This window comes from Roseomonas chloroacetimidivorans, assembly GCF_049629625.1.
Classification (GTDB): domain Bacteria; phylum Pseudomonadota; class Alphaproteobacteria; order Acetobacterales; family Acetobacteraceae; genus Roseomonas; species Roseomonas chloroacetimidivorans.
The window spans coordinates 1-56,016 of sequence record NZ_JBNBZS010000038.1 but is presented as its reverse complement, the minus strand read 5'-3'; the positions used below and the strand labels follow the sequence as shown (position 1 = coordinate 56,016).

General features: G+C 66.1%; 50 protein-coding genes. 34 read left to right on the top strand and 16 right to left on the bottom strand.

The annotated features are described in order from the left end of the window. Nucleotides 1-232 precede the first annotated feature (232 nt). The 5 genes from ACO1BU_RS23395 to ACO1BU_RS23375 all read left to right on the top strand — a co-directional run bounded on the left by ACO1BU_RS23395 (nt 233) and on the right by ACO1BU_RS23375 (nt 6,229). Nucleotides 233-1,036 (top strand): WecB/TagA/CpsF family glycosyltransferase, encoded by an 804-nt coding sequence (locus ACO1BU_RS23395; protein WP_424138378.1) that lies wholly within the window; start codon nt 233-235, stop codon nt 1,034-1,036. A 110-nt stretch (nt 1,037-1,146) separates the two neighbouring features. Further along, nucleotides 1,147-2,133 carry an NAD-dependent epimerase/dehydratase family protein gene (locus ACO1BU_RS23390; protein ID WP_424138377.1) on the top strand — a complete coding sequence of 329 codons (987 nt, stop codon included), beginning with the start codon at nt 1,147-1,149 and terminating at the stop codon, nt 2,131-2,133. A gap of 41 nt (nt 2,134-2,174) precedes the next feature. Beyond that, nucleotides 2,175-3,626, top strand: coding sequence for an exopolysaccharide biosynthesis polyprenyl glycosylphosphotransferase (locus ACO1BU_RS23385; RefSeq protein ID WP_424138376.1), 1,452 nt, complete (start codon nt 2,175-2,177; stop codon nt 3,624-3,626). Nucleotides 3,627-3,680: 54 nt separating this feature from the next. Continuing rightward, the gene (locus ACO1BU_RS23380) at nt 3,681-4,673 is read left to right on the top strand and encodes a UDP-glucuronic acid decarboxylase family protein (RefSeq protein WP_424138375.1); all 993 of its coding nucleotides are present in this window, start codon (nt 3,681-3,683) and stop codon (nt 4,671-4,673) included. A gap of 50 nt (nt 4,674-4,723) precedes the next feature. Continuing rightward, nucleotides 4,724-6,229, top strand: a complete 1,506-nt coding sequence (locus ACO1BU_RS23375) for a mannose-1-phosphate guanylyltransferase/mannose-6-phosphate isomerase (RefSeq protein ID WP_424138374.1) — start codon at nt 4,724-4,726, stop codon at nt 6,227-6,229. 47 nt (nt 6,230-6,276) lie between these two features. On the opposite strand, the gene ACO1BU_RS23370 is transcribed toward ACO1BU_RS23375, so the two are convergent. From ACO1BU_RS23370 to istA, 3 genes are all read right to left on the bottom strand, one after another. Next, nucleotides 6,277-7,110, bottom strand: a complete 834-nt coding sequence (locus tag ACO1BU_RS23370) for a LuxR C-terminal-related transcriptional regulator (RefSeq protein WP_424138373.1) — start codon at nt 7,108-7,110, stop codon at nt 6,277-6,279. A 268-nt stretch (nt 7,111-7,378) separates the two neighbouring features. Continuing rightward, nucleotides 7,379-8,248, bottom strand: coding sequence for an IS21-like element helper ATPase IstB (istB, locus tag ACO1BU_RS23365; RefSeq protein ID WP_424138372.1), 870 nt, complete (start codon nt 8,246-8,248; stop codon nt 7,379-7,381). Next, the gene (gene istA, locus ACO1BU_RS23360) at nt 8,248-9,504 is read right to left on the bottom strand and encodes an IS21 family transposase (protein WP_424138371.1); all 1,257 of its coding nucleotides are present in this window, start codon (nt 9,502-9,504) and stop codon (nt 8,248-8,250) included. Before istA ends, istB begins: the two co-directional genes overlap by 1 nt. An 801-nt stretch (nt 9,505-10,305) precedes the next feature. Between istA and ACO1BU_RS23355 the strand changes: the two genes are divergently transcribed. Further along, complete coding sequence (locus ACO1BU_RS23355) at nt 10,306-11,103, top strand: IS5 family transposase (RefSeq protein WP_424138370.1); 798 nt, start codon at nt 10,306-10,308, stop codon at nt 11,101-11,103. A 32-nt stretch (nt 11,104-11,135) separates the two neighbouring features. Here ACO1BU_RS23355 and ACO1BU_RS23350 read toward each other — a convergent pair whose 3' ends face one another. The 4 genes from ACO1BU_RS23350 to ACO1BU_RS23335 form a co-directional block, all read right to left on the bottom strand. After that, nucleotides 11,136-12,245, bottom strand: a complete 1,110-nt coding sequence (locus ACO1BU_RS23350) for an ATP-grasp domain-containing protein (RefSeq protein WP_424138369.1) — start codon at nt 12,243-12,245, stop codon at nt 11,136-11,138. A 41-nt stretch (nt 12,246-12,286) separates the two neighbouring features. Further along, nucleotides 12,287-12,490 (bottom strand): hypothetical protein, encoded by a 204-nt coding sequence (locus ACO1BU_RS23345; RefSeq protein ID WP_424138368.1) that lies wholly within the window; start codon nt 12,488-12,490, stop codon nt 12,287-12,289. A 56-nt stretch (nt 12,491-12,546) separates the two neighbouring features. Then, complete coding sequence (locus tag ACO1BU_RS23340; protein WP_424138367.1) at nt 12,547-13,617, bottom strand: acyltransferase family protein; 1,071 nt, start codon at nt 13,615-13,617, stop codon at nt 12,547-12,549. A gap of 411 nt (nt 13,618-14,028) precedes the next feature. Further along, entirely contained in the window at nt 14,029-15,255 is a 1,227-nt protein-coding gene (locus ACO1BU_RS23335) for a lipopolysaccharide biosynthesis protein (RefSeq protein WP_424138366.1), read from the bottom strand. Nucleotides 15,256-16,320: 1,065 nt separating this feature from the next. On the opposite strand from ACO1BU_RS23335, the gene ACO1BU_RS23330 reads away from it, so the two are divergent. From ACO1BU_RS23330 to ACO1BU_RS23320, 3 genes are all read left to right on the top strand, one after another. Next, nucleotides 16,321-16,632, top strand: coding sequence for a hypothetical protein (locus ACO1BU_RS23330; RefSeq protein ID WP_424138380.1), 312 nt, complete (start codon nt 16,321-16,323; stop codon nt 16,630-16,632). 204 nt (nt 16,633-16,836) lie between these two features. Next, the gene (locus ACO1BU_RS23325; RefSeq protein WP_424138365.1) at nt 16,837-17,151 is read left to right on the top strand and encodes a hypothetical protein; all 315 of its coding nucleotides are present in this window, start codon (nt 16,837-16,839) and stop codon (nt 17,149-17,151) included. A gap of 325 nt (nt 17,152-17,476) precedes the next feature. Then, nucleotides 17,477-18,685, top strand: coding sequence for a M20 aminoacylase family protein (locus ACO1BU_RS23320; protein ID WP_424138364.1), 1,209 nt, complete (start codon nt 17,477-17,479; stop codon nt 18,683-18,685). 43 nt (nt 18,686-18,728) lie between these two features. Here the strand turns inward: ACO1BU_RS23320 and ACO1BU_RS23315 are convergent, their stop codons facing one another. Then, nucleotides 18,729-20,306, bottom strand: a complete 1,578-nt coding sequence (locus ACO1BU_RS23315; protein ID WP_424138363.1) for an ABC transporter substrate-binding protein — start codon at nt 20,304-20,306, stop codon at nt 18,729-18,731. A 279-nt stretch (nt 20,307-20,585) separates the two neighbouring features. On the opposite strand from ACO1BU_RS23315, the gene ACO1BU_RS23310 reads away from it, so the two are divergent. Then, entirely contained in the window at nt 20,586-22,706 is a 2,121-nt protein-coding gene (locus tag ACO1BU_RS23310) for a TonB-dependent receptor (protein WP_424138362.1), read from the top strand. An 82-nt stretch (nt 22,707-22,788) separates the two neighbouring features. On the opposite strand, the gene ACO1BU_RS23305 is transcribed toward ACO1BU_RS23310, so the two are convergent. Then, on the bottom strand, nt 22,789-23,592 hold the full coding sequence (locus ACO1BU_RS23305) for an IclR family transcriptional regulator domain-containing protein (RefSeq protein WP_424138361.1): 804 nt from the start codon (nt 23,590-23,592) through the stop codon (nt 22,789-22,791). 136 nt (nt 23,593-23,728) lie between these two features. On the opposite strand from ACO1BU_RS23305, the gene ACO1BU_RS23300 reads away from it, so the two are divergent. From ACO1BU_RS23300 to abc-f, 9 genes are all read left to right on the top strand, one after another. After that, entirely contained in the window at nt 23,729-25,051 is a 1,323-nt protein-coding gene (locus ACO1BU_RS23300) for a CaiB/BaiF CoA transferase family protein (protein WP_424138360.1), read from the top strand. Continuing rightward, the gene (locus ACO1BU_RS23295; RefSeq protein ID WP_424138359.1) at nt 25,048-26,037 is read left to right on the top strand and encodes a Bug family tripartite tricarboxylate transporter substrate binding protein; all 990 of its coding nucleotides are present in this window, start codon (nt 25,048-25,050) and stop codon (nt 26,035-26,037) included. The genes ACO1BU_RS23300 and ACO1BU_RS23295 overlap by 4 nt, the downstream gene beginning before the upstream one ends. Before the next feature lie 4 nt (nt 26,038-26,041). Further along, on the top strand, nt 26,042-27,187 hold the full coding sequence (locus tag ACO1BU_RS23290) for an acyl-CoA dehydrogenase family protein (protein ID WP_424138358.1): 1,146 nt from the start codon (nt 26,042-26,044) through the stop codon (nt 27,185-27,187). Continuing rightward, on the top strand, nt 27,187-28,185 hold the full coding sequence (locus tag ACO1BU_RS23285) for an acyl-CoA dehydrogenase family protein (protein ID WP_424138357.1): 999 nt from the start codon (nt 27,187-27,189) through the stop codon (nt 28,183-28,185). Before ACO1BU_RS23290 ends, ACO1BU_RS23285 begins: the two co-directional genes overlap by 1 nt. Beyond that, a complete protein-coding gene (locus ACO1BU_RS23280) occupies nt 28,182-28,976 on the top strand; it encodes a crotonase/enoyl-CoA hydratase family protein (protein ID WP_424138356.1) in 795 nt (264 codons plus the stop codon). Before ACO1BU_RS23285 ends, ACO1BU_RS23280 begins: the two co-directional genes overlap by 4 nt. A 22-nt stretch (nt 28,977-28,998) precedes the next feature. Continuing rightward, a complete protein-coding gene (locus ACO1BU_RS23275; RefSeq protein WP_424138355.1) occupies nt 28,999-29,913 on the top strand; it encodes an NAD(P)-dependent oxidoreductase in 915 nt (304 codons plus the stop codon). Nucleotides 29,914-29,959: 46 nt separating this feature from the next. Continuing rightward, entirely contained in the window at nt 29,960-31,210 is a 1,251-nt protein-coding gene (locus tag ACO1BU_RS23270) for an ABC transporter substrate-binding protein (RefSeq protein ID WP_424138354.1), read from the top strand. Nucleotides 31,211-31,710: 500 nt separating this feature from the next. After that, entirely contained in the window at nt 31,711-32,799 is a 1,089-nt protein-coding gene (locus ACO1BU_RS23265; RefSeq protein ID WP_424138353.1) for a TRAP transporter substrate-binding protein, read from the top strand. 378 nt (nt 32,800-33,177) lie between these two features. After that, a complete protein-coding gene (gene abc-f, locus ACO1BU_RS23260) occupies nt 33,178-34,800 on the top strand; it encodes a ribosomal protection-like ABC-F family protein (protein WP_424138352.1) in 1,623 nt (540 codons plus the stop codon). Nucleotides 34,801-35,035: 235 nt separating this feature from the next. Here abc-f and ACO1BU_RS23255 read toward each other — a convergent pair whose 3' ends face one another. Continuing rightward, a complete protein-coding gene (locus ACO1BU_RS23255) occupies nt 35,036-35,230 on the bottom strand; it encodes a hypothetical protein (protein ID WP_424138351.1) in 195 nt (64 codons plus the stop codon). Nucleotides 35,231-35,416: 186 nt separating this feature from the next. On the opposite strand from ACO1BU_RS23255, the gene ACO1BU_RS23250 reads away from it, so the two are divergent. The 10 genes from ACO1BU_RS23250 (at nt 35,417) to ACO1BU_RS23205 (ending at nt 45,264) form a co-directional block, all read left to right on the top strand. Next, complete coding sequence (locus tag ACO1BU_RS23250) at nt 35,417-35,581, top strand: hypothetical protein (RefSeq protein ID WP_424138350.1); 165 nt, start codon at nt 35,417-35,419, stop codon at nt 35,579-35,581. Nucleotides 35,582-35,631: 50 nt separating this feature from the next. Continuing rightward, the gene (locus ACO1BU_RS23245; RefSeq protein ID WP_424138349.1) at nt 35,632-36,357 is read left to right on the top strand and encodes a tyrosine-protein phosphatase; all 726 of its coding nucleotides are present in this window, start codon (nt 35,632-35,634) and stop codon (nt 36,355-36,357) included. 46 nt (nt 36,358-36,403) lie between these two features. Beyond that, nucleotides 36,404-37,378, top strand: a complete 975-nt coding sequence (locus ACO1BU_RS23240; protein WP_424138348.1) for a Bug family tripartite tricarboxylate transporter substrate binding protein — start codon at nt 36,404-36,406, stop codon at nt 37,376-37,378. Between the two features lie 7 nt (nt 37,379-37,385). Next, a complete protein-coding gene (locus ACO1BU_RS23235) occupies nt 37,386-38,453 on the top strand; it encodes an NAD-dependent epimerase/dehydratase family protein (RefSeq protein WP_424138347.1) in 1,068 nt (355 codons plus the stop codon). 96 nt (nt 38,454-38,549) lie between these two features. Continuing rightward, nucleotides 38,550-39,689 carry an ABC transporter substrate-binding protein gene (locus ACO1BU_RS23230; protein ID WP_424138346.1) on the top strand — a complete coding sequence of 380 codons (1,140 nt, stop codon included), beginning with the start codon at nt 38,550-38,552 and terminating at the stop codon, nt 39,687-39,689. After that, nucleotides 39,686-40,477: an ABC transporter ATP-binding protein gene (locus ACO1BU_RS23225; RefSeq protein WP_424138345.1), complete on the top strand. Its 792-nt coding sequence runs from the start codon at nt 39,686-39,688 to the stop codon at nt 40,475-40,477. The genes ACO1BU_RS23230 and ACO1BU_RS23225 overlap by 4 nt, the downstream gene beginning before the upstream one ends. Then, nucleotides 40,474-41,217 carry an ABC transporter ATP-binding protein gene (locus ACO1BU_RS23220; RefSeq protein WP_424138344.1) on the top strand — a complete coding sequence of 248 codons (744 nt, stop codon included), beginning with the start codon at nt 40,474-40,476 and terminating at the stop codon, nt 41,215-41,217. Before ACO1BU_RS23225 ends, ACO1BU_RS23220 begins: the two co-directional genes overlap by 4 nt. Further along, nucleotides 41,214-42,086, top strand: coding sequence for a branched-chain amino acid ABC transporter permease (locus ACO1BU_RS23215; RefSeq protein ID WP_424138343.1), 873 nt, complete (start codon nt 41,214-41,216; stop codon nt 42,084-42,086). Before ACO1BU_RS23220 ends, ACO1BU_RS23215 begins: the two co-directional genes overlap by 4 nt. Next, complete coding sequence (locus tag ACO1BU_RS23210; RefSeq protein WP_424138342.1) at nt 42,083-43,066, top strand: branched-chain amino acid ABC transporter permease; 984 nt, start codon at nt 42,083-42,085, stop codon at nt 43,064-43,066. Before ACO1BU_RS23215 ends, ACO1BU_RS23210 begins: the two co-directional genes overlap by 4 nt. Further along, nucleotides 43,063-45,264: an acetate--CoA ligase family protein gene (locus ACO1BU_RS23205; RefSeq protein WP_424138341.1), complete on the top strand. Its 2,202-nt coding sequence runs from the start codon at nt 43,063-43,065 to the stop codon at nt 45,262-45,264. The genes ACO1BU_RS23210 and ACO1BU_RS23205 overlap by 4 nt, the downstream gene beginning before the upstream one ends. Here the strand turns inward: ACO1BU_RS23205 and ACO1BU_RS23200 are convergent. Beyond that, nucleotides 45,233-46,240 carry an NADPH:quinone oxidoreductase family protein gene (locus ACO1BU_RS23200; protein WP_481133236.1) on the bottom strand — a complete coding sequence of 336 codons (1,008 nt, stop codon included), beginning with the start codon at nt 46,238-46,240 and terminating at the stop codon, nt 45,233-45,235. The two genes, ACO1BU_RS23205 and ACO1BU_RS23200, sit on opposite strands and share 32 nt — an antisense overlap. Before the next feature lie 70 nt (nt 46,241-46,310). Between ACO1BU_RS23200 and ACO1BU_RS23195 the strand changes: the two genes are divergently transcribed. The 5 genes from ACO1BU_RS23195 (at nt 46,311) to ACO1BU_RS23175 (ending at nt 51,030) form a co-directional block, all read left to right on the top strand. Then, nucleotides 46,311-47,552 carry an acyl-CoA dehydrogenase family protein gene (locus ACO1BU_RS23195; protein ID WP_424138340.1) on the top strand — a complete coding sequence of 414 codons (1,242 nt, stop codon included), beginning with the start codon at nt 46,311-46,313 and terminating at the stop codon, nt 47,550-47,552. Beyond that, the gene (locus tag ACO1BU_RS23190) at nt 47,549-48,337 is read left to right on the top strand and encodes an SDR family NAD(P)-dependent oxidoreductase (protein ID WP_424138339.1); all 789 of its coding nucleotides are present in this window, start codon (nt 47,549-47,551) and stop codon (nt 48,335-48,337) included. Before ACO1BU_RS23195 ends, ACO1BU_RS23190 begins: the two co-directional genes overlap by 4 nt. Nucleotides 48,338-48,341: 4 nt before the next feature. Continuing rightward, complete coding sequence (locus ACO1BU_RS23185) at nt 48,342-49,427, top strand: phosphotransferase (RefSeq protein WP_424138338.1); 1,086 nt, start codon at nt 48,342-48,344, stop codon at nt 49,425-49,427. Nucleotides 49,428-49,444: 17 nt separating this feature from the next. Beyond that, complete coding sequence (locus ACO1BU_RS23180; protein ID WP_424138337.1) at nt 49,445-50,401, top strand: SMP-30/gluconolactonase/LRE family protein; 957 nt, start codon at nt 49,445-49,447, stop codon at nt 50,399-50,401. Between the two features lie 299 nt (nt 50,402-50,700). Continuing rightward, nucleotides 50,701-51,030, top strand: coding sequence for a hypothetical protein (locus ACO1BU_RS23175; RefSeq protein ID WP_424138336.1), 330 nt, complete (start codon nt 50,701-50,703; stop codon nt 51,028-51,030). Between the two features lie 146 nt (nt 51,031-51,176). Here the strand turns inward: ACO1BU_RS23175 and ACO1BU_RS23170 are convergent, their stop codons facing one another. The 5 genes from ACO1BU_RS23170 to ACO1BU_RS23150 all read right to left on the bottom strand — a co-directional run bounded on the left by ACO1BU_RS23170 (nt 51,177) and on the right by ACO1BU_RS23150 (nt 55,579). Next, nucleotides 51,177-51,518: an SWIB/MDM2 domain-containing protein gene (locus ACO1BU_RS23170; RefSeq protein ID WP_424138335.1), complete on the bottom strand. Its 342-nt coding sequence runs from the start codon at nt 51,516-51,518 to the stop codon at nt 51,177-51,179. A 465-nt stretch (nt 51,519-51,983) separates the two neighbouring features. Then, nucleotides 51,984-52,418, bottom strand: coding sequence for a hypothetical protein (locus tag ACO1BU_RS23165; protein ID WP_424138334.1), 435 nt, complete (start codon nt 52,416-52,418; stop codon nt 51,984-51,986). An 870-nt stretch (nt 52,419-53,288) separates the two neighbouring features. Beyond that, a complete protein-coding gene (locus ACO1BU_RS23160; protein ID WP_424138333.1) occupies nt 53,289-53,888 on the bottom strand; it encodes a DUF2383 domain-containing protein in 600 nt (199 codons plus the stop codon). A 195-nt stretch (nt 53,889-54,083) separates the two neighbouring features. After that, nucleotides 54,084-55,187, bottom strand: coding sequence for a DUF3618 domain-containing protein (locus ACO1BU_RS23155; protein WP_424138332.1), 1,104 nt, complete (start codon nt 55,185-55,187; stop codon nt 54,084-54,086). Then, entirely contained in the window at nt 55,184-55,579 is a 396-nt protein-coding gene (locus tag ACO1BU_RS23150; RefSeq protein WP_424138331.1) for a phage holin family protein, read from the bottom strand. Before ACO1BU_RS23150 ends, ACO1BU_RS23155 begins: the two co-directional genes overlap by 4 nt. Between the last annotated feature and the right edge of the window lie 437 nt (nt 55,580-56,016).

Genomic DNA, 56,016 nt, shown 5'->3' with positions numbered 1-56,016 from the left:
TACCTCCTTGCGGTATGCCGCGGCGGCATCTCCGAGTTTGCTCGGCAGCCCTGAGCGCAGCAGCATGGCGCCTGATCATGCGGCGTAGATCTGCCCGTCATGAAGGGGGAATAGGGGGTAGCCCCAAGGAACTAGCCTGCTCGCATTGCTCCTGATCTCTCGCGCCCGTGCCATATATGCCGGAGCACTGTCCCGGCCGGACCGGTGCTGCTGGAATCTGAGGAGGGCGGACATGATCACGCGACGGGCCACCCGCCGGGTGAATATTCTCGGTGTTCAGGTCAGCGCGCTAACTGTGGGCGCGGCAACGTCAATGATGGAGCACTGGATTCAAACCCGGGAGCGCCACTACGTGTGCGTCACCGGTGTGCATGGGGTCATGGAGAGCCAGCGTGACCCAGAACTGATGCGGATTCACAATGCTGCAGGCATGGTGACACCGGACGGCGTACCGCTCGTCTGGATGTCGCATGCGCTCGGCGCGCCAGAGGTGGAGCGGGTCTATGGCCCCGACCTTATGAGGGCCATGTGCGCGATCGCTGCCAAGAAGGGGTATCGGAATTATCTCTACGGCAGTCGGCCTAGCACCCTGGCGAAGCTCAATGCGGCGCTCTCCGATACTTATGCGGGGCTGCAGCTTGTCGGCAGTCTATCGCCGCCCTTCCGAGCACTTTCCGAGGAGGAGGACGAGGAGGAGGTGCGCCGGATCAACGAGGCCGAGCCCGATATCGTCTGGGTGGGCCTCGGAACGCCGAAGCAGGAGCGCTGGATGGCACGCCATATCGGCCGCCTGAACGCACCGGTCCTTGTTGGCGTCGGCGCTGCATTCGACTTCCTCGCCGGCGATCTGCCCCAGGCGCCGCGGTGGATGCAGCGCAACGGACTAGAATGGGCCTTCCGCATGGCGCAGGAGCCTCGCCGACTTTCTGGCCGATATCTGAGGAACAACCCGGCCTTTGCAATGCGCGCGTTCGTCCAACTCGCGACGCGGTCCCGCTTCATTGCGCCGGATGAGGGAGGCACGATAGCTCAGTAGGAGATACCCCCTTTGATCATGCGGCTCTCCGCGGTCGTGGCCCTATAGCTGTCGCTGGGTATGACATTTGGCACAGGAGAGTCCTCACCATGGCTGCACGACGTGTTCTGGTGACGGGTGCTGGCGGCTTTATTGGCCATCATCTGGTGACGTATCTCGTCAGCAAAGGCTTCTGGGTTCGTGGCGCGGACATCAAGCGGCCGGAGTACTCCAACTCGATGGCGCACGAGTTCCTCATCGGGGACCTTCGTGATCCGACGAACTGCCTCGCTGCCACGCAGGGGATCGACGACGTTTACCACCTCGCTGCGGACATGGGAGGAATTGGCTACATCACCGGAAATCATGCCGTCATCGCGCGGAACAACACGCTGATGAACATTGGCATGCTGGATGCGGCGACGCACTCCGGGGCGAGCCGCTTCCTCTACTCGTCTTCCGCTTGCGTCTATCCGCATCACCTTCAGATCAGCCCTGAGGTGGTACCGTTGCGCGAGGACGACGCATGGCCCGCGGCTCCCGAGGAGGGATACGGTCTGGAAAAGCTTTTTGCCGAGAAGCTTTGTGAGTACTACGGCCAGGACCACGGTATCCAGACACGCGTCGTTCGCTTCCACAATGTCTATGGCCCCCTTGGAACCTATGATGGGGGGCGCGAGAAGGCGCCGGCAGCGATTTGCCGAAAGATTGCCGGCCTTGCGGATGGAGGCGAGGTCGAGATCTGGGGTGACGGCCAGCAGACCCGATCGTTCATGTATGTTGATGATTGCGTCGAGGGTATCTACCGGATCATGGAGTCGGGCTACAGCGCTCCGCTGAACCTCGGAACGGATGAGCTCGTCACCATCGACGAACTGGTCGACATCGTGTCGGATATCGCGGGCAAGTCCGTCCGCAAGCGCCATGACCTCTCGAAGCCGCAGGGCGTTCGTGGCCGCAACAGCGATAATAGCCGCCTGCGCGAAATTCTGGGTTGGGAGCCGAGCCGCAGCGTAAGGGAGGGCCTCGTGCCGACCTATGCCTGGATCGCCTCGCAGGTAGGTGGCCCGCCAGCCTTGGCGGAGGCCGATGCCGACCTTGCGCGTGCGGTGATCTGATCCGCTAGGCATCGTGCAACCCGGGCGTCGGAGTCTGTCCGATGAGCGAGCTTCTTTCGTCTCCGGCTGGGGCCTTTGCAGAAGCCGGGCCTCCATCGCGGGACGTCCTCCAGCCCCCTACGTGGCGGCGTAGCATCGCGCGCCGACTGGCATTGCCGCTGCTGGATGCTGCGGCAGCGCTGCTCGGCATGACAGGCGCGCTGCTGCTGATCGGCGGTGGGGACGTGGCGCTGCTGGGCCCTTGGCTGGCGGTCGCCCTCGTCTGTGCGGTGCCGGCGGTTCATTGCGCACTCGGCCTCTATGAGACGGCCGGTCATGCCTCACTGGAGAGATTAAGGCTCCGAGTGATCGGCGCAGCGGCCGCGCCCTGCCTGGCCATCACCGGCTTGGCAGTTGTTGGTCGCGCGGAGGCGGCGGCGGTTCCGACTCTCGTGATCGGCAGTTTGTCTGCGGGCGTTCTTGGGCTCGTGTTCGAGTTCCTCCTGCGCCCGGTACTGATCCGCTATGCGGCCTGGGGCATGCAGGCCATCCTCCTGGGGCACGGCGATGCGACGGCAGGGGTAGCCCTGGCGTTGCAGCGCCAGCCGGAACTCGGTCTTTTGCCAATCGGCTTTGTCGCGGATTCGCGAGATTCTGAGGGGCGTATGCCCGTGCCGTATCTCGGGACTGTGAGCGAGGCGTCACGAAGGCTCGGCGGTAGTCCTGCCGTGCTGATCGCCGTCTCGCCTGACTGCCCCCATTTCGACGTCGCGGACCTTCCGTTTCAGCGCATCATTGCCATGCCAGCGGGCATAAATTTGCCCGCGCTGCGCGTGCGGTCGTGCAGCCTGGGCTTGGCACCGGGCTTCGATGTCGGAAATGGCGCCCAGACTTGGGCCCACCGATGGGTAAAGCGCGCGCTTGAGCTTTGTATCGCTGTCCCCGCGCTTGTGGCGGCTGCGCCTGTGATAGGCTTTCTCGCTCTGGTGATCCGGCTGATCAGCCCTGGTCCGGCCATCTATGTTCAGCAGCGCGTCGGCTATCATGGGCGCACAATCTCCGTTCTTAAGCTGCGGACGATGCACCGAAATGCCGATGTGCTGCTGACGGAGCTTCTTGCGCGAGATCCCGTCGCGCGGGCCGAATGGGACAGCCACATGAAGCTTTCGAAAGATCCACGTGTGCTGCCCTGGATCGGAGATTTTATGCGCCGCAGCAGTCTTGATGAGCTGCCGCAGCTTTGGAATGTGGTGCGGGGTGACCTGAGCCTGATCGGGCCGCGGCCTTTCCCGGTCTATCACGTCAGCCGCTTCAATCCGGAGTTCCAGGCGCTTCGCTCGAGCGTCAAGCCCGGGATCACGGGGCTGTGGCAGGTCTCGGATCGTAGCAATGCCGACCTGGCACGCCAGGAGGCCATAGACAGCTTCTACATCCGGAACTGGTCGCTTTGGCTCGACCTCTACATCTTTCTGAAAACCATTCCCGCCGTCCTGAGCGCGCGTGGCGCTCGCTAGCCCTAGGCAGATCGGCGGACAACCGCGGCCCATTCCAGCCACCGAGGCATTTCCATGGCGAAAGATCACAAGCGGGTTCTTGTCACCGGCGGAGCCGGCTTCCTCGGGTCCCACTTATGCGAGCGATTGCTCGAGAGCGGGCATGAGGTGCTTTGCGTCGACAACTACTTCACCGGCCGGCGCGAGAATATCGCGCATCTGCTTTCGCATCCCCGGTTCGAGACTATACGTCACGACATCACCTTCCCGCTCTATGTCGAGGTGGACGAGATCTATAATCTCGCCTGCCCGGCTTCGCCCGTGCACTATCAGTATGACCCGGTGCAGACGACCAAGGTGAGCGTCATCGGCGCGATCAACATGCTTGGCCTGGCCAAGCGGGTAGGGGCCCGCATTCTTCAGGCCTCAACGAGCGAGATCTATGGCGACCCCGACGTTCATCCACAGACGGAGGAATACCGCGGCAACGTCAACCCGCTCGGGCCCCGTGCCTGCTACGATGAGGGCAAGAGATGCGCAGAGACGCTATTCTTTGATTATGCGCGCAAGCACAAGGTGAAGATCCGCGTCGTCCGGATCTTCAATACCTATGGCCCTCGGCTTCACGACAGTGACGGGCGGGTGGTCTCAAATTTCATTCTTCAGGCCCTGCGCGGTGATGATCTCACCATCTACGGGAATGGGCGGCAGACCCGCGCCTTTTGCTACGTAGACGACCTTATCGCCGGGCTGACTGCGATGATGAGCGCCGATGATGACGTGACTGGGCCGATCAACCTGGGCAACCCGCACGAGATCTCCATGCGAAGCCTGGCGGAACGGATCATCGCACTGACGGGGTCGCGTTCCCGGATCGTCAGCCACCCACTTCCGGAGGACGACCCGACGCAGCGCTGCCCGGATATCACCCGCGCACGTCAGGTGCTCGGGTGGCAGCCCCGGGTACCCCTGGAGGAGGGGCTCCAACGGACCGTTGCATACTTTGCCGAGCGCCTGACCCGGGAATCACGGCAGGCGATAGTCTCAAGTCAGAACGCGAACGCCTAGCGAAGCAAGGGGTGACGCTCATGGATATGCAATCTCACCATGATTCGGTGATGGTCGACGACGAAATCGCCGTCGCGATACCCGGCGAGGGAGTTTCGTCGGCCTCTGATGCGGTTCCGGCCGTCGCGCGCATCGTGCCGGTCATTCTCTCGGGCGGCTCAGGCACGCGCCTCTGGCCGGTCTCCCGCGAAGGGCTCCCGAAGCAGCTTTGGCCCTTGGTGTCAGAGAGAACGATGCTGCAGGACACGGCGCTCCGGGCGAGTACCGTGGATGGAGGCAGTGTCGAATTCGCGCCTCCCGTTATTGTCTGCAATCAGGAGCATCGCTTCCTTGTGGCGGAACAGCTCGCGGCTGTGGGCGTCGCCGGCCACCGCATCGTCCTCGAGCCGGTTGGCCGCGACAGCGCTCCGGCGGTGGCCGCGGCAACGCTTCTCCTGGCAGAGGAGGACCCCGATGCGGTCATCTGGATCATGGCGGCGGACGCCATGATCGCCGACACGAAGGCGCTGCATAAGCTGCTTCCAACGGCTGCGCGGGCGGCGCAGCTCGGGCATATCGTTACATTCGGCATCGAACCTACGGCGCCGGAGACCGGCTATGGCTATATAGAGGTCGGTGATCCGCTCGACACGGTGCCGGGTACCCATGCTGTCTCGCGCTTTGAAGAGAAGCCGTCGGCCGAGGTCGCGGCCCGGTTCGTGGCGTCGGGCAGGCATCTCTGGAACTCCGGCATGTTCGTGTTCACGGCTCGCACCCTGCTGCGGGAGCTGCACGAACATGCACCGGAGGTGGTCGAGAGGGTGAGCGAGGCGGTCCGGCGGTGCAAGCGCGACCTCGACTTCGTTCGCCTGGACGCCGCGGCATTCGGCGCCGCACCCAGCCTCAGCCTCGACTATGCGGTGGCGGAGCGGACACGGCACGCCGTCGTCGTGCCGGCGGACATATGCTGGGGCGACATCGGAAACTGGGATGCGCTCTGGAGGTATGGTCGCAAGGATGCCGACGGCAATGTCTCTTCGGGAGATGCTCTGCTTCTGGGGGCGGAGGATTGCTACGTCCGCAGCGATGGCATGCTGACAGCCGTTGTTGGCTTGAAAGATGTGGTGGTAGTTGCCACACCGGACGCGGTACTGGCGATCCATCGGGACCAGGCGCAGCGCGTGAAGGAGGTCGTGCAGAGGCTGCAGCGTTCGCGCCGCAAGGAGGCGCTAAGCCATAGTCGCTGCTACCGGCCTTGGGGATTTTACGAGACGCTTATTCTGCAGTCGCGCTTCCAGGTAAAGCGGATCGTGGTGGAACCAGGGAAGATGCTTAGCCTGCAGAAGCATTTCCATAGGGCAGAGCACTGGGTGGTTGTTGAGGGGTCGGCGCTGGTGGTGCGGGACAGCGAGGAGGTGCTGCTTCGTGAGAACGAAAGTATCTATCTGCCGCTCGGCTGTGTGCACCGCCTGATCAATCCGGGCCGGATTCCTCTCGCCTTGGTCGAGGTTCAGGTCGGCTCATACCTGGGCGAGGATGATATCGTCCGATTAGAGGACGCCTACGCGCGCTGCTAAGGCGCGCGCCGGACCGCGTGGCGGCCCGGGGGCGGCGGCTGGTCTGTTCAGGCCATGTCGGTTGTCTTCCTGGCCGCCATGACTGCGTGTTGCAAGGGCAGCTTACTCGCTGCCTGGGGATGCAGGCGAGCAGTTGCGGCGACTGCCTCACCTGGAGCCATGGTCTGCGACACCGCCCAGATCGCCGCCTGGGTACGGTTGGTCATCTGCGTTTTCCGCAGAAGCGCCTTGACGTGCGCTTTCACCGTGGCCTCGGTAAGGTTGAGCCGGCGCGCGATCTCCTTATTGGACCTTCCGTCGGTGATGCATTGCAGAATTTCGCATTCGCGCGGGGTTAGCGTCGTGGTGCGCCGCTGATCTGGTAACACCGGTGGAAGTGGGAGGAGCTCTCTTGCCGATGGCGAGATGTCGGCCGGCATGGCTTGCAGCGGGTCAAGCAGCAGTTGAGCCAGACTGGTCGGCAGAAGGTACTGGCCAAGCATGACGAGCTCGAGCGTGCGACACAGGACGTCGACGGATACGTTCCGCGACAGAAAGGCCTCAACGCCGATACGCACGGCCTTGAGGAGCACGGACGCTTGCTGACAGTCGGTCAGGATGACTGATTTCAGGTTCGGGTACCGTTCCCGTAGTGACCGGATATTGCCAAGCTGGCTTTCGGCCTCCGCATCCGATGCGAAGCTGCAGACGGCCAGGTGAAGGGATGTGTCAGCGGGTAAGTTGGCGAGCGCCTCGTCCGGGCTTGATCCCTGAGCTACCACGGCGAGCGGTGGTGTCTCGAGAATGCTGTGCAGCGCTTCCCGGAATAGTCGCTGCGAGTCAATTAGGATGATGTTGACCGGCTCCGTAGTAGTCCAGTCGAGGGGGCGCTTGTGGGGCATGTTGGATCGGTCCTTGCTGGATGTCGCGTGCCGCGGACGGACGAGCTCAGGAGAGAGAGCCGGGGGGGCAGGCTCTGGTGTGAAGGGAGGGCTCGTTCGTCGTCGATGCTCACAAGACGGACATTGCTAGGAAGAAACAATAGTATAGGAGGTACTCATTTCGGAAGTCTTGTTGATCGGGCCCAAATACAACTGGTTGTCAACGGGCGTTGAATGTTGCGCGAAAGCGGGCTTTGAATATTCCCCAATTCGCTGGTGCGGTCCGGCGTTAGACGGGAGCCTGAGCCTCGGATTTTGGCGGTCGCCCGCGGCGGCGAGGAGGAGCGGCGGTTGCGGGTGGGTGGATGAGGGCTTTGGAGCGGATGTGCTCGGGGACGAGGTCGGCGTGCTGACGGAGGCGGTAGCTGGCGCCCTCGATCTGGACCACCACGGCGTGGTGCAGGAGCCTGTCCAGTAGGGCTGTCGCGACGACGGGATCGCCGAAGACCTCGCCCCATTCTGCAAAGCCGCGGTTGGAGGTCAGGATCATGGCGCCTTTTTCGTAGCGCGCGTTGACGAGCTGAAAGATCAGGTTTCCACCGCCCGGGACGACGGGCAGGTAGCCGATCTCGTCGATGATCAGCAGAGCAAAGCGGCAGTAGAACCGGATCTTCTCGCGCAAGGTGCCCTCGCGCTCGGCTTTGGCCAGGGCACCGACGAGGTCGGCCAGGGTGATGAAGTGCACGCTGCGTCCCCGCCGCACGGCCTCGACCCCAAGAGCGATGGAGAGGTGGCTTTTGCCGGTCCCGGGCGGTCCGATGAAGTGGACGACCTCGCTGTGCTCGATGAACTTCAGCTCGGCCAGGGCAAGGATGCGGTTGCGGTCGAGGGATGGCTGAAAGGCGAAGTCGAACCCGGCCAGGGTCTTGATGGTGGAGAGCCTGGCCATGGCCAGGGAGGTCTTGATCCGGCGGGTTTCGCGCAGCGTCAGCTCCTCAGCCAGGATGGCGTCGATCGCCTCCAGCGCGCTGACCTCACCGCGTTCGAGCTGATGGATGATGCTGTCGACGATCTCCAGGGCGCGCGGCATGCGCAGGCCCACCATGTTGGCCTTGATGCGGTCGAGCACGCCGGGGGAGAGGTCGGTGCGGGGGCTCATCAGGCGTGCCCCTTGGCGGCAAGCACCCGGCCGAGGGCGTCGTAGAAGTCGAGTGACCGGCGGGCCACGACGTCACCGGCGCGCTGTGGGACGCTGGATGGCGCTCCTGGTGGGCTGCTGGTCCGTGCCCGGGCCTGCCGGTGTGCGGGATCGATGCGAACCTGGTGGCGGCCCTGCAGGGGGGCATGGCTTGCGATCAGGACGCCGTTCTCGAAGATCCTGATCTCGTCGATCATGCTGTGCACTTCGAGAACGCGGCGCCGGACGGTGTCGGGCACGCTGTAGGCATTGCCGCCGACGCTGATCATGCCCTCATGCGAGATGCGCCGCTCGAGCCGCAGGACCGCCCGGTAGGGCACCAGTGGCAACGGCGTCAGCGCGGGTTTCTCCGTGGAAAAGCTCTCGTTGACGACCTGGCGGGTGGTGGCATGCACCCGCGCGTTGGCGACCGTGTCGAGCCAGTGGCGTAGTTGCAGGTTGAGGTCGTCGAGGTTGCGGAAGCTCCGGGCGAGGAAGAAGTCCTCGCGGACATAGTGGAACGGCCGCTCGACCTTTCCCTTGGTCTTTGGCCGGTAAGGGCGGCAGGCCCGAGGCTGGAAACCGAAGTGCCGCGCCAGGTCGAGCAGGCCGCGGTTGTAGGCGACAAGGCCGTCACTGTCCTGGCCGAGCACGGCGGTTTTCATCCGGTCATACAGGATCTCCCCCGGCGCGCCGCCGAGCGCCTCGAAGGCGGCCACGTGGCAACGCAGTACGGTCCCCAGATCCTGATGCACCACGTAGCGGGCCCAGATCAGCCGCGAGTAGCCCAGCACCATCGAGAAGAGCCAGACGATGTGTCGGCTGCCGGGCTCGTCGGTGAAGCTCACCTCGAAGCGAGCGAGATCGACCTGGGCCTGAGCGCCGGGTGGGGTTTCGAAGCGGACCTCGAAGGGCTGAACCGGGTCCGGCCGCAGGCCCTGGACCGCGCGCTTGACCGCGGTATAGCCGCCCTCATGGCCCCGCTCGCGCAACTCGCGCCCCAGCCTGACCGCCGTCAGGCCGGGATAGGCGGCCAGCCGCTCCCGCAAGTAGGGCAGGAAAGGATCGGTGCTCTTGGGCCGTGGCTTTCGCGGGCCGTAGCGCGGCGGCTCCAGGCCAAGCGCGATGTACTTGCGCACCGTCTTGCGATCCAGGCCCAGTTGGCGGGCAATGGCAGTCGGGCTCAGCCCCTGCCGGTGCAGTTCCATAATCATGACCAGCTCCCCAAGTCGGACCACCGAGGTGCCCCCTCCTGTCAGGAGGGCAGCATCGGCGAAGGCGCGGCCGGAGCAGGACAGGGCTAACCCATCACAAACCCCGATCCGCAACAAAGTGGGGAATATTCTCCGCCCACTTCCGTGGAGCATTCACCGACCCGCGACACTGGTTAAAACAAGAGTGCGGTGCATGAACGACTATTAAGCATCTGAGGGGGGTGGACCACACGCTCTAGTAGTCCCTGAACAGGGCTGATTAACCTTAATGGGCGGGAAATTTTTGGATTTTGGTAGCTTTTTCAAGGACCTGAGGGAAAGCAGTTACGGGAGCAGTCCGCGGAGATGGGCAACTTGCGTAATGGTTGCAGGAAGCGACAGTCTCACGAGGTGTTGACCTGCGCTGAGGTATCTTGGCTCGAGAGCTCGCTTCGCCTTCTCGTGGTAGATTAGCCGGCACTGCATGCTCGGCGCCACGCGCCGTAGTGACAATCAGAGGCGGGGTTGGCCGAGCGAAGGCTGCCACGATAAGCGCTGCGGAGCAGAACTGTGCGCCAGGAGAGAAATGTAAGAAGTCACTGGCGAGAGTTCGATACTGGCGCCGGCCTGCAGCTGTATGGCACGACAATCTGCATTGTGAACTGACCTTTACGGCGGCTCAAAAACGCCAGGGGGCCGCGCAGAAGAGCTCGCAGCCGGAAAGTGGGATGTTCGATCCACGGACAGATAAGGGGGGCATCCTCAGCGACCGTTTGAGGATAGCTTGGCAGGGCGCGGGTGGGGTGTTTCAAGCTCGGGATAAGGCCCCGAAAGACGCGCCGCCCGATGGCCGAGGTTGCCCGCAAGACAGAGCGCTACCCATCTGACCTGACGGATGAGGAGTGGCAGCGGATCGAGCCGTTGATGCCGCCTCCCCCACGCCGGGGCCGCAAGCCCTCTGTGGACCTGCGCGAGGTGCTGAACGCGATCCGCTATCTGGCGCGCTCGGCGGGGGGCGGCTGGCGCATGCTGCCGATCCATTTCGGGCCATGGCAGACCGTATACTGGTGGTTCCGCCGCTTCGTCCGGCGGCTCCTGTTCAGGACCATCCACGATGTTGCTCTCATGCTGGACCGCGAGGCGGCGGAACGCGAGGCGAGCCCCTCGGGCGGCGTGCTGGACAGCCAGACGGTGAAGGCGCCCTTTGCCGAGATGCGCGGCTACGACGGCGGCAAGCGGATCGTCGGCCGCAAGCGCCACGTCGCTATGGACACGGGCGGGCGGCGGCTGATGGTGAACCTCACCACGGCCGACGTCTCGGAAAGCGTGGGCGCGCCGGCGATCCTGACGGCCATCCGCAAGCGCTGGCCGTGGCTGAAACACCTGTTCGCCGATGCGGGCTACGACCGGACCAAGCTGATGGACAAGGCCGCCTACCTCGACTTCGTCGTCGAGATCGTCTGGCGCTTCGACCAGAAAGGCTTCCACCTCCTCCCGCGCCGCTGGGTGCTGGAGCGCACCTCCGGCTGGATGATCCGCTGGTGCCGCCTCGCCCGCGACTACGAGCGCCGCCTCGACGTGTCCGAAGCCATGATCCACGTCAGCATGGGCGCCCTCCTGCTCCGCCGCGTCGCCCATCCCTGATTCCCAAACAGTCACTCAGCGTAGCGCTGGCATCAAAGGCGTTGCCCACGCGCCATTCGTCCTTCCTTACCCATCCTCTGGCGTAGCATCCAGGCATGCGGCAGGATGTCGCCGGCGAAGTAGCGCAGCATTCTTCTGTCCTCTCCCCGCAGCCTCCAGGGTGTTAGCAATTTTCTCAGCAACGGCCCGAGATTCGTTACCGAGGTATCTTTAATGCCTAGCGCTGGTCCTGTCGGAACGCTGCCCTGGAATCCCAGGGCCACGAAGTTCAAGCCGGCAATCTGGGCGACATGCATGTTGTACCAGAACCTCGGATTGCACTCGAGGAAGTAGAAGGATCCGTCTGGACTGATGCGTATGTCGAATCCGAGAACCCCGTCATATCTGAAGTGTCTGTTGACCTTGCGGCAGGCCTCTAAGATGTGAGGTATGTCAAGGAAGCTGACTTCCTGGTCATCCTTGCGGTATAGAACAGACGCGATTTCCTCTCCTTTGTGGCACAGGAAGAAGGCGCTGACATCAACGCCGTCTATGTAGTTTTGAATGAGAATTGGGGCATACGTAATGCGCCCGGCGAGCTCTTCAGGTCTGTTCCATACAAGCTTGGTGACGCCAAGGCTTCCATACATGCTGAGCGGCTTGGCGACGGAAGGCGAGGCTATCTGGCGCAGTCGCGCCAGCTCCAGGATCGCTGCCTCGTCTTCGGCCAGAAGGGTGATCGGGTGCGGAAGTGCCAGCTTCTGGCAAAGCTGCGAAAATAGGAACTTGTTATCAAGGACGTCGAAAACCTCCGCTGTGGGAACAGGAAAGCAGCGCGCGTTTACGTGGTCCTTGACTGTCGCGAGATAGCGAGTGGTGATGGCGTCGCTCGGGATGATGTATCCGATCTGCTTCACTGTGCAGATCTCATTGAGGGTGCTGGACCGGATCTCATGGAACCGGTCCTTGGTGCTCTGCGCATCGAAGAAACCGCTGCAGGCATGAGACATGGACAGCGGGCGAGCCTCACTGGTCCCAAGAACATAGACCGCGTGGAAGTAATCTGCGGCACATCGCAGCGCCCGATATTGCAGCCTCGAGCCTGTCGCCAGCACCAGGCAGCTTCCCAGCTCTTTAGTTCCGGGGCCGAACTCCGTGGGCATTGCTTCCTCCATCAGGCGTCTTTGATTCGGCTATGAGGGCATCATTGAGCTGCTTGTGCACCTGCCGGAACATGCACGGTGTGAATGACGGGGCTGGTGCCGCTTTGATGGCCCCCATCCTGTGGCTGATCGCTCTTGCTGCGCTGGCGGCAAGCCGTGGTGTTGCGCTGGTCAAGGACAGCTAGGAAGAACAGTCCGGCAGTCATGTAGGTGCCGTTCCGGTACGGATCGTGCTGCGTGAACATCTCGCAGCTAAGTGTCGGCCTTGCTGAATGGCCCGGAGATCCAGCCGCCGGGCTGCTCATGATGAGGAGGTGGCAAGAGCTGGTCGCAATCTCCGCTTGAAGCGGATCATGTTCTTCAGAGTCTGATCCAGCGGCCGTTCAAATCGCTCGTAAAGCCAAAGTCCGACCGCAATGCAGGCGCCGGAAGCGGCCAAGCGGAACAAGGTGTCGAGTTCGCTGACTGGACCGACTGCACCCAAAACTTTTCCGGTGATTGAAAGGCAGAACCAGTGCGAGAGATAGATTGTGTAGGAAGCATCGCCGATCCGGGCAACAGCTTGGTTAACCGGCGCATTGGTCTCGAGATGATCGCGCACGCTGCTGGCTAGGACGTACAGCGCGGCCGCAAAAATGGTCCGATGAAGCAGTGTATGCTCTGCGGCTTCGATGGGTGCTATGGTCAGAAGCAGCAGGGCAGCAAACGGAACCGCGTATAGCACCAGCCTTGTCTTGCCCGCAGCCGCATCGGCTATGCAAAATAGCCAGCCGATGCCGAAGGCAAGCATGTACGGGCTGAGAAGATGATAGTCCCAGATGCGTTCGGCCAAGCCTGTGCCAAGGAAGAAGCCGGCAGCCCCGAGCAGGAACAGGAGCGCTGCGACGCCGGCCTGGCCTCTCGCCGTTAGTCGGCGGAACGCGAGAAGCCAGGCGGCAACGATCGCATAGAAGATCATTTCATGTTCGAGAGACCATCCCGGGGCAAGGGTGGGCATTTCCCTCTGGGGAAGAAACAGCAGGGATTTGATGATGGCGCCGGCGGACGGGTCCAATGAGCCCAGAGTCCATCGCGGGTTGATCCAGCTTGCCAGGAAGACCAATGCGGTGAAAAGCCAGTAGAAGGGGGCAAGCCGGGCGAGGCGCGCCAAGATGAACTGCACGCCTGATTCGTATCTGGGTGCGCTCAGGCAGATGACGTAGCCTGAGATGATGAAGAACAGCTCGACCCCGAACCCTCCGAGATAATCATACGATGAGTTTTGGATTTTCGTGGGCGAGAAGTGCTTGGTCACAAGATCTGAATGCCAGATCACCACCTCCGTGGCGGCCAATGCTCTCAGCCACTGGATGAAGTTCTTTTTGTCATGCATCGTACGCATCCCGTTGTCCCCGGCGATGCCGCGTCCGTGGTTCCTGGCCCGCAAAGGGAGAAACGAGCGCGGAGCGGGCCCCCGGACTGAGGCTCGGCAAGGCCCAGCGGCCAAGCGGCGTTCGCAGGTGGTAGTGTCGGAGGCCCTGGCTGATCTTTTCCTGGTGGAGTGGCGGTCTGGCGACGGTCTGACGTTGACAGCCCCCCGTGCTGGCGCTGGCCTTCGCCGTTGCTGCAGCTATGGAAAGCATCGCCGGTCTGACCCTTCCTGATGTGGCCGAACTGAGCTGCGCCAAATGCTTGCCCGGTCTTCTGGTGGGTCCAGGCTTTCGATGCTGTGCACCAAGGCCCAGGCATTGCACCCGTCCGAACTTCCAGGCCCCATTCAGTCGGGGAAGCGAGCCATGCCCAGTCATGCCGGTTGGCGATCCTCGTTCGCGGCAATGCGCGTGAGAACAACATGCGTGACAATCAGCCGAGCGATATTGGCTCCGATCAGCGCTACGCAACTTCCCGTTATTCCGAAGGGCCCAGTCAGTGCGAAGGCCAGGGCTGCTGTCGTAAGTGCGCCGATCGCGTTGATGGCGAAGGCCAGAGGGACGACCCTGAGACCGTGTAGGAAGGAGATGACCAGGTCGGCTGCATAGCCGGCGACGGTCGCGATAATCAGTAGCCGTACCTGGGGGGAGAGTATGAGGTAGGTCGAGTCTGACCCGTAAACAAAATGAAGCAGGTGCCCAGGGGCGATCAGGACCAGCGCAGAGAAGGTCAGTAGCGCTGGTGCAGCGAGGACGAGGTAGCGCCTCGTTGATCGCCAAGCAGCCATTGTGCCGCTTGCGCTTGCCTGAGCCGAGGCTTGCGGGATGATGTTGCAGAGACCGGTAATGAGCGGGTTGGATAGGTTGACGATGTTGAAGGCCGCCTGAAGGTTTGCCACAGCCGCCGGGCCGGCAGAGATCGATAGTGTCCATGACAGGATCTGGAACCGGGCAATCGACAGAAGCCCGTTGCCGAGAGACCAGAAGCCGCCGACGGCCCAAAACTGGTTCATGGTGTGCCGTAGAGCGATAGGCGTGCTGAGGCGGATACGAAGTTGCCAACATTGCAGAAGGGCCGCCAATCCCGACGTAAGGGCGATTGCATAGAGGGCATTGGGCAGATCGAGGGCTGCGACCGTTGCGAGCCAGAGGATCACCACGACCTGCCCCAGGTAGCTGACGGCGTCGCCGAGAGACGCAAGGCGGTGGCGAAACTCGGCGAACAGGCCCCGCCGCATGCCTTCCTGAACCTGCCAGAGCAGGAAGCAGGAAAGAGCTGGCAGAATCAGGTCGGACCGCCCGAGGAGGAGCAGTGCCAAGCCCAGCGCAGCTCCAAGCGCGATGGAGACGCCGGCGATCAATACGACGGCTGTCTTCAGCAACTGAGCCTGCTCCTTTTCCTGGGCGAGCACGAGAAGCACCGCAAGTGGGTGAAACAGGACCGTGGCGTTGATGAGTTGCAGCGCGAACATGCCACCGAGCAGGAGGGCGTAGGTACCGTACTCAGCAGGGGCGAGATGCCTGGCCAGGAGAACGCTGACGAGAAAGGTCCCGACGCTGACAAGCCCCTGGTCGATGATCGTCCAGGTGGCGCGCATCAAGGTAGGCCTATCCCACATCTACCGCGTCCTCCAACTTGATACGAAAGGTGGCCCGCGTTGGGAAAACGCAGGGCGCATGACGCGTTCTCAGTCCGCTGTGCCGGAGCAACATCGGAGATGCCGGGCCTGCATCGCCCAAAGCCGGAAGGAGCTGCACCACTTCCTCCTCGGGGCGTGGACCGACCACATTGTGCCGCAGGGCCTTCGGACGCCAAAAAGGAATAAGGGGGTAGCCCGGTCGGATCGGCGCTGCCTCGTCTGGTTGTATGGGGCTCAGCGTCTGTCAAATAAGGTGCAAACGGAACTTCGTGGTGCGGACGACAAGCCGGGATCGGGCGCCCCAGTGCTTCTCCGCAGGGTCCGCTCTCACCCAGGCTGCACCTCGCTGTCTTTGGCGAGAAGTGCAGAATGGCCCTCCGCGACATTGTGCGTTGTACGAAGGTCGGCGTTGATCACCGTGGGAAAGGCGCCCGGGCACTTTCACCCGTGATGGCTGCGCGTTATCCGGCTGCCGGGGCCGAGCAAAGCCAGTCCTCACGACCGCAGCATCCACGAACCGAAACATGATCCGTGGACAGGACCTCCGCTGTTCCTACTTGGGCGTGAGAAAGGAAGTGCGTGGTCTGGGCAAGCCCCGCAGCGCCAGCGAGAAACAGTGTCTCGCCTATGGCTGGAAGTCCTAGCCGGTCATGGCCAGCACCGATGCTGTACCCTCCAGCATCAAGGAGACCCTGTTGCGCCAGCCGAACCGGTGGCTCATCGCAGCAGCAAGTCCATCGTCGACACCTGCTGCTCACTCGGCGGCACTGCCGACATCGGCTAACGCTCAAAATGCTGTCCTCCCCCGAGGTGCGGGATATGAAGACTACGAAGCCCCCGTTGGAGGATGGCCAGTTACTGGCGTGGTCGGGATGCCGCCGCCTAATCCGACTTGCGGTGCCCTAACGGGTATGTGAGCTTCTTCCCTGCTGCCCTTGTGCGCGAGGCTGGCAGAGCACAGATGGACTGCATGCATACGAAAGCCGACCGTCACCACGGTGGGGCCAGATGAGCGAGGCTGGATCGATGAACCAGCCCGTTCAGGGGCCGTTCCCTGATCGGGTGGTCAGCCTCAGCCGGGTGCGTGATGACAAGCTCTGGGCCGTGGTCGCCGCGGTCGGCCGGAAGACGCGGGTTGCCGAGATTTATGCCAGCCGTGCGGCGGCCGATGCCGACCGGACCTGGCGGGAACAGCAGGTCCGCGCCTATGCAGGGTTCTTGCGCAGTTCCAGCATGCCCCTGCCTAACTACACAGTTTCACCCATTCGCCGTGCCGACCTCCCCCGTAGTTGGCGTCCACTACCAGCCCTGGGCTTCCTGAGGGGGCAGTTTATCTGAACTATGTCCCCCTGAGCCATCTACGCAGACGGGCGCGGCGGCTTCCCCGATATCTCGCGCCGACTGATGGGCCCCTCGTGGGGCGCCGGCTCCGTTCGGGCCTGGAACACGGACCCGGAATTGCAGGCAACGCGCCGGGCGGCTTGGTGCCAAACTGCCGGGGGTGGCGGGCGTTACCCTCCAGCCATTAGGAAGGAGTAAGCTATGTGCCCGCCCGACAATGAGGACAAAAAGGGCGCCAGCATCCTGCCCGAGGAGAATGCCGTCTCCAGCGCCACCGGTTTCAGCGGGCCCTATCCGAGGCCGCGCGACAAATCGCCCGAGCATCAGTACAAGCCGCAACCCGGAGACAACAACAATTTCGTCGGTCCCGACGCGCCTGGCGGGCCGGTGAACATCCGCGTCAAGGGGGCTCCAGGGGATGCGCCAGGCCAGCCCGACGAGCGGGCTGAACCCGATGCCGGGGTCACGGAGGAGACGAAGAGAAACACCACCGGGAAGGGCAAGCACGCCGTTTAGGTCTTTCGGGCTTGAAGGCGTTCTAGAGGGCAGGTTTCGCCTTAGAATAACCTCGCCCTGCGGCAATCTGCTCCGGGGAGTTTGACGCACTGCCGGCGAGTTCGGCGGCGCGTCGGAGTGGCGGGATGGGGAAGCGACGAGGTGCAGGCCCGCGATGGTTGCGGGCAGGCGCGCGTAGGCGCCGGCAGGATGGCCTCCACCTTGAACGAAGCCGCACTCAGCTCCGTAACGCCCTCCAGGTAGGCATCCGAGGCGCCGGGTCTAGGCAGCGTGGGCAGGGCGGCTCATCATTTCGGCTCGGACCGCCTGCACGGAGCCCTGCCCAATGGACGAAACAGCCCTGGCCCAGATTAAGGCCCTGCATCCCGAGCTGATTGCTATCCGACGAGACATTCATGCCCATCCGGAGATGGGAATGGAGGAGGCTCGAACCTCGGCGCTGGTGGCGAAGACGCTGCGGGGCTGGGGGCTGGAGGTGACGGAGGAGGTTGGAAAGTACGGCGTTGTCGCCACGCTTAAGGGACGACTGCCGGGACAGCGGGCGATCGGGCTGCGCTGCGACATGGACGCGCTGGCGATCCCGGAGGGGACGGGGCTTCCCTATGCCTCCACGAACCCGGGGACCATGCATGCATGCGGGCATGACGGGCACACGGCGATGCTGCTCGGCGCTGCACGGCATCTTTCGCAGAACCCAAACTTTGGCGGAACGGTGCAGTTCATTTTCCAGCCCGCCGAGGAAGGGCGCGGGGGCGCGCGGGCGATGCTGGCGGATGGGTTGTTCGAACGCTTCCCAGTGGATGCTGTCTATGGCCTGCATAACGAGCCCGGGATGCCGGTCGGGCAGTTCGCGATCCGGCCCGGGCCGGCGATGGCGGCGGCGGACCGATGGGTCGTGACCTTCCGGGGCACCGGCGGGCATGGCGGAGCGGCCCCTCATCTCTCAACGGATGTAACGGTGCTGCAGGCGCAGTTCGTGCTGGCGCTGCAGACCGTGGTCTCACGCAACATCGCGGCAGTGGACGCCGCGGTGATCAGCGTCGGCGCCATTCACGGCGGATCCATGGAATCGCTCAACGTGATGCCGGCGGAGCTGGTGATCGGCGGGACGGCACGGTCCTACACGCCGGCAGTGCGGGACACGATTGAGCGGCGGATCGGAGAGTTGGCCTCGGGGCTGGCGGGGAGCTTTGGGTGTTCGGCGGAAGTCGCCTACCGGCGCGGGACCTCCCCGCTGCTCAACCACGAGGAGCAGACGGAGGTCGCGATGGAGGCGGCGGCCGCGCTGGTCGGGGCAGGAAATGTGGAGGGGAATGCGCCGCTGGTGCTGGGGGCGGAGGACTTCTCCGCGATGCTGGAGGCGCGCCCGGGGGCGTTCATGTTCATGGGGAATGGCGGGGGCGGCGCGACATCCCAGGGGCTGCACACGCCGTATTACGACTTCAACGACGACGCCATTCCGTATGGGGTGGGGTACTGGGTAAGCCTGGTCGAGCGGGAACTGGGGAGCGTTGGAGAGCGGTCAGCGGCCTGAGTGTCCCCTGGGGCGGGCCGCGCTGGGCGGCCCGCCTGAAGGGTCAGGCCGGGCGGACATCCATGGCGAGAGTCATCTCGTCCGCACGCGGGGTGTGCTTCAGGCCCCGGCGCATGGCCCAGATGTTCTTCTGGACGTGCAGGGGTATCCAGGCGACGTCCGCGGCCGCAATCCTCGTGGCCTCCTGCATGAGCTTTTCGCGTGCCTCGTCGTCGGTGGTGGCCATGGCGCGGCCCAGGACTTCGTCGAAATGCGGATTGGAGTAGCCGGTGCGGTTCACCGTGCCCCAGCCCTTCTCCATGTCACGGGTGCCGAGGAGGCCGCGGAGGCCGGAGGAGGGCTCGCCATTGGAGTTAGCCCAGCCACCGAGGGACATGGAGTTGTCGAAGCGGGCAACGCGCTGGGCCACGACCGAGAAGGGCATGGTCTCGACCTTCGTTCTTACGCCAATCCGGGTCCACATCTGGCCGATGCTCTGAGCGACCTGGGCATCGTTCACGTAGCGATCGTTGGAGGCCAGGAGGGTGATGGTAAAACCCTGAGGGTAGCCGGCTTCGGCCAGAATCTTCTTTGCGCGTTCGGGGTCGAAAGCGGGGGGCGGTAGGTCAGGGACGTAGCCATAGGCGCCGGGAGGCATGAACTGGCCGGTGGGAATGGCGGCACCGGACATGATGCGGTCGGCGATAGCCTGGCGGTTGATGGCGGTGGTGAGGGCCTGGCGCACGCGTAGGTCCGTCATGGGGTTGCGCGCCAGGGCTTCCCCGTTCGGGCCGGTGGCGTAGGGCGACTGGGAACGAAAGTCGGAGCGCAGATAGACGGAGCGGAGACTGACAGTCTCCGAGATGGTGAGGTTGGGTTCAGTGCGGAGGCGCGCGATGTCGGAGGTGGGAACGGCATCGATAAAGCTGACATCGCCAGCCTGGAGGGCGGCCACACGAGCGCCGTCATTAGAGATCATGCGGTAGTTCACGCGACCCCAGGTAGGCTTCGCACCCCAATAGGCGTCATTGCGCTCCAGCTCCACGCGGTCGTTGGAGCGAAAGCTGATGAAGCGGAAGGGGCCGGTACCGATGGCGTTCTTGCCACTATTGAAATCGCCGGTTGAGGGGTTCTCGCCAAGGCCGTGCCAGATGATGAAGACCTGGGACATGTCGGCGGGCAGAAGCGGGTAAACTCCGGCGGTCCGCATGCGGATAAGGTGGGGGTTCACCACCTCCATGCCCTGGATTGCCTTGGTGAAGACGGCAAAGGAGCCGGGGCTATTCAGCACATGCGGCACGCGGTTGATGGTGTAGGTGACATCGGCGGCGGTGAAGGGCTCGCCGTTGTGGAAGCGGACGCCCTCGCGCAGCTTGAATTCCCAGGTGGTGTCATCGACCAGGCGCCAGGATTCGGCGAGGCCGGGAATGAGGCGGCCCTGGGCGTCGCGATGTACGAGGTTGTCGAAGATGTGCTGGGCCAGGGCACTGTTCGGCGTCAGCGTGTAGTAGTGCGGGTCCACCGAACTGGGTGGGGCGCTGACAGCAAGATCCAACATGCGCGTGCCTTGCGCGGCAGCGAGATCCGGTAGGGCGGCCGCGGCCGCGGCCGTCAGGAGCAGGCGGCGGGATGCTGGGAACATGCGGGGGGGGCTCCTCAGGCGGGAAACGGCCGTCCATCCGATGCAAGGAGCGCACCAGGGGCGGCGAGGAGTGTCAAGCGTGCTCATGGTCCCTCATGAGCCCCGACCGCGGGCAGTGCCACAGCGTAAGCCGCGCACCGGCAGCACAGCGGCATGCTTCCGCTAACTCCAGGATCTGTGCCGCACCTGCGTGCGGAATGATTGCTCTCGCATGCGTTATAGTATAACGTAACATGACTGCCGGAATATGGCGTAACTGGCGAGCAATGGTGAAGCCCAATGACGATTTCGTATCGCACAACGTTGCTGGCGACGGCGACCGCCCTGACCTGCCTGTGCGCGTCCGAGTGGGCGCAAGCACAAGAGCCCGTCTCGATCCCAACGGTTTCGGTCACTGCGAGTCCTATCGCCACTGACCAACTCGGCAGCTTCGTGCCGGTGACGACGCTCGACCAGCAGCAGATCGCCATCCAGCCTGCCCGCTCTCTCGGGGACGTCCTGCTCTTCGAGCCCGGCATCAGCGCCACCACCTTCGCTCCGGGTGCCAGCCGGCCCATTATCCGCGGCCTGGATACCTTCCGTGTCCGTCTGCAGGAGAACGGCTTCGGCGCTGGTGACGCCTCCGCCTTCGGCGAGGATCATGTCGTGCCGCTCGATCCCCTATCGGCGGACCGCATCGAGGTGGTCCGCGGGCCGGCCTCGCTGCGCTGGGGCTCGCAGGCGATCGGTGGCGTGGTCAACCTCATCAACAACCGCATCCCCACGACCCTGCCGGATCGAGCGGTCCAGGGGCGGGTCTCAGGAGGCTGGAACAGCGGCTCGCGCGGCTGGGACGGGGTGGGCAGCACCGATCTGCGCGCCGGCAACTTCGTCGCGCATTTCGATGTTTTTGGGCGCTACGACAGCGACTACCGCATCCCCGGCGGCGGCCGCCAGGCGAACAGCGGCGTGCGCACCGACGGAAAATCCGCGGGCCTGAGCTACATCTTCGACCAAGGCTTCATCGGCACGTCGATTTCGCATTTCCGGAGCCTCTACGGCATTCCCGGCGGCGAAGAGGCCGAGACGCGCACGCAGATCAATGCCGAGCAGGTACGCTGGTCCACACGCGGCGAGTACCGTCCGGGCCGCGGTCCCATCCAACGCATCAGCGCCTGGCTGGGTTTTACCAACTACCATCACGAGGAAATCGGCGCGGCGGAGGCCGATGGGCACGGCGGAGAGGAGGAGTTTGGCGCCGTCGGCGAGCGGGTGGTGCATGGCGGGTTCCGGAACAACACCTGGGATAGCCGCGTCGAGATGCAGCACGTCCCGATCAACACGGGCATCGGTGCTCTGAACGGCACTTTCGGCGTGTCAATCGAGCGGGAGAGGCTGCGTACCACCGGCGAGTTCCTGGAATTCCTGCCTCCGGCCCGGACGGACCGCTATGCCGGCTACTTGTTTGAAGAGTTGACACTCTCGCCGCGTCTCCGGCTGCAGGCGTCTACCCGGGTCGAGTTCGCCCGCATCGCCGGCTCTACCGCCATCTTCCCCGGCGGGAATCTGCCCGCGGATTCGGACGAGGAACTGGAGAACACCGGCCGGCGCCGCAATTTCATGCCGGTCAGCGTCAGCCTCGGCCTGCTCCGGGACCTGCCCTGGGACATGCAGGCGCGGGTGACAGGTCAGTATGTCCAGCGGTCGCCCAGCGCCGCCGAGCTTTTCTCGCGCGGCGCCCATGACGCATCAGGCACCTTCGACATCGGCGATCCCAATCTGAGGAAGGAGAAGGCTGCAACCGTCGAGATCGGGCTGGCAAGGGTGGCCGGGTCCACCCGCTTTGACGCAAGCGCCTTCCTGTCGCACTTCGACGGCTTCATCTACCGCGCCCTCACCGGCAACAGCTGCGGCGAGGAGTTCAGCTCCTGCGCGCCGGGGCTGGATGGGGACTTCCGTCAGGTCGCCTTCGGCCAGCGGAATGCCCGCTTTTACGGCGTGGAGGCCAAGGCGGAGCAGGATCTCTTTGATCTGTGGGACGGAAATTTCGGCGTCTCCGCGCGCTACGATTTCGTCCGGGCCCAGTTTGAGAGCGGTGGCGGGAACCTGCCCCGCATTCCGCCCCATCGCCTCGGCGGTGGCGTATACTGGCGTGACGGTACCTTCCAGGGTGGCGTCGACTACCTGCACGCCTTCAACCAGAACCGTGTGAGCGAGAACGAGACACCGACGAAGGGTTTCGATCTGCTGAACGCGCGGATCGGCTACACGGCGCGTCTAGACGAGAACAGGGCTGCGAACTTCTCCGTCATTGGCACTAACCTGCTGGATCGCGATATCCGGAACGTCGCCTCCTTCAAGAAGGACGAGGTTCTGCTGCCCGGCCGGACCGTGCGCCTTCTTATGACGGTGACCTTCTGACCGGTTAGGGCCGGAGGGGGCTGGATCGTGACCGCGCTGTTCATGGCATCGCGGTTCCGAACCCGGGGGCCGCTCCGGCCCTTCACGCCCCCTGCGATACCCCGCCGCGTGATTGCGCGAGAGCTCCGGAGAGCTCCCTGGCCGCATCCTGGAGCAGGGGCAGGAAGCGACGCACGATTTCGTCACGTTGCGATGCTTCGTTGAGGTACATCAGGTTGAGTGCGGCGATCGCGGCGCCATTTAGTAGGACGGGAACGCCGATCGCGCTCGCCAAACCGCCGTATTCTCGCGCGGAATAGGCATCGTCCATCACGGCGTATCCCTGCGCGCGTATTTCGCGCAGGAAGGCCTCGGCCCGTGCGGCATCGCGCGCCGGCTCGTTCCAGGGCTCGGCCGAGCGCGTGGCGAGGGAGAGGGCCCGCTCCCGCTCTGCCGGCTCACAGAAGGCCAGGAAGGCGCGGCCGAGCGAGGTGGCCAGGATCGGCGCGCGATAGCCAGACCTTCGCCCGAAAAGAAGCCGTCCCTCCACGCGGCTCGTATGGGCGACCACCATTGCGTCGCCATCGAAGACGGCGACATCGGAGGGCCAGCCGGTGCTGCGGCGCAGCGCTTCCATCACCGGCGTGGCCGCGAGGCCGACCTCCCGGTGCGCGGCATAGCCCGCACTGAGTTCCAGCGTGCGCCCGGTTGGAAGGTACACGGCCTGATCCGGGTGGCGTACGACCAACCCCGCATGGATCAGCGTCTCCAACATCCGCACAACGGCGGGCTGGTTAAGGCCGGTGAGGCGGTGGATGCCCTTCACTGTAGCGCCATCTAGCCGGTTCACCGCGCGCAGGACGTCCAGGCCGCGCAGAAGCGCCGTGACGGGCTCGTAGGAGGGCATGGCGAATTTCCGTGAACGGGAGGCAGATTGGTGTTTCCCGGTGCGGGATCCCTCTGTTAGGCTAGATTTGAAACTGAATTTCATCAAATGAAATCAAAGGGCGGGCTTCGAAGCGTCGCCAGGAGGAAACGGCCGAATGGGCCAGAGCGCGACCACCATGACGGCCGAGTTGCGGCCGGAGGGTGCCGCCAGCGGGGCTGGGCCGTTGGCAGGGCTGAAGGTGCTGGACCTCTCGCGCGTGCTGGCCGCGCCGTGGGCGACGCAGATCCTCGGTGATCTCGGGGCCGAAGTGCTGAAGGTGGAGCAGCCGGGCAAGGGCGACGACACGCGGGGCTGGGGGCCGCCCTTCCTGGAGGACGGCTCGGCGCGGCCGGATGCGGCCTATTATCTCTGCACCAACCGCAACAAGCGCTCCCTCGCCATCGACTTCTCGCGACCCGAAGGCGCCGCGCTCGTGCAGCGGATGGCCGAGGGGGCCGACATCCTCGTGGAGAACTTCCGCACCGGCGGGCTGGCGAAATACGGGCTGGACGCTGCGTCCTTGCTGCGGCGGAACCCGCGCCTGATTTACTGTTCCATCACCGGCTTCGGGCAGACGGGCCCCTATGCCTCGCGCGGCGGTTACGATTTCCTGATCCAGGGCATGAGCGGGCTGATGAGCGTCACCGGCCGCCCCGAGGGTGAGCCTGGGGAGGGGCCCGTGAAGGTTGGGCTGCCGGTCAGCGATCTCTTCACGGGGCTCTACGCCGCCACCGCCATCCTAGCCGCGATCAACCATCGCCACCTCACCGGGGAAGGGCAGCACATCGACCTCGCGCTGCTGGACAGCCAGGTCGCGCTGCTGGTGAACCAGGCGATGAATTTCCTGGTCGGCGGCGAGGTGCCGCAGCGGTTGGGTAATGCCCATCCGAATGTCGTGCCCTATCGCGACTTCGCGGCCAGCGACGACTACATCCTTGTCACCTGCGGCAGCGACGGGCAGTTCTTTGCGCTCTGCAGACTTCTCGGGCGCGAGGATCTGGCGGCCGATCCCCGCTTCGCCACCAATGCCGGGCGGCTGCGAGACCGGCGCGTGCTGGAGGTGGAACTGGCGCGCGCCATTGCGCCCTGGCGCGCGGCGGATCTGCTGGCTGCCATGGCGAAGGCCGGCGTGCCGGGCGGGCCGATCAACTCCATTGATCAGGTGCTGGCGGACCCGCAGATCGCCGCGCGAGAGATGCTGCGCAGGATGCGGCGCGATGACGGGACAGAGGTGACGGTGATCGCCTATCCCGGCCGCCTGTCCCGGAGCCCGGCCAGCTACCGCTTGGCCCCGCCACGGCTAGGGCAGGACACGCGCGCGGTGCTGGCGTCGGAGCTGGGGCTGGATGGAGCGCAGATCGAGGCATTGTGCGCATCTGGCGTGATCGCGACGGCCGAGCCCGCCCGGCAGGACAAGGAAGCGGAGAGGACGGCATGAACCATCTCGGTCGCCGTAGCCTGCTGGCCGGCATCGCCGCGCTGGCGACCGTGCCCGCTGCTTCGTCCGGCGCGCGGGCGCAATCGACGCCCTGGCCTGCGCGGCCGATCCGGCTGGTCGTGCCTTTTCCGCCGGGCGGGCCGACCGACATCGTCGCGCGCGTGCTGGCCGAGCGCATGTCGCGCAGCCTGGGCCAGCCGATTCCGGTGGAGAACCGGCCCGGCGCGAACGGCAATATCGGCAACGAGGTGGTCGCGAAGGCGGAGCCCGACGGCTACACGGTGCTCTACAACACCTCCTCCATCGCCCTCAGCCCCGCGCTCTACACGCGCCTGCCCTATGATGCGATGCGCGACCTGGCGCCGGTGGTGCAGACCGCGACCATCCCGCTGGTGCTGGCGGTGAACCCGTCTCTGCCGGTGCGGGATATCCGGGGCTTCGTGGATTATGTCCGCGCGCGGCCCGGTGCGCTCTCCTATGGCTCCGCGGGCAATGGCAATGTCACCCATCTCGGTGCCTTCCTGCTGCTGCGCTCCCAGGGGCTGGAGGCCGTGCATGTCGGCTATCGCGGCAGCGCCCCCGCCCTGGTGGATGCCGCCGCGGGGCAGGTGCAGTTCCTGACGGACACGGTGAACTCCGCGCTGCCCCTGATCCGCGAGGGGCGGCTGCGGGCGCTGGCCGTGACCAGCCCGAAGCGCTTGGCACCCTTGCCCGATGTTCCGACAGTTGCCGAGACGCTGCTCCCGGGGTTCGAGGTGGGCGCCTGGCAGGGGATCATGGTGCCCGTGCGGACCGCGCCCGCCATCATCGAGCGGCTGAACGCGGTGGCGATGCAGGCCTTGGCCGATCCGGATGTGCGGGCGAGGCTGGCCGAGCAAGGCACCGAGCCGCTGGGCTCCACCCCCGAGGAATATGGCCGCATCCTGCGCGAGGAAACCGCGCGCTGGGGCCGCGTCATTGCCGAGAGCGGCGTGAAGCTGGACTGACGCGATGATCGGTGCCCTTCCCCTTGCCGCCATTCCGCCCGAGGACGAGGCGCTGCGCTCGGAGATCCGCGCCTTCCTGCAGGAAGCCGTGGCCGATATTCCCCCCGAGCGTCGCGCACGGTCCTGGATGGGCTTCGACCCCGGCTTCAGCCGAAAGCTGGCTGAACGCGGTTGGCTGGGCCTCACCTTCCCGAAGGAATATGGGGGCGCCGGGCGCGGGGCCTTTGCGCGCTATGTGCTGGTGGAGGAATTGCTCTCCGTCGGTGCGCCCGTTTCCGCGCATTGGATCGCGGACCGCCAGAGCGGGCCGTTGATCCAGCGCTTCGGGACGGAAGCGCAGCGCCGTTTCTACCTGCCGCGCATCTGCCGGGCCGATGCCTTTTTCTGCATCGGCATGAGCGAGCCGAACACCGGATCGGATCTGGCGAGCGTGACCACCCGCGCGGTGCGGGAAGGCGAGGGCTGGCGGCTGAACGGCGCCAAGATCTGGACCACCAACGCGCAGCATTCCCACTACATGATCGCCCTGGTGCGCACGAGCGGCACGCCGGCCGACCGGCACAAAGGCCTCTCGCAGCTCATTGTGGACCTACACGCGCCTGGCGTGCGGATCAGCCCGATCCGCGACCTGGCCGGGGACGCGCATTTCTCCGAGGTGGTCTTCGAGGATGTGCTGCTTCCCGCCGATGCGCTGATCGGCGACGAGGGTTCCGGCTGGATGCAGGTGAATGCCGAGCTAGCCTTCGAGCGCAGTGGGCCGGAGCGCGTACTCTCCTCCGCAGTGCTGCTGGACGAATGGGCGCGCTGGCTGCGCGAGGCTGGCGCGACCGGGGCGGCCGAGGCGCTGCTGGGGCGGCTGTTGGCACATCTGGCGGTGCTGCGCGCCATGTCCATCGCCGTCACCGGGCGGCTGGTGGAGGGAGAAAGCCCAATCGTGGAGGCGGCGCTGGTGAAGGATCTCGGCACCGAATTCGAGCAGATGATACCGGTGGTCGTGGCCGATATCCTTGCGCAGCCGGGTCTTCCGGCGCCGGGGCCGCTGATGCGGACCCTCGCTTATACGGCGGCGATGGCGCCCTCTTTCTCTCTGCGCGGCGGCACGCGCGAGATCCTGCGTGGCATGATCGCGCGCGGGATGGGGCTGCGGTGATGGACAGCCTTCTCGTCCGCTCCGCCGAGGAACTGTTCTCCCGCTATGCCTCCTCCGAGGCCGTGCGGGCCATCCGCGCGGGCGGTTCACCCGAGGTGCTTTGGGGAAAGCTGGAGCAGGCGGGCTTCCTCGATGCGCTGGTGCCGGAGGCCGCGGGCCGGACTGGTCTGAGCCCCGCGGAGGCTCTTCCCGTTCTGATGATGGCGGGGCGCTTCGCCGTGCCGCTGCCAGTGGGCGAGACGATGCTGGCCCGCGCCGCCCTGGCGGCGATGGGGGGGGCGCCGCCGCCCGGCGCGATCCTTTTGGGGGAGGCCTTCGGGAACGGGGTGCGGGTGCCCGCCATCGGTCTGGCCGAATGGGTGCTTCTGCCCCGGGATGACGAAGCTCTCTTGCTGCCCATGGACGGGATGGTGCGGGATGAGGAAGCCGGCTCTCCCCTGGGCTGCGTCCTACGCTGGCCCCCGGGTGCCGGACGGCGCGTGGCTGCTTCCGGCCTGTTTCCGGCCGGTGCCTGGGCGGAGGTGGCGGCGATGGCCGGCGCCATGGAGCGCATCCTGGAGAGCACGGTGCGCCATGCGCAGGACCGCCAGCAATTCGGCCGCCCCGTCGCCGCCTTCCAGGCCGTGCAGCAACAGATCAGCGTGATGACCGAGGATGTCTTCGCCACGCGCATGGCCGCGCAGCTTGCCTCGGTGCCGGATGGCGAGGGCATTGCCGGGCTCAACCCGACCCGGATCGCCGCCGCCAAGCTGCGCGCGGGGGAGGCGGCGGTGCGCGTCTCCGCCACTGCCCATGCGATGCACGGCGCCATGGGCATCACGGAGGAGTTGGACCTGCATCTTCTGACCGAGCGGCTGCGGACCGGCCGGATGCGCTTCGGTGGGGAGGCGCATTGGGGCGCTTGGCTCGGCCGGCGCTTCCTTGCTGGCGATGCGACCGAAACCTTGGCCTTCGTGCGCACGCATTTGAGCCCTTCAGCGCTGGAGGCAACGGAATGAACGACTTCCTTCTTTTCGAGCGTGACGGGCCCATCGTCACCCTGACCATGAACGCGCCGGAGCGGCGCAATGCCCTGGGCATTGAGGGGGAAACAACCGAGGCCTTCACCGAGGCCTGCCGCCGCATCGCGGCCGAAGCGGATGTGCGCGCCGTGATCCTGACCGGGGCAGGAACGGCCTTCTCGGCGGGCGGTGACCTGAAATCCATGCGCGAGCGTTTCGGCATGAACCCGGCCGACATCCGTGAGAGCTACCGGCGCGGCATCCAGCGCATTCCGCTCGCCCTCTACGAACTGGACGTGCCGACCATCGCAGCGGTGAACGGTCCGGCCATCGGGGCGGGGCTGGATCTGGCCTGCATGTGCGACATCCGCATTGGCGCCGAGAGTTCAGTCTATGCCGAAAGCTTCGTCAGCGTTGGCATCGTGCCCGGTGATGGTGGTGCCTGGCTGCTGCCGCGCGCGGTAGGCCAGTCCAAGGCGGCGGAAATGGCCTTCACGGGAGACCGGCTGGACGCGCGAGCGGCGCTGGAGTGTGGGCTGGTCTCGCGCGTCGTGCCGGATGCGGTGCTGATGGATGCGGCCCAGGAACTGGCGGGCCGGATCGCCCGCAACCCACCCCAGGTGCTGCGGATGACCAAGCGCCTGCTGCGTGAGGGGCAGCATATGCGCCTCTCCTCCCTGCTGGAGATGTCGGCGGCCTTCCAGGCCCTGGCGCATACCACGCGGGATCACGAGGAGGCGGTGAACGCCTGGTTCGACAAGCGCAAGCCGGTCTTCGAGGGCCGGTAAGACGCCGGGAAGGAAGGGTCACATGGAGCGTGTTGGTTTCATCGGTCTTGGGCGGATGGGGCGTCCCATGGCGTCCAACCTGCGCCGCAGGCAGTTCGCCCTGTCCGTCTTTGACATGGCACCTTCAGCCACGACAGCGCTCGAGGAACTGGGGGCGGTTCGAGCCTCGTCAGTGGCCGAGCTAGGGCGCTCCTCGTCCATCGTCGTAACCATGCTGCCGGGGCCGCGTGAGGTGCGGGAAACCGTACTGGGCGCGGATGGCCTGCTGGCAAATCTCGCCCCCGGGTCCCTGGTGGTGGACAGTTCCACGGTTGACCCGGCTACGAGTGACGCGCTGGCAGCGGCCTGCGCGGACAAGGGCATTGGCTTCGTGGATGCGCCGGTCGGGCGCCTGGCCAGCCATGCGGAGCGGGGGGAGAGCCTGTTCATGGTGGGGGCGAGCGAGACGGATTTCGCCCGCGTCCGCCCACTCCTGGAGGCGATGGGCAGTACGATCCACCATTGCGGGCCGCCCGGCAGCGGTACACGGACGAAGCTGGTGAACAACCACCTCGCCGTGCTGCTCTGCACGATCAACGCCGAGGCGCTCGCCCTGACAGCGCGCTTCGGGTTGGACCTGGAGCGAACTCTTGAGGTTCTGCACGGCACCACGGCCACCAATGGCCAGCTGAAGGTCAACTGGCCGCAGAAGGTACTGTCCGGCGACACGGAGCCGGGCTTCGCGATCGACCTGGCCCATAAGGACCTGAGCCTGATCGTGGAGGCCGGCAACGCGGCGCGCGTGCCGCTTCCCATGGCGGCGGCGGGGCGGGAGACGCTCTCCTCCGCGCGTGCGCGGGGCTTCGGGGGGAAGGACTTCTCGGCGCTGCTCGACGCGCAATGCGACCTGTCCGGGATCGAGCCGCCACGGTTGAGGGCAGGCCCGCCCGGCGGCTGAATCGGACTGATAAACAGAAAAAGACAAGAACAGGGAGGAGTTGAGCATGGCGGAGAGGCAAGGTGGGATCGGCCGGCGGGCTGCCCTGGGCGTGGGCACCGGCCTGCTGGCGGCGGCTGCCGCACGCGCCCAGGCGCAGCAACCCACGATCCGGATCGGGTTCCTCACGGACCTTTCAGGCCCGTACAAGGACATCACCGGGGAGACGGGCGCCATCTGCGCGCGCCAGGCAATTGCGGACTTTAACGCAGCCGAGAAGGGCATGCGGGTAGAGGTGCTGCTGGCCGACCACCAGCAGCGGCCCGATGTTGGCTTGGGCATCGCGCGCGAATGGTTTGACCGCGGCGATGTTGATGTGGTGATGGATGTCGGCAGTTCGGCCATTGCCCTGGCGGTGAGCGGGCTGGTGACGGAGCGGAACAAGGTTCACCTGAACACCGGTGCCGCGTCATCGGACCTCACGGGCAAGTCCTGCAACGCCAATACCATCCACTGGCCCTACGACACCTGGTCCAACGCCAATTCCACCGCGCGGTCCTTGCTGAACTCCGGTGGAACCCGCTGGTTCTTCATTACGGCAGACTACGCCTTCGGCAAGACCATGCAGGCCGACGCGGTCCGGATCATCGAGGCCGGCGGCGGACAGGTCGTGGGCTCGGCGCTGCACCCTTTCCCTGGAAATACCGACTTCTCCTCCTACCTGGTCCAGGCGCGCGCCCGGCGGGCCAATGTCGTCGCCTTCGCCAATGCCGGGGCGGATATGCTGAACTGCGTGAAGCAGGCAGCAGAGTTCGGGGTAACGCGCGCCGGAATCCGCCCGGCTGCGCTGGTAGCCTTCGTCCAAGACGTGAAGTCGCTGGGGCTGGAGACCGCGCAGGGGCTGACCATCAGCGAGAGCTTCTACTGGGACCTGAACGATCGGACCCGCGCCTTCACGGAGCGGCTGAAGCCGCGCCTGACGAACGGCAACATGCCGAATATGGACCATGCCGCCGCCTATTCCGCCACCCTCCATTACCTGAAGGTCGTGTCAGAGTTGGGTGTTGCACGCGCCAAGGCGGATGGACGGGCCGTGGTCGCCGCCATGAAGCGCCTTCCTACCGAGGATGACTGCTTTGGCAAGGGAATCGTGCGCGCCGATGGGCGCAAGATTCATCCCATGTATCTCTTCGAGGTGAAGAAGCCCTCCGAAAGCACGGGACCTTGGGACCTGCTCAAGATGGTGGGCACAACGCCAGCGGAGAGTGCGTTCCGGCCCCTGGCTGAGGGAGGCTGCTCGCTGATAGCAGACCGATAAGATCTGGCGCCGAGAGGCGGCGCTCGTAAGCGTGACCTTGCTGCGCATGGTTGAACTCGCGGGCTGGCGTTGAACGGTGGAGCCACCGCGTTCCGGGATACTGCCAGCAGGCAACCGCGAGATGGGTCGCTATGGCCGGGATTTGCTATGGCGATCCGAACCGGCCCGAAGTTGCCGACGTCACCGCGCGCATCTGAAGGTGCCGGTTCTCCTTCCCATGAGGGACGGGGAGTGGGTGATGGGCCTTGGGATCTTCGCCACTATCGTGGAACAAGGGCCTAAATCGATCCGGCGTCGGCCTAGAGAATGGGCTTTACGACAAGACGCCGTCTGTGACGGCGGCACACTTCCGGCAGTTTGATGGATACCCGAACCGAAACGGATTCCCAATCTGAAGGTGATCTTTCCAAGGATCTGTCACCTCTCTTTGTTGCTCTTGCGCAAGGCAGAGTTTCCGCTTCCTATTTGCATCCAAGAAGATGTTGAGGGAGGAAATGACCATGGATCGTCGCGTCCTGCTCGGCGTTACGGCCACCGCCATACCGGCGTCACTTGCCGCACCCGCCATTGCGCAGACCGCGCCGGAGGTCCGGTGGAGGTTGACGTCTTCCTTCCCGAAAAGCCTCGACCTTCTCTCCTCGGCCCCGGAACTCGTTGCGCGCCGTGTCGCGGCGCTCACCGATAACCGCTTCCAGATTCGTGTCTTCGCGGCGGGCGAGATCGTGGGGGGCCTGCAGGCGCTGGATGCCGTGCAAGCCGGCACGGTGGAGGCGGCATTCACGGCGCCCTACTACTATGTCGGCAAGGATCCGACCTTCGCCTTCTTCTCAGTGCTGCCTTTCGGCCTCACCCAGCGGCAGATGACTGCCTGGCTGCGCCATGGGGGAGGCATCGAGTTAGCGAACGAGCTCTTCAAGGAATACAACGTTCTGGGCTTTCCGACCGGCGATACCGGCGCGCAGATGGGGGGCTGGTTCCGCAAGGAGATACGCACACCGGACGACTTCAAGGGCCTGAAATTCCGGGTCGCCGGACTAGCTGGTGAGGTCTTCGCGCGCATGGGCGCCGTGCCCATCCAGATCGCCGCGGGTGATATCTACCCGTCCCTGGAGCGTGGCACCCTGGATGCTGTGGAGTTCGTGGGTCCGCATGACGACGAGAGGCTCGGCTTCGCACGCGTTGCGCCCTACTACTACTATCCCGGCTTCTTCGAACCGAGCGCGCGCCTGTTCACCATGGTGAACCTCCGCGCCTGGGAGGCGCTACCCGAGCAGTACAAGCAGGCCTTCCAGGTCGCCTGCCTCGAGCAGGAATCTGAGTTGACCAGCCGCTATGACCATTCCAACCCGCAGGCGTTGCGGCGCCTTGTGGCGGCGGGAACACAGCTGCGTGCTTACTCTCGTCCGGTGCTCGAGACAGCCTGGCGCGCAGCCAACACCGTTTTCGACGAAATAGCGCAGCGGAACGAGAGGTTCCGAAAGGTGCTGGAATCCTATCGTCGGTACCGAGATGACGAGTTCACCTGGTTCCGGGTGGCCGAGAACTCTTATGACAATTTCGCCTTCACGGCGGCGCAGACCGTCCGTTGAACCCGGGCTCCGGGGAGGTCGCCTCCCTGGAGCCCGCCCAGGAGCGCCGCGAGATCGTGCGCGGGTGATGTTGTCCTTGGCTGGCGGCGGAACGTCGATCCGAAAGTGGTCCAGCCAAGATTAGAGGCGCTGCCATAGGCTGCTGCTCAGGTGAGTAGATTTAGTCGGCGGCCCGCTGGCAGGCGTGGTGCCCTCCACGGACTCCGCGAGATTCAGGGCAGACCCCGGTCACGTCAGCTGGCTGGCGGCACAGGAGAGGGGCAGGAACACTGCCTTCCCCGCCATTCCGGTGGCGGTTGACGGTTGGCCATAAGATGTGTTCTCGGACAGCCCTTCCCGGTGCCGGCGCACCGCGCCGCTCCCAGGCATAGAGTATTCATGATCCGTCTCGACTCCATCAGCAAGCAGAACGGCCAGCAGCTTGTCTTTATCGATGCCTCCGCAGCGCTCCAGCGCGGCGAGAAGGCCGGTCTGGTTGGCCCCAATGGTGCAGGCAAAACCACCCTGTTCCGCATGATCACCGGGCGCGAGCAGCCGGATGAGGGCCAGGTGCTGGTGGACCGTGGCGTCAGCATCGGCTTCTTCAGTCAGGATGTGGGGGAGATGTCCGGCCGCAGCCCCGTGGCGGAGGTGATGGATGGCGCCGGCGACGTCAGCGCCGTGGCGGCCGAGCTGGCAGCGCTGGAATCCGCCATGGCGGACCCGGGGCAAGCGGACGACCTCGACGCCATCATCGAGCGCTTCGGTGAGGTGCAGGGGCGCTTCGAGGAGTTGGGCGGCTACGCGCTTGAAGGTCGCGCGCGGGAGGTGCTGGCTGGCCTCGGCTTCAGCCAGGAGATGATGGAGGGCGACGTCGGCAAGCTGTCGGGCGGCTGGAAAATGCGCGTGGCGTTGGCGCGCATCCTGCTGATGCGCCCCGATGTGATGTTGCTGGACGAGCCCAGCAACCACCTGGACCTGGAGAGCCTGATCTGGCTGGAGGGGTTCCTGAAGGGCTATGAGGGTGCGCTGCTGATGACCTCGCACGACCGCGAGTTCATGAACCGCATCATCAACAAGGTGGTGGAGATCGATGGTGGCGCACTGAACTCCTATTCCGGCGACTACGAGTTCTACGAGCAGCAGCGCGCCATGAACGAGCGACAGCAGCAGGCGCAGTTCGAGCGGCAGCAGGCAATGCTCGCCAAGGAGATCAAGTTCATCGAGCGCTTCAAGGCACGCGCCTCCCATGCCTCGCAGGTGCAGAGCCGTGTGAAGAAGCTGGAAAAGATCGACCGCGTCGAGCCGCCGAAGCGCCGGCAGACTGTGGTGTTCGAGTTCGGGCAGGCGCCACGCTCGGGCGACGACGTGGTGAACCTGAAGGGCGTGCACAAGCGCTACGGCAGCAAGGTGATCTATGAGGGGCTGGACTTCCTGGTGCGTCGCAAGGAACGCTGCTGCGTGCTGGGCACCAATGGTGCCGGCAAGTCCACCTTGTTGAAGTTGGTGGCAGGTTCCACCGCGCCGGACCAGGGCACGGTATCGCTCGGCGGCAGCGTAAAGATGGGCTACTTCGCCCAGCACGCCATGGAGCTGCTGGACGGCGAGCGCACCGTGTTCCAGTCGCTGGAGGATGCTTTCCCCCAGGCGGCGCAAAGCTCGTTGCGGGCACTGGCCGGCTGCTTCGGCTTCTCGGGCGATGAGGTGGAGAAGAGGTGCCGCGTGCTCTCGGGCGGGGAGAAGGCGCGGCTGGTGATGGCGCGCATGCTCTACGACCCGCCGAATTTCCTGGTACTGGACGAGCCGACCAACCACTTGGACATGGCAACCAAGGAAATGCTGATCGCGGCCCTGTCGGAATACGAGGGCACCATGCTGTTCGTCTCGCATGACCGGCACTTTCTGGCCGCGCTCTCCAATCGCGTGCTGGAGCTGACGCCGGAGGGAATCCATCAGTATGGCGGCGGCTACACCGAGTATGTGGCGCGCACTGGGCAGGAGGCGCCCGGCCTGCACAGTTAGCTGGGCGGCTCAGCCCGGTTAGCCAGGGCCAATGCCCCGGGCACCCGCGCGATGCCGGCCGGGTAAGGGCCGCCGAGCGGCGGATGATGCCCATCAGCCACATCGACAAGCTGGTGGAAGGCTTGGTCCTGGCTACCTTGTTTTCTGTCGGCGGTTGCAAGTGCAGGCCCGCTGTCCGAAAGGCCTTGGTGTGTACTTCGGATTGGGGCTGACCTCAGGCATTTCTCAGGTCTGATCACGCGGCAGCGATGGTGTCGGGTATGCCAAGGCGGCTACGCCGGTCCGTATCCTTCGCCCCACGCCAAACCAGATCGGGCGAGATCCAGACTGTCAGGTCACCACGCGAGATCAGGGCCTGATCGTGCTCACGCCAGTTCCGGGTAAGGTAGCGCCACAGCAGTCGTCGAGACCCTGTTGTAGCCTGGCCCATGACACCTCAGCGTTGCTTATCGACGCAACAACGTCGTTGATAGGAGGCGTCGACAAATCTCATGGGCGACGGCGAATCTCTGTTCCCTGGCGAGGGATCCTGCTGTTACGCTCTCTCTGAAACGACATTTCAATAAATGAAATTGAGTGACGGCCGAAGTGTAAACTACTGGGAGGAAGCGCCCGAATGGGCCGGTCAGCGAGCATTGCCCTCGGCGGAAATCGTCTCCGCAATCCGGACCGATTGCCCGGCCCTCTGGCGGGGCTGAGGGTGCTCGACCTGTTCCGCGTGCCCGCCAGCCCTGGGCTAACGGCGGTGCCCAGCTTCTTCCTGCATTCGGGGATCCGCTGAGCGTGTGGGAATGTGGCCCCGGTCTGGCTCGTGGAACGCTGCCCCAGCGCGTGGAACTGGCTGGCTGCACCAACCTGCGTGACATTGGCGGCTATCGTGGCGATGGCGGGCGACGGGTGCGCTTCGGGCAGGTGTTCCGTGCTGCGGCGCTGGGTTCGCTGACCGACGACGACCTTCCGGTGCTCGACGCGCTGCACCTGCGCACGGTCGCAGACTTGCGCGGCGTAGAGGAAAGCGGGCGTGCGCCGTCCCGCCTGCCGCGGCCGGGGCCGGAGGTGATCGCGCTGCCGGTCGAGCCCACGGTGGGCGCCTCGCTGCGCGATATCCTGGCCACGGGCCGCGCGACGGGGGAGGATGTGTTATCCCTGCTCGGGCAGGCCTATCTCGCCTATGCCACGGAAAAGCTGCCGCGCTTTCGCGCCCTGCTGGAACTGGTGGCGGAGCCGGCGCGGCGGCCCATCCTGTTCCACTGTTCCGCAGGCAAGGACCGGACCGGCTTTGCTGCCGCGATCCTGCTGCTCGCCCTCGGCGTGGAGCGGGAGGCAGTCATCGAGGACTACCTGGCCACCAACCGCTTCTGGCGGCGCGAGCACGCGCTGCCCGACGGAACGCCGCCGGAGGTGGCCGAGGCTCTGAACCGCGCCCACGCGCACCTGCTGGAGGCCGCGCTGGAAAAGGCAATGACCGGCTATCGCGGCGTGGAGGACTTCTTCGCCGGTGCCATGGGCTTCGGCCCCGCACGTCTGGCCGGGCTACGCGACGCATTGCTGGAGTGACAATGGATCGGCCGTAAAGGCCGGCGCAACATGGGAGGAAGCGGGAATGCTGAGAAGGACCATCCTGCGCGCGGCATCAGCCGCGGCATTTCCAATGGGGCTAGGCTTCCCCGCCATCGTCCGGGCTTCGGACCCCTTTCCCACACGCGCGGTCACCATGGTGGTGCCCTTTCCCCCGGGCGGCGCGACGGATGTGGCAGCGCGTACCCTGGGCGAGCGCATGGCACCGCTCCTCGGCCAGCCCGTCGTGATCGACAACAAGCCCGGTGCCCAGACCGCGATCGGTGCCGACGCGGTGGCTCGTGCCCCCGCCGACGGCCATACCATTCTGATGGCTTCCGGCACTACGATGACGCTGAACCCGCTCCTGCCGGAGCGTCTGCCCTACAAGGCCGAGGACTTCGCGCCGGTGGTGCTGGTGACGACGCTTCCCTTCGGCGTAGTGGTGCGCAAGGGGCTGGCCACGGATATCGAGAGCTTCATCGCCCTCGCCAAGTCGCGCGGCGGGCAACTCAATTACGGCTCGAACGGCCCCACCAGCTTCAACAACATCGCCGCCGTGGCGGTGATGGAGGGTCTGGGCATCCGCATGCAGGAGGTGGGCTACCGCGGTGACGCGCAGCAGCTGACCGACCTGATGAGCGGCACGCTGGACGTGATCGTGGTGGGGGGCAGTTCGGCACTGGCCGCCATGCGCTCGGGCCGCGGCACGATCATCGGCTGGACAGGAGAGAAGGAGCGCCTTGCAGTGACGCCGGACGTGCCGAATTTTTCCGAGCGGGGGCCGAACATGGTGTGCCAGACGCATTTCGGGTTGTTGGCGCCGGCGCGCACGCCACCCGCGGCCGTCGCCAGGCTCAATGCCGCGGCGCTGCGGGCCATGGAGGCGCCGGAGCTGAGGCAGCGCCTGCTGAGCGAGGGGCAATACGTGGCGGGCGGCCGGCCGGAGGACTACGCCAGCTATCTGCGTCGGGACATGGAGCGCTGGCGCGACCTCGTCGCGCGCCTCGCCCGGAGCTGAGGCGGGCATGGCGGGCCGGGTCGTCATCGCCGGTGCGATGGGGCTGGTCGGGCGGGCTGCGCTCGACCGCTACGTGGCCAACGGCTGGGAGGTGATCGGCCTGTCCCGCCGCATGCCGGCCGAGGAAACAGGGGCGCGCTTCATTCCGCTGGACCTGACCGATGCCGCGGCCTGCCGCCGCGCCATATCCGGCCTGGGCGCCTCGCACCTGGTTTATAGCGCCTTGTACGAGAAGCCGGAGCTTCGCGCGGGCTGGCTCGACACGGAGCAGATGGAAACCAACCGCCTCATGCTCGCCAACTGCGTGAACGCGCTGGACGGGGAGGATGGGGCGCTGCGGCATATCACGCTGCTGCAGGGCACCAAGGCCTACGGCGTCCATCTCGGCCAAATGCCGATCCCGGGCAAGGAGGACGCGCGCCGCCACATCCATCCGAACTTCTACTGGCTGCAGGAGGACTATCTGCGCGAGCACCAGCAGGGGCGCGGCTGGCACTGGACGGTGCTGCGGCCCCAGGCGGTGATCGGCTTCGCAACCGGCAGCGCCATGAACCTGCTGGCCGCCATCGGTGCCTATGCCGCGATCAGCCGGGAGATGGGGCTGCCCCTGGTCTTTCCTGGGAAGGGGGACCGGGTGACGGAGGTGACCGATGCGCGGCTCCTCGCCGCCGCTATTGCCTGGGCAGGCGGCGCTCCGGCGGCGCAGGACCAGATCTTCAACGTGACCAATGGCGACGTGCTGACCTGGCGCAGCCTCTTTCCCGTGGTGGCGCGCGTTTTCGGCATGGAGATGGGTGCAGACCACCCGATGCCCATGGTGGCGATCATGGCGGACAAGGAGCCGGTCTGGCAGGGCATCGTCCGGCGCTACGGGCTGAAGCCCAGCACCCTGCGGGATCTGGTGGGCGTGTCCTGGCAGTTCGCGGATTTCGCCTTCAGCCGCGATGACCAGGCGGCCTCGCTCGTCAGCACGATCAAGATCCGCCAAGCGGGCTTTGGCGAGTGCATTGACACCGCTGCCATGCTCGACTGGTGGCTGACGGAATTGCAGCGGCAGGGAATCCTGCCACCCTGATCTGGTGGACACCGCGCACCGCGTGCCCGGCGCGGCCTGCCACCGGGCGAGACGCTGATCGTGGCAAACACGGCGGCGAGGGAGGACGGTCCGATCATGCTGATCCCACGCAAGGCGTTCCTGGGGCTGGGTGCGGCGGCGCTGGCCGCACCGCGTGTCTCCCGTGCTGCCGATCCGGTGAAGGTTGGCGCGCTGTTTCCGCTGAGCGGCGGCACCGCCGTGCAGGGCCAGCATGTCTGCGAGGCCATCGAGGTGGCGGCGGCCATGGTGAACGAGGCCGGCGGCGTCCTTGGCCGTCCCGTGCAGGTGGTTCGGCGGGATGACGAGAGCACCCCAGCCGTGGGCGTCAGCCGGGCGAACGAGTTGATCGGCGAAGGGGTTGCGGTGGTGATCGAAGGCTGGAACAGCCCGGTGACGCTCGCCATCCAGACTGTGCTGGCGCGGGCGGGCGTGCTGGACATCACCGCCATTTCCAAGGCCGACCAGATCCTGACCGGCGGCGGCAACCCGCTGGCGATCCGCCTCAACTCATCCAACGCGCAGGACGGGCGGGTGATCGCGGATTACCTGAAGTCCAGCGGCGCCAAGCGCATCGCTTTCCTCACCCAGAATGACGCCTATGGCAACGGCGCCCAGGCCTCGATCGAGGGCGAGCTGAAGGCCGTCGGCCATGAGTACAGCAAGGTGGGCGAGGAGAAGTTCCCCTTCACCCAGGCCGATTTTCGCGTGGCCCTGACCAATATTCGCTCCAGCAACGCCGATGCCGTGGTGGCCATCAACGCCAATGAGGGATCCGGTCTTCCTGCCCTGATCCGCCAGGCCCGGCAGATGCGCCTGCGCGGCGATTTCGTGACAGCCGTCGGCACGGTAGCGCCCAGCGTGATCCAAGTGGCGGGCGAGGCGGCGAACGGGATCATCGGGGCCGACATCTACTTTCCCAGGGAACAGCCATTCGCCTCCAACCCGGTGAACCAGGATTTCGTGCGCCGGGCGGAGGAGAAGGCCCGCTACACGCCGGACAAGTTCATGGCGCTTGGGGCCACGGCCCTCCAGGTCTGGGCCCTGGCAGCGAACGAGTTGAAGACGCTGGACCGCGAGAAGGTCGCCACACGCATCCGGGGTGGCGCCTTCAAGGGCACGGTGCTGGGTGACATTCAGTTCAGCCCGGAGGGGCAGCTCGCCTCCAGCCATCGTCTCTTCACCGTGAAGGACGGCAAGATCGAGGTGCGGGCGTGAGCCCGCCCGGCCCGGCCCCCCGCCCGCCACCCGTGCTGCGGGTGGAGGATCTCTGCGTCCGCTATGGTGCGCTGGTGGCGCTGGAGGGCGTGAGTTGGGAGGTTGGGGCCGGTGAGATCCTCGGGATCATCGGCCCCAATGGCGCGGGCAAGAGCTCCTGCTACGATGCCACCACGAACATGGTCATGCGGACCGGGCGCGTCTGGCTGGGCGGGCGCGAGGTGACGGATGCGCCGCCGCACGGGCTGGCCGCGCTCGGCCTCAAACGGGCCTTCCAGCAGAACGCCTTCTTCACGGCGATGACGGTGCTGGACAACAAGGTTGCGGTGCTGGCGCGGGAGGCCGGCACAGGCCTCCTGCCCAGCCTCATCCTGCCCTGGCGGGAAGCCTCGCGGCGCGCGATGCTGGAGCGTGAGGCGGCTGATATCCTTGAGCGCTTCGGCGTGCCGCGCGCGATGCACGGGCTGCGGCCGGGCAACATCCCCTATGGCAGCCAACGCATGCTCTCCATCGCCCTGGCTTTCGGGCGGGGCGCGCGGGTTCTGATGCTCGACGAGCCCGCGGCCGGGCTGGGCGGCTTGGACATGGTGCGGTTGTCGGAGCTTCTGCGCGGGCTGAAGGCGGCGGGCATCGCGCTGGTGGTGATCGAGCACCACATGGACCTCATCATGTCGGTGGCTGACCGGATCCTGGTGCTGGAACAGGGCCGGCCCATTGCCACAGGCAGCCCGCAGCAGGTGCAGAACGACCCGCGCGTGCTGGAAGCCTATCTGGGGCAGGCCGCATGACGGCGCCGTCGGAGCATCCGGTGCTGGAGGCGCGGAACCTGCGGGTAGCCTATGGCGGCCACGTCGCGCTCGACATTCCGCATCTCGCCCTCGTGCCCGGCGAGCTGGTGGGGGTGGTGGGCGCGAACGGGGCGGGGAAATCCACCCTGGTGAATGCGCTGCTCGGCTGGTCGCGCGGTGCTCCGAGCGTGAGCGGCAGCGTGCGGCTGGATGGGGAGGAGATCGGCGCCATGCCGCCGCACCGGCGCGTCGCACGCGGGCTGGCGCTGGTGCCGGAGGGCGGCGCGGTGTTCATGCGCCTGTCCGTGGCCGAGAACCTGGCCGCCGCGCAGCCGCCGCGCGGAGCCGGGCGGCGCGGGCATGACGAAGCGGAGATCCACGCCCTCTTTCCCCGGCTGCGGGAGCGCCGGCACCACGCCGCCTCCGCCCTCTCGGGTGGGGAACGGCAGATGCTGGCCATCGCCCGGGCGTTGCGGCTGGGGCCGCGTGCCCTGTTGCTGGATGAGCCCTCCATCGGCCTCGCGCCGCGGCTGGTAGCTGATGTGCTGCGCGCCGTGCGCGGGCTGGTGGATGCGAAGCTTTCCGTCCTGTTGGTGGAGCAGAACGTGCGCGCCGCGATCGAGGTGGTGGACCGGCTGATCCTGCTGGAGCGCGGCCGCATCCTTGCCCAGGGGCCGGTGGCAGAGATGCGCGACGATCCCCGCATCCTGGAAGCCTATCTGGGGGAGGCTGCGGCATGAACCTGGCGCAGCAGGTCATCAACGGCCTCGTCCTCGGCCACGGCTATGCTCTGATCGCCGTGGGCTGGACCGTGCTGCTGGGTGTCGCGCGGCTGGTGAATTTCGGCCATGGGCAGATCTACATGCTCGCGGCCTTTGTCACCTGGTGGGCGGTAGCGGAACTGGGCCTGCCCTATCCCGTGGCAATCCTGGTGGCGATGGCGGTGGGGGTGGCGGTCGGGCTGGTGATGCAACTGGCCATGCTGCGCCTCACATTCACGCAGGACCTCGTCTCCATCATGATCGTGACGCTGGGCTTCGGCCACATGATGCGCGGCGTGGCGGGGCTGGTCTTCGGCGGGCGGCCGCAGGTGCTGGAAACGCCGCTGAGCTATGTGGATTTCGAGGTGGCAGGCGCCTGGGTCACGGCGCAGGACCTGCTCGTCGTCCTCGTCAGCATCCTCGCCTTCGCTCTGCTGCATTTCGGGCTGGAGCGAGGCACGCTCGGCCGCAAGGCCCGCATGGTGGCGGAGGACCCGAAGCTCGCGCAGCTCGCGGGCATCGACGTGCGGCGGGTTTATCTTGCCGTCTTCGCCTTCGAGGGGGCCGCGGTGGCGCTGGCCGCCGCGCTGGTCGCGCCGCGCACGCCGATCCTGACCAGCATCGGCTTCGAGGAGGTGATCATCACCTTCGTCGTGGTGGTGCTGGGGGGTATCGGATCAGTAGCGGGTAGCTACCTGGCGGGGCTGGGCCTCGGCATCTTCACGGCGCTCTTCGGCGGCTTCGTCTCCCCGGCCTATGCCACCACCGCCGCCTTCGGGGTGCTGATCGTGGTGCTGGTGCTGCGGCCGAGCGGCCTCGCCGTCGGCGCGGCGGGAGGGCGGCGGTGAGTCCGGCGCTCCGCTTCCTGGCCTTCGCGCTCGGGGTCGTCATCCTGCTGTTCGCGCCGGGATGGCTGGGCGGGGTGCATGGCGCCTTCGCCGTGATCGCCATCATGGCGGTCGCGGCCTATGGGCTGGACATCGTCGTCTCGGATCTCGGGGAGGTCAGCCTCGCCCATACGGTGTTCTTCGCGGCGGGAGCCTATGCGACGGGGCTGATCGCTACGCGGCTCGGCCTCGGCGGCTGGGCCACGCTGGCCGGGGCCATCGCCGCCGGCACGCTGATCGCGCTCTTTCTCGGCCTCGTCACGCTGGGGCTGCGGGAATTCGTCTTCTCCCTCGTCACCTATGCCGCCACCGTGGTCGCGGCGGCCATCGCGCATAACTGGAGCGCGCTGGGTGGGTCGGACGGGGTTTCAGGCATCCCGACGCTCGATCTCTCGGTCGGGCCGTTGCGGATGGGGGCGGCGAATGATGCGCAGCTCTGGCCTTTTGCCCTCGCGCTGCTGCTCGTCACTCTCTACGCCGTGCGGCAGTTCCGCCGCTCGCGGCTGGGGGCCATGGCGATGATGGTGCATCTGAACCCGCGCCTCGCCACCATGTCCGGCATCGACGTGCGGCGGGTCCGGCTCGGGGTCTTCGTGCTTTCGGCACCCTTCAGCGCGGCGGCGGGTTGGCTCTACGCCTATCAGCGCGCCTATATCGGGCCCGACCTGTTCGAGACCTATTTCCTCGTCCTCATGCTCACCGCCGTCGTGCTGGTGGGAAGGCGGCGCCTCTTCGGGCCGCTGATCGGCATGGCGCTGGTCCTGGGGCAGGAACGTTTTCTCTCCTTCGGCGGCGACATTAACGCGATCATCCTGGGCGGCGCGCTGGTCGTGGCGCTCGCCCTGCTGCCCGGCGGGCTGGACGGGGTACTGGGCCGCCTTCTGCACCGCCCCGCCAAGCCCGATCCTTTTCCCGAGACGAGGCCGCTGACCCAATCATGAGCCCGGACTCCCTGAACCAGACCGGCCCCGCCGCGGCGGGCCATACGCGCCGCCCGCTCTACCGCCGGGCGGATCTGCTGAAGCTGCTGGAGCCGGAGAGCATTGCCATCGTCGGCGCCTCCGCCCGTGCGGGCTCCTTCGGCGAGCGCACCGCGAAGAACCTGTCGGGCTTCGCCGGGCGCCTGCATCTGGTGAATCCGCGCTACGACCGCCTCGGCGACGCGACCTGCCACGCCTCCATTGCCGCCCTACCGGAGGTGCCGGACCTCGTCGTGGCCGCGACGCCCATGGAAGCCTGCGAGGCGGTGGTGCGGGATTGCGCGGCCGCCGGCGTCGGCGCGCTGGTGCTCTATGCCGCCGGCTTCGCCGAGACGGGGCGGCCGGAGCGCGTTGCCTTGCAGCACCGCCTCGTTGCCATGGCGCGGGAAGGGAGCATGCCGCTGCTAGGGCCAAACTGTATCGGCCTGACCGACTATGTGCGCCGGGCGGAAATAAGCTTCGTCGCCATCCCGCGCCCGGCCGCGCCGCCCACGCGCCCGGCCCTGGGGATCGTCAGCCAGTCCGGCAATCTTGGCTTCGCCCTGGCCCAGGCGGTGGAGGCCGGTACGCAGGTGGGCCGCGTCCTGACATGCGGCAACTCCGGCGATATCGACGTGGCCGATCTCGTCGCCGCACTGGGCGAGGATCCCGCCTGTTCCGCCATCGCCCTGCTCTTCGAGGGCATGGCCGATCCCACGCGGTTGATCGAGGCCGCCACCATCGCCCGGCGCAACGGCAAGCCGGTAGTGGTGCACAAGCTGGGCACGGGGGAACAGGGGGCGCAGGCCGCGATGTCTCATACGGGCTCGCTGGCCGGATCGAGCGAGGTGTATCGCGCCGCCTTCGACCGGGCGGGCATGGTGCTGTCGGAAAGCTTCGAGGGGCTGCTGGAGCTTACGGGCTTCCTCGCCAAGGCCGGGCAGCCGCGCGCGCCGGGGGTGGCGGTGGTCTCCACCTCTGGCGGCGCCGCGATCATGGCAGCGGACCGGGCGGAGGCGCATGGCGTCGCGCTGCCCCAGCCCGCGCCCGAGGCCCAGGCCGTGCTCTCGGCCCGTATCCCCGAATTCGGCTCGGCGCGGAACCCCTGCGACGTCACGGCCCAGGTGCTGAACGATCCAGGATCGCTGCGCGACTGCGTAGAGGCCCTGCTCACCGATCCCGCCTATGGCGCCATCCTGCTGCCGAACGGCTTCGCCTATGACGTGGCCACGCCGCGCTTCCACATGCTGGACGAGATGGCCGCGCGCCACGGCAAGGCCGCCTGCGTTGTCTGGACCACCCAGTGGCTGGAGGGGCCTGGCGCGCGGGAGGTGGAGGGAACGGAGCGCGTGGCGCTCTTCCGATCCATGGATCGCTGCATGGCCGCAATGGCGGCTTGGCAGGCCCAGGCCGCGCGCGCCAGGGTAGGGGAGGGGGCGCCCGAGCGCCTTTCCCCGCCGGGCGCGAAGGAGGAGACCGCGCGCCTGCTGGCCGGGGCGGCCGGCCCAGTGCTGACGGAGCGCGAAGCCAAGGCCGTGCTGGCCGCCTATGGCATCCCGGTGGTGCGGGAGGTGCTGACCCAGGACGCCGAGGCCGCCATGGCCGCGGCAGAAGAACTGGGCTTCCCCGTGGCGCTGAAGGTCGAGAGCCCGGCCCTGCCGCATAAGACCGAGGCCGGCGTGATCCGCCTGAACCTGGCCGATGCGCGCGCAGTGCGCGAGGCTTTCGCGGCGGTAATGGCGAATGCCCATCGCGCCGCGCCGGACGGGCCGATCAACGGCGTGCTGGTGCAGCCCATGGTGCCCCCAGGCATCGAGATGGTGGTCGGCGCGCGCCGCGATCCGCTCTTCGGCCCCACCGTGCTGGTGGGCCTGGGGGGAATCCTGGTGGAGCTGCTGCGCGACAGCGCCGTGGCGCTCGCGCCCGTGGGCGGGGATGAGGCGCGCGCCATGCTTGGCCGCCTGAAGGGGGCACGGCTGCTCTCCGGCTTCCGCAACCTGCCCGCAGCCGACATTGACACCCTGGCTGGCATCGTCCAGCGCGTCTCGGAGCTTGCCGCCGACCATGCAGACCGGATCGCGGAAATCGACGTGAATCCCGTGATCTGCGCCGGCACGCGGCAGGTGGCCGTGGACGCGCTGATCGCCCTCAGCGCGGCGGAGCCTCCGCCGCATGGGTGAGCAGCACCAGCTTGCCCGTCGCGCGGCGGTTGCCCAGCGTCTCCAGCGCTTCCGCCGCGCCCTCCAGCGGAAAGCGGCGGGATATAGCGGGTTGCAGCTTCCCTTCCGCCACCCAGCGGAACAGGCGCTGGAGCATCTCCCGGTTCGCCTCGCGCTCCCGCCGCGCGAATTCGCCATAGAACACGCCGGTCACGGCGCAGTTTTTCAGCAGCACGAGGTTGAGCGGCAGGCGAGGGATCTCCCCCGCCGCGAAGCCGACCACCAGGAACCGCCCGCGCCAGCCGATCGAGCGCAGGGCGGGCTCGGTGAAGGGGCCGCCCACGGGGTCGAAAATCACGTCCGGCCCGTTGCCATCCGTCATCGTGCGGATCTCGTCGCGCCAGCCGTCGCGGGTGTAGTCGATCAGACCCTCCGCCCCCGCCTCGCGGCAGGCGGCCAGCTTCGCCTCGGAGGAGGCGGCGGCGATGACGCGGGCGCCGAGCAGCCGGCCTATCTGGATCGCGGCCAGGCCGACGCCACCGGAGGCGCCGAGCACCAGCAGCGTCTCGCCCTGCTTCAACGCGCCCCGATCCTCCAGCGCGTGGAGCACGGTACCGTAGGCCAGGCAGAGCGCGGCCGCCGAATCCGGCGCCACGCCATCCGGCACCAGCACGCATTTAGCGGCATCCACCGCCGCGGCCTCGGCGAAGCCGCCATGGGTGATCACGGCGGCCACGCGCGCGCCAATCGCCGGCTCGCTTACGCCTTCTCCCTGGGCGGTGACAATGCCGCAGACCTCGCCGCCGGGCACGAAGGGCATGGGGGGCTTCTGCTGGTAGCGCCCCTCGATGATCAGCGTGTCCGGGAAGTTCACGCCGCAGGCCTCCACGCGCAGCAGAACCTGACCCGGACCCGGAACGGGATCCGGGAGGCTCTCGACACGGAGTGCCGAGGGCGGTCCATACTCGCGGCACAGCACGGCTTTCATCCCGGGCATCTCCTCCTCGCTTCTGGCGAGAGGTTGGGCGCGGGGCGGGGCCGGAGACAAGACGGGACGGAGCGTTAACATGGATTTCGCGTACTCGCCCAAGGTGCAGGACCTGCGGGCCAGGCTGCAGGCCTTCATGGATGAGCACGTCATCCCCAACAACCACCTGCACCACGAGCAGCACGCGGCGATGACGGACCGGTGGCAGCCGGTTCCGATCGTCGAGGAGCTCAAGCCCAAGGCACGCGCGGCAGGGCTTTGGAACCTGTTCCTTCCCGCCTCCTCCCACGGCGCGGGACTGAGCAACCTGGAATACGCGCCCCTGGCCGAGATCATGGGCCGCATTCCCTGGTCCAGCGAAGTGTTCAACTGCTCTGCCCCCGATACGGGGAACATGGAGACGATCGAGCGCTACGGCACGGAGGAGCAGAAGCGCCGCTGGCTCGCCCCGTTGCTGGACGGCAAAATTCGCTCGTGCTTCGCCATGACCGAGCCCGATGTGGCCTCCTCCGACGCAACCAACATCCAGACGCGGATCGAGCGCCAGGGCGACCATTACGTCATCAACGGGCGGAAGTGGTGGTCCTCCGGTGCGGGCGATCCGCGCTGCGCCATCTTCATCGTGATGGGCAAGTCCTCCCCGGACAACCCGGACAAGTACCGCCAGCAATCCATGATCCTGGTTCCCCGAGATACGCCGGGCCTGACGATCAAGCGCATGCTGCCAGTCTTCGGCTTCGATGACGCACCGCACGGCCATGCGGAACTCCTGTTCGAGAATGTGCGCGTGCCCGCGGAGAACATCCTGCTGGGCGAGGGGCGCGGCTTCGAGATCGCGCAAGGGCGGCTAGGGCCGGGGCGCATCCACCACTGCATGCGGGCCATCGGCCTTGCGGAACGCGCGCTGGAGATGATGTGCCGCCGCTCCCTGGAGCGTCGCCCCTTCGGCAGGCCGCTGGCCGACCAGGGCGTGATGGTCGAGCGCATCGCGAAGTCCCGGATCCTGATCGACCAGGCGCGGCTGCTGACCCTGCACGCCGCCTGGCGCATGGACATGGTGGGCAACAAGGAGGCGCGGACCGAGATCGCCGAGATCAAGGTGGCGGCGCCCGAGATGGCCTGTCAGGTGATCGACTGGGCCATCCAGGCCCATGGTGGCGCCGGCGTGACCGAGGATTTTGACCTCGCCTACATGTTCAAGATCGCGCGCACGCTGCGGATCGTGGACGGGCCGGACGAGGTCCACCGCTTCCAGCTCGGCCGGATGGAACTGAACAAGTACCGCCCGCCCCGCAACTCCATGGCGGGGGCCGCATCGTGAGCGGCACGCTCTTTGACCTGTCGGGCCAGGTCGTCATCGTCACTGGCGCCTCACGCGGGATCGGGCGCGCCATAGCGGAGCGCATGGCGCAGCACGGGGCAAAGGTCGCCGTCTCCTCGCGCAAGATCGAGGCTTGTGAGGAGGTGGTGCAAGGCATTACCGAGTGCGGCGGCGAGGCTTTCGCCCAGGCCTGCAACATCGGACGCAAGGAGGATCTCCAGGCGCTGGTGGATGCGACTCTTGCACGCTGGGGCCGGATCGACAGCGTGGTCTGCAACGCCGCGATCAACCCGCATTTCGGCCCCTCAGCCGACCTGCCGGACGCAGTGTTCGAGAAGGTGATGGCCACCAACATCCGGTCCAACCTCTGGCTCGCGCATATGGCCATGCCCGGAATGGCTGAGCGCGGCGGGGGCACGGTCATCATCGTCTCCTCCATCGCGGGGCTGCGCGGCACGCCGGTGCTGGGGGCCTATGGCATCTCCAAGGCAGCGGACATGCAGCTGGCGCGGAACCTGGCGGTGGAATGGGGGCCGCGGAACATCCGGGTGAACTGCATCGCGCCCGGCCTGGTCCGCACCGACTTTGCCCGCGCGCTGTGGGAGGACCCGGCCATTCTGCGCAAGCGCACCCGCGACACGCCGCTGCAGCGCATCGGTGAGCCGGACGAGATCGCGGGCGCAGCCGTCTTCCTGGCCTCTGCGGCGGGGAGCTTCATGACCGGCCAGACGATCGTGATTGATGGTGGAGTGTTGGCCGGCCCGCCGATGGTCGGGGAGGAATAGGGACATGCCCCCGGATGCGCCCGTGCCATCGGACGGCATGCCGGTGCTCGTGCCGGTGCTGGAAAGCCATCGCTTCGACGAGGCGGCGCTGGCGCGCTACCTCGCCGGCCGCCTTCCGGGTTTCACTGGGAAAGGGCTCGTGGTGCGCCAGTTTCAGGGCGGCCAATCCAATCCCACCTTCCATCTCGGCACGCCGGATGGCGACTTCGTGCTGCGCAAGAAGCCGCCGGGCAAGCTGCTGCCTTCCGCACATCAAGTGGAGCGTGAGTTTCGCGTTATGCGCGCCCTGGCCGGCAGCAAGGTGCCCGTGCCCGTCACGCACCTCCTCTGCGAGGATGAGACGATCATCGGCACGCCCTTCTTCGTCATGGATCACGTGCCCGGGCGCATCTTCGCTGATCGCGTCATGCTTGCGGGTACGCCGGCCGAGCGCGCCGCGGTCTATGCGGAACTCGCACGCGTGCTGGCGGCGCTGCACCAGGTGGACTGGCGCGCGGCGGGACTGGCTGATTTCGGCCGCGCCGAGCGCTACATGGAGCGGCAGGTGCAGCGTTGGGCGCGGCAGTGGGAAGCCTCCAAGGTGGAGGAGATGCCGGCCATGGACCAGACTGCCGCCTGGCTTCTGGACCACCTGCCCGCCGATGAGGAAACGGCCATTGCTCATGGCGACTACCGGCTGGGCAATGTCATTCTGCATCCGCGGGAGCCGCGCATCGCCGCCGTGCTGGACTGGGAGCTGGCGACGCTGGGCCACCCGCTGGCCGACCTCGCCTATGCCTGCCTGACCTACCACATGCCTCCCGGCCCCACTGGGCTGACCGGCGTGCTGGGCACGGACTATGAGGCACTGGGCATCCCTACGCAGGAAAGGTTCGTGGCGGAATACTGCCGCCACGCCGGCCGTCCCGTTCCGGCAGATCTCGATGTCTTCGTGGTGTTCTCGATGTTCCGCCTCGCCTCCATCGTTGCGGGGGTGTGGCGGCGCGCGCTGGACGGCAACGCCTCGGACCCGCGCGCCATTGGCTACCGCGAGCGCTACCGCGGCATGGCCGAGCGCGCCTGGGGCATCGCCCAGCGCCTGGGCGCCTGACGAAGAAGGGAGGAGCGATGACGAGCATGACACCCGAGGGACGGGACGCCATGGCCGTTCCCGGCGCCCGTATTCTGGCGGAAGGGCTGCGCTTCCCCGAGGGGCCTGTGGTCCTGCCGGACGGGCGCGTTGCCCTGGTGGAGATTGAGGCCGGACAAATCACCACCATTGCACCGGACGGGACGAAGTCGGTTCTGGCTAGGCCCGGCGGTGGTCCCAACGGCCTGGCCCTGGAACCGGGGGGCATGCTCCTCTGCTGCAACAATGGCGGCTTCGAGTGGATCGAAGCCGCAGGCACGTTGCGGCCGCACGGCGCCCCACCCTCCTATGACGGCGGCTGGATCGAGCGGATCGACCCCGAGACCGGCGCCTGCACCCGCCTTTACGACGCCTGCGAGGGACGACGCCTGCGCGGGCCGAACGACCTGGTGCTGGATGGCGCGGGCGGATTCTGGTTCACCGATTACGGCAAGGTCCGTACTCGGGAGCGCGACATGGGCGGTGTCTACTGGGCCGCGCTGGATGGCAGCCGGATCGTCGAGGCGGCGCATCCATTTCCCGGCGGCGCCAACGGCATCGGACTCTCGCCAGACGGGCGTCGCCTCTATGTCGCGGAAACGGAGACGGGCCGTCTCTGGGCCTTCGATGTCCAGGGACCTGGCGCGCTGCGGCGGGATCCCTGGCCAAGCCCGCATGGCGGCGCGCTGCTCTGCCAACTGCCAGGCTTCCGGCGGCTGGACAGCCTGGCGGTGACGGCCGCAGGCAACATCTGCGTGGCGACGCTGGTATCTGGAGAGATCACCACGGTTGCACCGGACGGCCGTATTCTGGACGTGCTTCGCTGCGGTGAGCGGATGCCCACGAATATCTGCCTCGGTGGCGCCGGCCTGCAGATGGCCTTCATCACCCTTTCACACACGGGGAAGTTGCTGGAGGTGCCATGGGCCGAAGCGGGGTTGCCGCTCGCGGGCTGAGAAGAGCCTGTTATACGCTTGGGCCAGGGAGGAGAGGGAATTCTCTTCCTCCTGGAACCTTCCAGAGCCCTCGATCTGACTTTCGGACCGTGAGGCTTCCTTGGGCCGTCTTTCGGGTGCTGCGGTTCGGGGTACAGGGCGGGGGCCTCAAGCCGGCCCTTGCACCGACACCTGGAGGAACGCGCGGCAGCCACCGGCAGAGAGGGATCGATTTTGCCGGGTACTCGGGATGACATGGTGCTGGTGTCACCGCCCCGCCCGGCCCATAGGGGGGGGCTGAAGCATGGAAGGTCCGCCTGATGGACAAGGACGAGCTCACTGCCTGGGCCGTGAAGAATGGCTGGCAGGTGATGGCCGGCGCACCGAGCCTCACCAAACCGTCGGCGCCCAAGGAGGCTATCGTTCGGATGGTTCTTAAGGCGACCGTAGTGAACCTTGAGGTCAAGAAGCCCGCGGGCAAGTGGGAGAAGATCTCCGGCGAGAGCTATGCCAAGGTCCAGCCCGACCCCGATACGGGCGTCCCCCAGGGTCTCGGCTTCGAGAAGATTCCAAGCTTCTCCATGCTGATGCAGGAGAACAAGGACCGGCAGATCTTCGCCAACATGGGCGGGCCGCCGAAGCGCCGGTAGCGGCCGCTTCGGGATGACGGGCTGTCGGCACCCCGTCCGTGGCGGCGGCCAGCCTCTACCAGCCCGCTTCCGGGGTAATCGGGATCACTCGGGCCTCCGGGCAAGATGCCGCGGAAACTGTGGGAAGCGGGCTGCCGGGTACGGCCCTACTTCAGGTGCTGGGCGAGGTGCTTGTTCATCTCAAACATTGTCACCTTGTCCTTGCCGAACACCTCACGAAGCTTGTCGTCCGCCAGGATCTCGCGCCCGTCCTCCGGGTTCTGGAGCTTATTGGCTTTGATATACTCCCAAACCTTGCTGACCACTTCGCCGCGGGCAAGCTTCTCCTTCCCCACGACAGCCGCGAGCGCCTCTGACGGTTGCAGGGGCTGTTGAAGCGCGTTCGGCTTGTTACCCTTGGCGGGCTTCGCGACCTTGGTCCCCTTCACCTTCTCGCCGTCCCCCGCGCCCGCCTGCTTGGACGTCGTGGCGTTCGTCTTGCTGGGCATTGACACACTCCTGATCGTTTCTGCTGGCGGCCCTCACAGGCCGAGTGCCAGCATCCCTTGGGCCGCAACGGCGATTGTGCTTGGTGGGTTTCTGCTAGCCCTGCTTCCGGTGGGCGGTTGCAATCAAAACCGTGATGCGCTGGCCGTCAGTAGCCAGCAGGGTCATGACCCATCTCGCCTATGCCGATAGCCGCAATCTCATCACCGAGGCCCTGAAGGTCAGCGCGGTGGCCCGCGGCATGGCACACGGCCTGCACGAGGCGGGGCAGCGGGGTATCCTGACTTCGGCTACGGCTGCCCCAACCGTCTTATGGACCTGCTCAGCCGGGCTGAGGCACCGGTGCCGGCTGTCGTCTTCGGGTGTGTGACGTCATGCGACCGAGGCCGGGTTCGAGGTAGTCACAGTGGATTGCAACCTCTCGAGCGAGGGAATCAGGTGGGCACGAGCCGTGCCGGTCAGGCATGTTACCCGTGCGGCAGTTTGCGGAACCATGTGGGCGGTGGGTCGGGGGGCGTGGGCGCGCCGGTTCCAGAATAGGAGGGATAGATGACGGCGAGCTTGGCAGCTTGCGCCTGCCGCAATTCGGCGCAAAGACGATTCAGCTCGTCGGGGCGAGCGCCAGCCTGCAAGGCAGCCTTGTAGGCATTCAGGGCGGCCCTGATGGGGTCGTCATACTCGGGCGTATACGACACCCACCAGGGCTCGACGCAGACGGGGGGCGGGTGAAGCGGAACCTTGATGCCCCGCCGCTTGGCTTCCGCCATCAGCACATCACGGCGTGAGGACAGGACCGCGAGGTTGACTGCAGGGACCGCCTTTTCGGATGCGGTCTGGAGGGCGTCGAAAGCGTCCCGGATCGCTTGCTTCAGGGCATCGTCAGAGAGTGCTCGTAGCCTCATGCGGGCAGGGTGCCATCGCTGATCAGCGCCGCAGAATCCCATTTGCGTGGGCCCGGGCACAAGATCCCAGGCCGCCCCAGGCCAGTAGTCGAGGAGCTTGGCCTCGTGGGGGACAGGATTGATGCGCCCTTAGGGCTTCCTGTCGCGCCTGACTGCTCGGTCCTTGCGAACGAGCGAGGGACCGCTGGGCTCACCGCTTCCCTGTCCCGGCTGCGCTCTGGGTCGCACTGCTCGCCCCGCCCTGGAGGCACGACTTGCGGGGGAAAGGGGAGGGAGATTGGCAATAGGGGTGCCTCGTGACCGTTCTGGGCTAGCGGCTTGGCGTGCTGAAGGGCACGGCGTCGCAGGATTGCGGCTGAAATGCCCTGCTGCGAGGCACGGGCTCAAAGGGCGGGAGAGGCGTAGAAGCGGCGAGTCGCCCAGAGGACGGGGACAACAACTTCGGGCCGGGTATCGGGAAAGGCAGGCTGGGATTACAATGTGCTAAATCTTGTGCATCAAATTGCCCGGCTCACAAGCTTCGGAGAAAGGTGAATTCTCGGAGAGAAAAATACCGCTTGTTTTGAGATCGAAGCATCAAATCTGACGCACGAACAGCTGCAACACCTAGCCCATATTTCGGTCATGACCTTTGCAGAGAGAAATTGTCCTGGGATGGACTAGAGCAGCGATAGGAACTGGGTATGAGCATGAACTGGAAATGAGGGTAACGACTGCCAAACCGTGTTGATAACAGCCCCGGGAAAGCAAAGTCGTCCGCCTCGCACTAGGTGCCACTCAACGCTGCCGCCTCGTTCCGGCTAAGGCAGTCCAACTTGGTGGCCTTCGGGCCAACTTCTGCGGATATTTCTCTTGGCCGACAAGTAAGGACTATTTGCGCTGGTGCCACATTCGAATCATGGCTTCCAGGGAAGCGCGGCCTATTCCTTCTATAACATTGGCAGTGGTGCCGTGCACCCGCGCGAAAGCACCGGTCGCTTGCCCTACGAGAGTATCTTCGCCGCAACCGAGGGCTCGGAGCGCATCACAGGCCCATGCGTAGTGCCGGGCCTCATCCGCCGCGAAGCTGCCGATGAGTCCGCCCAGCGATGGAGGATAAGGTTTAGCCGCGTAGCGGGCGTATTTCTCGCGCGATTGCCATTCATTGGACACGAAGCCAAGCAGCACGGTCCGGTCGCCGCCAGGTAGGCCGATGATCTGCACGCCGAGCTTGAACAGTCCGGTTGGTAGGTGCGGCAGAATCGGTGGTGTGGCGCCCATCTCGCGAATGAGCGCTGAAAGTTCGTGCGCATGCCTTTCGTGGTCCTGCCGAAAGACTTGGAGCGTGTTCCGCAGGGTCCGGTCGCGCAGCGCGGAAACGGCCAGGGCGTACATTGGCAGCGCATCGTGCTCCAACTGGAGCAGATCAATGAGGTCTGCCTGCACAGTCGCGGCATCGACCGGCGTATGTCGGGTCATCGTTTCAGCCATGCTCAACGTCCCCAAATCTGCACAGATGCCGGCCAGAGACCTATACGGCAACGCGGATTCTACCCATCCGGCCAGGCGCGCGGGTAAGCGGCAACGAGAAGTAGATCACCGGAGCCCGTATCATCACGCGGGCGATGATACGGGCAGGCGCCGCCTGGGAGCGAGGCCTGGCTCGCCCCCAGGGACCGGTTCGTGTCAGCCCCGGCGAGGGTGCTCCTGCGATTCTCCGGCCTCAGCAATGCTGCGTTTCGCATCTTCAGCCGCGCCGCGCAGAGCCTCTCCGGCTGCCTGGGCAACATCACCGGCCGCCTTGCCGAGCGTGCCACCCGCTGATGAAAGACCTCCCTGGTCAAGCCGGTCTTTCGCCTCCGAGTAGGTGGACGCAACGGCGTCCTGGACTCGGTCAAGGCGCTCGCCTGCCGCTGCACGCACCTGCTCGTAACCTTCGCGCGCTGCGTCACCGACGCGATCCGTCACGCTGTCGCGTACTTCCCCGAGCAGCCTGTCCTCAGTTCGGGTCCGTGGCAGCACCGCGCCGAGCGCCGCACCCAGCGCGAGGCCAAGCGCCCCGAACAGGAGTGGCTGGGCCTCGGCGAAGTGCTCTAGTCCACCAGGACCAGTTCGCGTCGCCGAGGAAGCATGGCGTCGGACGGTAGAAAGCCCCTCTCCCACGGCCTCAGCGGCCTGGTGCCCGAGCGATCCGATGCCCTGTGCCGCCTTCCCCGCCGTGTTGGAGATATTTTCGGCAAGATCTGACCCGGCCGTGGTGACGTGAGAGGCTGCGTCCCTTACGGCAGAAGTGGCACGCGAAACGGTCTCGCGTGTCGCCCCGGCGGCGTCGCTCACCTTCTCCTGCGTGGAGCCAATAACATCCGAGACTTGGGCGCGCGCCGTACCCGTATTTTCCGAGGCCGCGATCGGCATGCTGCCGATATATGATGTGCTGCTCGATCCATGATCCGGAGCTGGCAGCAGCTTGGGGTTCGAGCTGGATGTCGCTGAGGCAGCATGGCTTCCCGTGCCATTCTTGGACAGGAGCAGCCAGGCAATGCCCGCCCCAATCAAGGCCACGGGTAAGGGATTATCGCGGACCGAGGCCCCGAGATTGCGTACGAATTCAGCCCCGCCTGATCCCCGCGCATAGTCGGCCACCTGATCCACAAGCTGGTCCATCATCTGGCCGGGCGCCAACTTCTCCCGGAGCGCGTCCAGCGTCCCGGAGACGTTCGCGCGGGTCTGCTCCACCTCCGTCTCGATCTGTCCGGAAGACTTTTCTCCGGGGTTCGTCGTCCCGCTCATCGCACCTGCTCCTTGGCGACTTCGGCGTCACGCGACAGCTGCGTCACGGTCCGGTCCGGTGTGAGATTGGAGGCCTTAAGGCGGTTAAGCCCGCCGCGCAGCACTAGGTAGCCGATCACCGCCACGACGACCGCGACGATCAGGGCCGAGACTGTCGCGGAGAGGTGGACGAACTCCACAAGAAAGGCGACGGCCGCCTGCAGCAGGATGACCAGCGCTCCCAGCAGCAGCACTCCGCCGATAGCAAGGGAGGCGCTTGCCGCCCCTACAACTGACACCTTCTCGCCGATCTCGGCACGAGCGAGCTGGACCTCCTTTCGGACCAGTGTGGAGGTCTGGTCGACAAGGTCGCCGAGCAGGTCGGGGATTGATCGGTCGGTATGCTGGCTCATAGCGGTGTTCCCGTCCGCTCATTCGGCATCGGGCTGGCCCCGGTCGTTCCATGCGATCCGGCAGTGGGCAAACTGTCTGCCGTCACCGTCGGCGCCACAACGCCTGCTTCGCCCACCGGGGTATCGGGCATGCTGCCCGGTGCGGCGTCGCCCGGCCGGTGCGCCACCGCACCGCCAAGGCTGGCCGCAGACATGGTTGCCGGCCTCGCGACGGCCTCTCCGTGCGCTGGAACCCAACCCGGGGCTGAATGAGCTATGGCCGAAACTGGGTGATGGCGATGTGAGAGAGGCGGCGTATCGAGGTGGGTGGAAGCCTGCCTGAACCTCCCGAAGGAGCGATACGCCGAGATGAGCGATACCACTGTTGTCCCCCTGCGTCAGCCGGAGACGGTCGAGGATCCGCTGACAGCGGTTTTGAGGAGCGGCGCCCGCCGGCT

Excerpts from the sequence above, each read along its gene's own strand:
- ACO1BU_RS23395 (WP_424138378.1), top strand. The coding sequence starts at position 233 with ATGATCACGCGACGGGCCACCCGCCGGGTGAATATTCTCGGTGTTCAG.
- ACO1BU_RS23385 (WP_424138376.1), top strand. The coding sequence starts at position 2,175 with ATGAGCGAGCTTCTTTCGTCTCCGGCTGGGGCCTTTGCAGAAGCCGGG.
- ACO1BU_RS23380 (WP_424138375.1), top strand. The coding sequence starts at position 3,681 with ATGGCGAAAGATCACAAGCGGGTTCTTGTCACCGGCGGAGCCGGCTTC.
- ACO1BU_RS23375 (WP_424138374.1), top strand. The coding sequence starts at position 4,724 with ATGGTCGACGACGAAATCGCCGTCGCGATACCCGGCGAGGGAGTTTCG.
- ACO1BU_RS23370 (WP_424138373.1), bottom strand. The coding sequence starts at position 7,110 with ATGCCCCACAAGCGCCCCCTCGACTGGACTACTACGGAGCCGGTCAAC.
- istB (WP_424138372.1), bottom strand. The coding sequence starts at position 8,248 with ATGAGCCCCCGCACCGACCTCTCCCCCGGCGTGCTCGACCGCATCAAG.
- ACO1BU_RS23355 (WP_424138370.1), top strand. The coding sequence starts at position 10,306 with ATGGCCGAGGTTGCCCGCAAGACAGAGCGCTACCCATCTGACCTGACG.
- ACO1BU_RS23350 (WP_424138369.1), bottom strand. The coding sequence starts at position 12,245 with ATGCCCACGGAGTTCGGCCCCGGAACTAAAGAGCTGGGAAGCTGCCTG.
- ACO1BU_RS23345 (WP_424138368.1), bottom strand. The coding sequence starts at position 12,490 with ATGTTCACGCAGCACGATCCGTACCGGAACGGCACCTACATGACTGCC.
- ACO1BU_RS23340 (WP_424138367.1), bottom strand. The coding sequence starts at position 13,617 with ATGCATGACAAAAAGAACTTCATCCAGTGGCTGAGAGCATTGGCCGCC.
- ACO1BU_RS23330 (WP_424138380.1), top strand. The coding sequence starts at position 16,321 with ATGAACCAGCCCGTTCAGGGGCCGTTCCCTGATCGGGTGGTCAGCCTC.
- ACO1BU_RS23325 (WP_424138365.1), top strand. The coding sequence starts at position 16,837 with ATGTGCCCGCCCGACAATGAGGACAAAAAGGGCGCCAGCATCCTGCCC.
- ACO1BU_RS23320 (WP_424138364.1), top strand. The coding sequence starts at position 17,477 with ATGGACGAAACAGCCCTGGCCCAGATTAAGGCCCTGCATCCCGAGCTG.
- ACO1BU_RS23315 (WP_424138363.1), bottom strand. The coding sequence starts at position 20,306 with ATGTTCCCAGCATCCCGCCGCCTGCTCCTGACGGCCGCGGCCGCGGCC.
- ACO1BU_RS23310 (WP_424138362.1), top strand. The coding sequence starts at position 20,586 with ATGACGATTTCGTATCGCACAACGTTGCTGGCGACGGCGACCGCCCTG.
- ACO1BU_RS23305 (WP_424138361.1), bottom strand. The coding sequence starts at position 23,592 with ATGCCCTCCTACGAGCCCGTCACGGCGCTTCTGCGCGGCCTGGACGTC.
- ACO1BU_RS23300 (WP_424138360.1), top strand. The coding sequence starts at position 23,729 with ATGGGCCAGAGCGCGACCACCATGACGGCCGAGTTGCGGCCGGAGGGT.
- ACO1BU_RS23295 (WP_424138359.1), top strand. The coding sequence starts at position 25,048 with ATGAACCATCTCGGTCGCCGTAGCCTGCTGGCCGGCATCGCCGCGCTG.
- ACO1BU_RS23290 (WP_424138358.1), top strand. The coding sequence starts at position 26,042 with ATGATCGGTGCCCTTCCCCTTGCCGCCATTCCGCCCGAGGACGAGGCG.
- ACO1BU_RS23285 (WP_424138357.1), top strand. The coding sequence starts at position 27,187 with ATGGACAGCCTTCTCGTCCGCTCCGCCGAGGAACTGTTCTCCCGCTAT.
- ACO1BU_RS23280 (WP_424138356.1), top strand. The coding sequence starts at position 28,182 with ATGAACGACTTCCTTCTTTTCGAGCGTGACGGGCCCATCGTCACCCTG.
- ACO1BU_RS23275 (WP_424138355.1), top strand. The coding sequence starts at position 28,999 with ATGGAGCGTGTTGGTTTCATCGGTCTTGGGCGGATGGGGCGTCCCATG.
- ACO1BU_RS23270 (WP_424138354.1), top strand. The coding sequence starts at position 29,960 with ATGGCGGAGAGGCAAGGTGGGATCGGCCGGCGGGCTGCCCTGGGCGTG.
- ACO1BU_RS23265 (WP_424138353.1), top strand. The coding sequence starts at position 31,711 with ATGGATCGTCGCGTCCTGCTCGGCGTTACGGCCACCGCCATACCGGCG.
- abc-f (WP_424138352.1), top strand. The coding sequence starts at position 33,178 with ATGATCCGTCTCGACTCCATCAGCAAGCAGAACGGCCAGCAGCTTGTC.
- ACO1BU_RS23255 (WP_424138351.1), bottom strand. The coding sequence starts at position 35,230 with ATGGGCCAGGCTACAACAGGGTCTCGACGACTGCTGTGGCGCTACCTT.
- ACO1BU_RS23250 (WP_424138350.1), top strand. The coding sequence starts at position 35,417 with ATGGGCCGGTCAGCGAGCATTGCCCTCGGCGGAAATCGTCTCCGCAAT.
- ACO1BU_RS23240 (WP_424138348.1), top strand. The coding sequence starts at position 36,404 with ATGCTGAGAAGGACCATCCTGCGCGCGGCATCAGCCGCGGCATTTCCA.
- ACO1BU_RS23235 (WP_424138347.1), top strand. The coding sequence starts at position 37,386 with ATGGCGGGCCGGGTCGTCATCGCCGGTGCGATGGGGCTGGTCGGGCGG.
- ACO1BU_RS23230 (WP_424138346.1), top strand. The coding sequence starts at position 38,550 with ATGCTGATCCCACGCAAGGCGTTCCTGGGGCTGGGTGCGGCGGCGCTG.
- ACO1BU_RS23220 (WP_424138344.1), top strand. The coding sequence starts at position 40,474 with ATGACGGCGCCGTCGGAGCATCCGGTGCTGGAGGCGCGGAACCTGCGG.
- ACO1BU_RS23215 (WP_424138343.1), top strand. The coding sequence starts at position 41,214 with ATGAACCTGGCGCAGCAGGTCATCAACGGCCTCGTCCTCGGCCACGGC.
- ACO1BU_RS23205 (WP_424138341.1), top strand. The coding sequence starts at position 43,063 with ATGAGCCCGGACTCCCTGAACCAGACCGGCCCCGCCGCGGCGGGCCAT.
- ACO1BU_RS23200 (WP_481133236.1), bottom strand. The coding sequence starts at position 46,240 with ATGCCCGGGATGAAAGCCGTGCTGTGCCGCGAGTATGGACCGCCCTCG.
- ACO1BU_RS23195 (WP_424138340.1), top strand. The coding sequence starts at position 46,311 with ATGGATTTCGCGTACTCGCCCAAGGTGCAGGACCTGCGGGCCAGGCTG.
- ACO1BU_RS23185 (WP_424138338.1), top strand. The coding sequence starts at position 48,342 with ATGCCCCCGGATGCGCCCGTGCCATCGGACGGCATGCCGGTGCTCGTG.
- ACO1BU_RS23180 (WP_424138337.1), top strand. The coding sequence starts at position 49,445 with ATGACGAGCATGACACCCGAGGGACGGGACGCCATGGCCGTTCCCGGC.
- ACO1BU_RS23175 (WP_424138336.1), top strand. The coding sequence starts at position 50,701 with ATGGACAAGGACGAGCTCACTGCCTGGGCCGTGAAGAATGGCTGGCAG.
- ACO1BU_RS23170 (WP_424138335.1), bottom strand. The coding sequence starts at position 51,518 with ATGCCCAGCAAGACGAACGCCACGACGTCCAAGCAGGCGGGCGCGGGG.
- ACO1BU_RS23165 (WP_424138334.1), bottom strand. The coding sequence starts at position 52,418 with ATGAGGCTACGAGCACTCTCTGACGATGCCCTGAAGCAAGCGATCCGG.
- ACO1BU_RS23160 (WP_424138333.1), bottom strand. The coding sequence starts at position 53,888 with ATGGCTGAAACGATGACCCGACATACGCCGGTCGATGCCGCGACTGTG.
- ACO1BU_RS23155 (WP_424138332.1), bottom strand. The coding sequence starts at position 55,187 with ATGAGCGGGACGACGAACCCCGGAGAAAAGTCTTCCGGACAGATCGAG.
- ACO1BU_RS23150 (WP_424138331.1), bottom strand. The coding sequence starts at position 55,579 with ATGAGCCAGCATACCGACCGATCAATCCCCGACCTGCTCGGCGACCTT.